This is a genomic window from Streptomyces sp. NPDC005706, assembly GCF_040631045.1.
Taxonomy (GTDB): Bacteria; Actinomycetota; Actinomycetes; order Streptomycetales; family Streptomycetaceae; genus Streptomyces.
In genome coordinates this window covers 287,311-343,148 of the sequence record NZ_JBEXYS010000001.1, presented here as the reverse complement: position 1 = coordinate 343,148, position 55,838 = coordinate 287,311, and the positions used below count along the sequence as shown (strand labels likewise).

At 70.6% G+C, this 55,838-nt stretch carries 52 protein-coding genes and 1 tRNA gene (2 of these 53 only partly in view); 17 read left to right on the top strand and 36 right to left on the bottom strand.

Annotated features, from left to right (window positions below):
* Positions 1 to 353 carry the 5' portion of a DinB family protein gene (locus tag ABZ478_RS01515; protein ID WP_359544487.1) on the bottom strand. 217 nt of this gene lie to the left of the window's left edge, so only the first 353 of its 570 coding nucleotides appear in the window; the start codon lies at positions 351 to 353; the stop codon falls past the left edge of the window.
* Positions 354 to 608: 255 nt separating this feature from the next.
* Between ABZ478_RS01515 and ABZ478_RS01510 the strand changes: the two genes are divergently transcribed.
* Entirely contained in the window at positions 609 to 893 is a 285-nt protein-coding gene (locus ABZ478_RS01510) for a hypothetical protein (protein WP_359544486.1), read from the top strand.
* A gap of 113 nt (positions 894 to 1,006) precedes the next feature.
* On the opposite strand, the gene ABZ478_RS01505 is transcribed toward ABZ478_RS01510, so the two are convergent.
* On the bottom strand, positions 1,007 to 1,813 hold the full coding sequence (locus tag ABZ478_RS01505; protein WP_359544485.1) for a ribonuclease BN: 807 nt from the start codon (positions 1,811 to 1,813) through the stop codon (positions 1,007 to 1,009).
* 288 nt (positions 1,814 to 2,101) lie between these two features.
* Here ABZ478_RS01505 and ABZ478_RS01500 point away from each other — a divergent pair, with 288 nt between their 5' ends.
* Positions 2,102 to 2,539 (top strand): hypothetical protein, encoded by a 438-nt coding sequence (locus ABZ478_RS01500; RefSeq protein WP_359544484.1) that lies wholly within the window; start codon positions 2,102 to 2,104, stop codon positions 2,537 to 2,539.
* Between the two features lie 74 nt (positions 2,540 to 2,613).
* Here ABZ478_RS01500 and ABZ478_RS01495 read toward each other — a convergent pair whose 3' ends face one another.
* The 4 genes from ABZ478_RS01495 to ABZ478_RS01480 form a co-directional block, all read right to left on the bottom strand.
* Positions 2,614 to 3,963, bottom strand: a complete 1,350-nt coding sequence (locus ABZ478_RS01495) for a TQXA domain-containing protein (protein WP_359544483.1) — start codon at positions 3,961 to 3,963, stop codon at positions 2,614 to 2,616.
* Positions 3,964 to 4,309: 346 nt separating this feature from the next.
* On the bottom strand, positions 4,310 to 4,789 hold the full coding sequence (locus ABZ478_RS01490) for a single-stranded DNA-binding protein (protein WP_359544482.1): 480 nt from the start codon (positions 4,787 to 4,789) through the stop codon (positions 4,310 to 4,312).
* 358 nt (positions 4,790 to 5,147) lie between these two features.
* The gene (locus ABZ478_RS01485; protein ID WP_359544480.1) at positions 5,148 to 7,388 is read right to left on the bottom strand and encodes a GTPase; all 2,241 of its coding nucleotides are present in this window, start codon (positions 7,386 to 7,388) and stop codon (positions 5,148 to 5,150) included.
* A gap of 66 nt (positions 7,389 to 7,454) precedes the next feature.
* The gene (locus ABZ478_RS01480) at positions 7,455 to 9,062 is read right to left on the bottom strand and encodes a dynamin family protein (RefSeq protein WP_359544479.1); all 1,608 of its coding nucleotides are present in this window, start codon (positions 9,060 to 9,062) and stop codon (positions 7,455 to 7,457) included.
* 272 nt (positions 9,063 to 9,334) lie between these two features.
* Between ABZ478_RS01480 and ABZ478_RS01475 the strand changes: the two genes are divergently transcribed.
* Both ABZ478_RS01475 and ABZ478_RS01470 read left to right on the top strand, forming a co-directional pair.
* A tRNA-Arg gene (locus tag ABZ478_RS01475) sits at positions 9,335 to 9,410 on the top strand.
* 426 nt (positions 9,411 to 9,836) lie between these two features.
* Positions 9,837 to 10,742 carry a YaaC family protein gene (locus ABZ478_RS01470; RefSeq protein ID WP_359544478.1) on the top strand — a complete coding sequence of 302 codons (906 nt, stop codon included), beginning with the start codon at positions 9,837 to 9,839 and terminating at the stop codon, positions 10,740 to 10,742.
* Between the two features lie 52 nt (positions 10,743 to 10,794).
* Here the strand turns inward: ABZ478_RS01470 and ABZ478_RS01465 are convergent, their stop codons facing one another.
* From ABZ478_RS01465 to ABZ478_RS01405, 13 genes are all read right to left on the bottom strand, one after another.
* Positions 10,795 to 12,174, bottom strand: a complete 1,380-nt coding sequence (locus tag ABZ478_RS01465; RefSeq protein WP_359544477.1) for a site-specific integrase — start codon at positions 12,172 to 12,174, stop codon at positions 10,795 to 10,797.
* Positions 12,174 to 12,371 carry a helix-turn-helix domain-containing protein gene (locus ABZ478_RS01460; RefSeq protein ID WP_350843095.1) on the bottom strand — a complete coding sequence of 66 codons (198 nt, stop codon included), beginning with the start codon at positions 12,369 to 12,371 and terminating at the stop codon, positions 12,174 to 12,176. Before ABZ478_RS01460 ends, ABZ478_RS01465 begins: the two co-directional genes overlap by 1 nt.
* Entirely contained in the window at positions 12,368 to 13,522 is a 1,155-nt protein-coding gene (locus tag ABZ478_RS01455) for an AAA family ATPase (protein WP_359544476.1), read from the bottom strand. The genes ABZ478_RS01460 and ABZ478_RS01455 overlap by 4 nt, the downstream gene beginning before the upstream one ends.
* Positions 13,519 to 14,418: a bifunctional DNA primase/polymerase gene (locus tag ABZ478_RS01450; RefSeq protein ID WP_359544475.1), complete on the bottom strand. Its 900-nt coding sequence runs from the start codon at positions 14,416 to 14,418 to the stop codon at positions 13,519 to 13,521. The genes ABZ478_RS01455 and ABZ478_RS01450 overlap by 4 nt, the downstream gene beginning before the upstream one ends.
* A gap of 89 nt (positions 14,419 to 14,507) precedes the next feature.
* The gene (locus ABZ478_RS01445; RefSeq protein WP_359544474.1) at positions 14,508 to 14,978 is read right to left on the bottom strand and encodes a hypothetical protein; all 471 of its coding nucleotides are present in this window, start codon (positions 14,976 to 14,978) and stop codon (positions 14,508 to 14,510) included.
* 11 nt (positions 14,979 to 14,989) lie between these two features.
* Positions 14,990 to 15,391: a hypothetical protein gene (locus tag ABZ478_RS01440; RefSeq protein WP_359544987.1), complete on the bottom strand. Its 402-nt coding sequence runs from the start codon at positions 15,389 to 15,391 to the stop codon at positions 14,990 to 14,992.
* A 50-nt stretch (positions 15,392 to 15,441) separates the two neighbouring features.
* Positions 15,442 to 15,636 (bottom strand): hypothetical protein, encoded by a 195-nt coding sequence (locus tag ABZ478_RS01435; protein ID WP_359544473.1) that lies wholly within the window; start codon positions 15,634 to 15,636, stop codon positions 15,442 to 15,444.
* A gap of 155 nt (positions 15,637 to 15,791) precedes the next feature.
* Positions 15,792 to 16,046, bottom strand: coding sequence for a hypothetical protein (locus tag ABZ478_RS01430; RefSeq protein WP_359544472.1), 255 nt, complete (start codon positions 16,044 to 16,046; stop codon positions 15,792 to 15,794).
* 141 nt (positions 16,047 to 16,187) lie between these two features.
* Positions 16,188 to 18,431, bottom strand: a complete 2,244-nt coding sequence (locus ABZ478_RS01425; RefSeq protein WP_359544471.1) for a cell division protein FtsK — start codon at positions 18,429 to 18,431, stop codon at positions 16,188 to 16,190.
* Positions 18,432 to 18,507: 76 nt separating this feature from the next.
* On the bottom strand, positions 18,508 to 18,891 hold the full coding sequence (locus ABZ478_RS01420) for an RRQRL motif-containing zinc-binding protein (RefSeq protein ID WP_359544470.1): 384 nt from the start codon (positions 18,889 to 18,891) through the stop codon (positions 18,508 to 18,510).
* Positions 18,891 to 19,541 carry a GGDEF domain-containing protein gene (locus tag ABZ478_RS01415; protein ID WP_359544468.1) on the bottom strand — a complete coding sequence of 217 codons (651 nt, stop codon included), beginning with the start codon at positions 19,539 to 19,541 and terminating at the stop codon, positions 18,891 to 18,893. The genes ABZ478_RS01420 and ABZ478_RS01415 overlap by 1 nt, the downstream gene beginning before the upstream one ends.
* Entirely contained in the window at positions 19,538 to 20,524 is a 987-nt protein-coding gene (locus ABZ478_RS01410; protein ID WP_359544467.1) for a DUF2637 domain-containing protein, read from the bottom strand. The genes ABZ478_RS01415 and ABZ478_RS01410 overlap by 4 nt, the downstream gene beginning before the upstream one ends.
* A complete protein-coding gene (locus ABZ478_RS01405) occupies positions 20,521 to 20,820 on the bottom strand; it encodes a hypothetical protein (protein WP_359544466.1) in 300 nt (99 codons plus the stop codon). Before ABZ478_RS01405 ends, ABZ478_RS01410 begins: the two co-directional genes overlap by 4 nt.
* A 161-nt stretch (positions 20,821 to 20,981) precedes the next feature.
* On the opposite strand from ABZ478_RS01405, the gene ABZ478_RS01400 reads away from it, so the two are divergent.
* A complete protein-coding gene (locus tag ABZ478_RS01400) occupies positions 20,982 to 21,377 on the top strand; it encodes a winged helix-turn-helix domain-containing protein (protein ID WP_359544465.1) in 396 nt (131 codons plus the stop codon).
* A 216-nt stretch (positions 21,378 to 21,593) separates the two neighbouring features.
* Here ABZ478_RS01400 and ABZ478_RS01395 read toward each other — a convergent pair whose 3' ends face one another.
* From ABZ478_RS01395 to ABZ478_RS01385, 3 genes are all read right to left on the bottom strand, one after another.
* On the bottom strand, positions 21,594 to 22,136 hold the full coding sequence (locus ABZ478_RS01395) for a flavoprotein (protein WP_359544986.1): 543 nt from the start codon (positions 22,134 to 22,136) through the stop codon (positions 21,594 to 21,596).
* Positions 22,137 to 22,153: 17 nt separating this feature from the next.
* The gene (locus tag ABZ478_RS01390; protein WP_359544464.1) at positions 22,154 to 23,389 is read right to left on the bottom strand and encodes a helix-turn-helix domain-containing protein; all 1,236 of its coding nucleotides are present in this window, start codon (positions 23,387 to 23,389) and stop codon (positions 22,154 to 22,156) included.
* Between the two features lie 594 nt (positions 23,390 to 23,983).
* On the bottom strand, positions 23,984 to 27,718 hold the full coding sequence (locus ABZ478_RS01385) for a tetratricopeptide repeat protein (protein ID WP_359544463.1): 3,735 nt from the start codon (positions 27,716 to 27,718) through the stop codon (positions 23,984 to 23,986).
* Between the two features lie 1,059 nt (positions 27,719 to 28,777).
* Between ABZ478_RS01385 and ABZ478_RS01380 the strand changes: the two genes are divergently transcribed.
* Complete coding sequence (locus tag ABZ478_RS01380; RefSeq protein WP_359544462.1) at positions 28,778 to 29,206, top strand: hypothetical protein; 429 nt, start codon at positions 28,778 to 28,780, stop codon at positions 29,204 to 29,206.
* A gap of 31 nt (positions 29,207 to 29,237) precedes the next feature.
* Here ABZ478_RS01380 and ABZ478_RS01375 read toward each other — a convergent pair whose 3' ends face one another.
* On the bottom strand, positions 29,238 to 30,044 hold the full coding sequence (locus tag ABZ478_RS01375; RefSeq protein WP_359544461.1) for a DUF1963 domain-containing protein: 807 nt from the start codon (positions 30,042 to 30,044) through the stop codon (positions 29,238 to 29,240).
* 275 nt (positions 30,045 to 30,319) lie between these two features.
* Positions 30,320 to 31,081 (bottom strand): maleylpyruvate isomerase family mycothiol-dependent enzyme, encoded by a 762-nt coding sequence (locus tag ABZ478_RS01370; protein WP_359544460.1) that lies wholly within the window; start codon positions 31,079 to 31,081, stop codon positions 30,320 to 30,322.
* Positions 31,082 to 31,397: 316 nt separating this feature from the next.
* Between ABZ478_RS01370 and ABZ478_RS01365 the strand changes: the two genes are divergently transcribed.
* Positions 31,398 to 32,015, top strand: a complete 618-nt coding sequence (locus ABZ478_RS01365) for a TOPRIM nucleotidyl transferase/hydrolase domain-containing protein (RefSeq protein ID WP_359544458.1) — start codon at positions 31,398 to 31,400, stop codon at positions 32,013 to 32,015.
* Between the two features lie 155 nt (positions 32,016 to 32,170).
* Here ABZ478_RS01365 and ABZ478_RS01360 read toward each other — a convergent pair whose 3' ends face one another.
* Positions 32,171 to 32,575, bottom strand: a complete 405-nt coding sequence (locus tag ABZ478_RS01360) for a hypothetical protein (protein ID WP_359544457.1) — start codon at positions 32,573 to 32,575, stop codon at positions 32,171 to 32,173.
* Positions 32,576 to 32,674: 99 nt separating this feature from the next.
* Complete coding sequence (locus ABZ478_RS01355; RefSeq protein WP_359544456.1) at positions 32,675 to 34,687, bottom strand: hypothetical protein; 2,013 nt, start codon at positions 34,685 to 34,687, stop codon at positions 32,675 to 32,677.
* Between the two features lie 196 nt (positions 34,688 to 34,883).
* On the opposite strand from ABZ478_RS01355, the gene ABZ478_RS01350 reads away from it, so the two are divergent.
* Positions 34,884 to 35,843, top strand: a complete 960-nt coding sequence (locus ABZ478_RS01350) for a D-2-hydroxyacid dehydrogenase family protein (RefSeq protein ID WP_359544455.1) — start codon at positions 34,884 to 34,886, stop codon at positions 35,841 to 35,843.
* Between the two features lie 149 nt (positions 35,844 to 35,992).
* Here ABZ478_RS01350 and ABZ478_RS01345 read toward each other — a convergent pair whose 3' ends face one another.
* Positions 35,993 to 36,589, bottom strand: coding sequence for a DUF2087 domain-containing protein (locus tag ABZ478_RS01345; protein ID WP_359544454.1), 597 nt, complete (start codon positions 36,587 to 36,589; stop codon positions 35,993 to 35,995).
* Between the two features lie 291 nt (positions 36,590 to 36,880).
* Between ABZ478_RS01345 and ABZ478_RS01340 the strand changes: the two genes are divergently transcribed.
* Positions 36,881 to 37,171: a chaplin gene (locus ABZ478_RS01340; RefSeq protein WP_359544453.1), complete on the top strand. Its 291-nt coding sequence runs from the start codon at positions 36,881 to 36,883 to the stop codon at positions 37,169 to 37,171.
* A 70-nt stretch (positions 37,172 to 37,241) separates the two neighbouring features.
* Here the strand turns inward: ABZ478_RS01340 and ABZ478_RS01335 are convergent, their stop codons facing one another.
* The 5 genes from ABZ478_RS01335 to ABZ478_RS01315 form a co-directional block, all read right to left on the bottom strand.
* Positions 37,242 to 38,108, bottom strand: a complete 867-nt coding sequence (locus ABZ478_RS01335) for a tyrosinase family protein (RefSeq protein WP_359544452.1) — start codon at positions 38,106 to 38,108, stop codon at positions 37,242 to 37,244.
* Entirely contained in the window at positions 38,092 to 38,580 is a 489-nt protein-coding gene (locus ABZ478_RS01330) for a tyrosinase family oxidase copper chaperone (RefSeq protein ID WP_359544450.1), read from the bottom strand. Before ABZ478_RS01330 ends, ABZ478_RS01335 begins: the two co-directional genes overlap by 17 nt.
* A gap of 553 nt (positions 38,581 to 39,133) precedes the next feature.
* Positions 39,134 to 39,424 carry a hypothetical protein gene (locus tag ABZ478_RS01325; protein ID WP_359544449.1) on the bottom strand — a complete coding sequence of 97 codons (291 nt, stop codon included), beginning with the start codon at positions 39,422 to 39,424 and terminating at the stop codon, positions 39,134 to 39,136.
* Positions 39,425 to 39,556: 132 nt separating this feature from the next.
* On the bottom strand, positions 39,557 to 40,438 hold the full coding sequence (locus ABZ478_RS01320) for a hypothetical protein (protein ID WP_359544448.1): 882 nt from the start codon (positions 40,436 to 40,438) through the stop codon (positions 39,557 to 39,559).
* A gap of 170 nt (positions 40,439 to 40,608) precedes the next feature.
* Entirely contained in the window at positions 40,609 to 40,848 is a 240-nt protein-coding gene (locus tag ABZ478_RS01315) for a chaplin (RefSeq protein WP_359544447.1), read from the bottom strand.
* Between the two features lie 410 nt (positions 40,849 to 41,258).
* Between ABZ478_RS01315 and ABZ478_RS01310 the strand changes: the two genes are divergently transcribed.
* The 8 genes from ABZ478_RS01310 (at position 41,259) to ABZ478_RS01275 (ending at position 50,875) form a co-directional block, all read left to right on the top strand.
* Positions 41,259 to 42,440 (top strand): glycosyltransferase, encoded by a 1,182-nt coding sequence (locus ABZ478_RS01310; RefSeq protein ID WP_359544446.1) that lies wholly within the window; start codon positions 41,259 to 41,261, stop codon positions 42,438 to 42,440.
* On the top strand, positions 42,437 to 43,858 hold the full coding sequence (locus tag ABZ478_RS01305) for a sugar transferase (protein WP_359544445.1): 1,422 nt from the start codon (positions 42,437 to 42,439) through the stop codon (positions 43,856 to 43,858). Before ABZ478_RS01310 ends, ABZ478_RS01305 begins: the two co-directional genes overlap by 4 nt.
* A 3-nt stretch (positions 43,859 to 43,861) precedes the next feature.
* Positions 43,862 to 45,190, top strand: a complete 1,329-nt coding sequence (locus ABZ478_RS01300) for an O-antigen ligase family protein (protein ID WP_359544444.1) — start codon at positions 43,862 to 43,864, stop codon at positions 45,188 to 45,190.
* Positions 45,191 to 45,462: 272 nt separating this feature from the next.
* Positions 45,463 to 47,187 carry a lipid II flippase MurJ gene (locus ABZ478_RS01295; protein ID WP_359544984.1) on the top strand — a complete coding sequence of 575 codons (1,725 nt, stop codon included), beginning with the start codon at positions 45,463 to 45,465 and terminating at the stop codon, positions 47,185 to 47,187.
* A complete protein-coding gene (locus ABZ478_RS01290) occupies positions 47,171 to 47,935 on the top strand; it encodes a polysaccharide deacetylase family protein (protein ID WP_359544443.1) in 765 nt (254 codons plus the stop codon). Before ABZ478_RS01295 ends, ABZ478_RS01290 begins: the two co-directional genes overlap by 17 nt.
* On the top strand, positions 47,932 to 49,089 hold the full coding sequence (locus ABZ478_RS01285) for a glycosyltransferase (RefSeq protein WP_359544441.1): 1,158 nt from the start codon (positions 47,932 to 47,934) through the stop codon (positions 49,087 to 49,089). The genes ABZ478_RS01290 and ABZ478_RS01285 overlap by 4 nt, the downstream gene beginning before the upstream one ends.
* Positions 49,086 to 49,751 carry a lipopolysaccharide biosynthesis protein gene (locus ABZ478_RS01280; RefSeq protein WP_359544440.1) on the top strand — a complete coding sequence of 222 codons (666 nt, stop codon included), beginning with the start codon at positions 49,086 to 49,088 and terminating at the stop codon, positions 49,749 to 49,751. The genes ABZ478_RS01285 and ABZ478_RS01280 overlap by 4 nt, the downstream gene beginning before the upstream one ends.
* On the top strand, positions 49,748 to 50,875 hold the full coding sequence (locus ABZ478_RS01275) for a GNAT family N-acetyltransferase (RefSeq protein WP_359544439.1): 1,128 nt from the start codon (positions 49,748 to 49,750) through the stop codon (positions 50,873 to 50,875). Before ABZ478_RS01280 ends, ABZ478_RS01275 begins: the two co-directional genes overlap by 4 nt.
* A gap of 25 nt (positions 50,876 to 50,900) precedes the next feature.
* Here the strand turns inward: ABZ478_RS01275 and ABZ478_RS01270 are convergent, their stop codons facing one another.
* From ABZ478_RS01270 to ABZ478_RS01255, 4 genes are all read right to left on the bottom strand, one after another.
* Entirely contained in the window at positions 50,901 to 52,148 is a 1,248-nt protein-coding gene (locus tag ABZ478_RS01270; protein WP_359544438.1) for a glycosyl hydrolase, read from the bottom strand.
* A 174-nt stretch (positions 52,149 to 52,322) separates the two neighbouring features.
* On the bottom strand, positions 52,323 to 53,552 hold the full coding sequence (locus ABZ478_RS01265; RefSeq protein WP_359544437.1) for a chaplin family protein: 1,230 nt from the start codon (positions 53,550 to 53,552) through the stop codon (positions 52,323 to 52,325).
* Between the two features lie 109 nt (positions 53,553 to 53,661).
* The gene (locus tag ABZ478_RS01260; RefSeq protein ID WP_358931572.1) at positions 53,662 to 53,889 is read right to left on the bottom strand and encodes a chaplin; all 228 of its coding nucleotides are present in this window, start codon (positions 53,887 to 53,889) and stop codon (positions 53,662 to 53,664) included.
* A 412-nt stretch (positions 53,890 to 54,301) separates the two neighbouring features.
* Positions 54,302 to 55,838, bottom strand: the 3' portion of a protein-coding gene (locus ABZ478_RS01255; protein WP_359544435.1) for an AMP-binding protein. The gene runs 425 nt beyond the window's last position; 1,537 of the gene's 1,962 nt are visible here — the last part of the coding sequence; the start codon falls outside the window, past its right edge; it ends in the stop codon at positions 54,302 to 54,304.

The window sequence follows — 55,838 nt, the reverse complement described above, 5'->3', positions numbered from 1 at the left end:
GCGAGCACGCCGGTCAGCGTCTCGCCGGGCAGCATCCGGAACTGGTCGGCCCGCCGGTCCCAGTCGGCCTCGGTCATGGCGGTGAAGTCGGGCATCACCGACGCGCCGTCCAGGATGAACCGCACCCAGGATCGCTCGACCGCGGTGACATGTTTGATCAAGCCGCCCAGGCACAACTGGCTGACGGTGGTCCGGCGCCCGGCCTGCTCGTCGGTGAGGTCGCGGGTGGTGAACCGCAGGAAGTGCCGATGCTTGGCCAGCGCCTCCAGCAGGTCGGCGCGCTCGCCGGTGGCGGCCGGCTTCTGGGCCGGGTCGGGGGTCGCCAGTTCGTTGCCAGTCACGGTCTCGCTCATGGTCGCTGCCTTCCGTGGTTCGTGTTCCGCCGGGCAAGGAGGACACTAGGGGCCGTATAGGTCAGATCTTGACCTAGATGACAGAGGGAGGAGGCTTCCCTCCTCCTGGGCCCCGCTGACGGCCCGTGGGCCCCCGGTTCGGATGACCCATGCGCCTGTCCGAGTGCCTTCCGGGCGTGCCACGAGCGGGATGCCCGCGCCGACGGGTAGGTCCCTTCGAGCAAGGCGTCCCCGGCAGCCATGAGGAGATCAGCTATGTACGCAGTGGTTCGGCGGTACGAAGGGGTGACGGATCCTGCCGAGGCGGGACGCCAGGTGGACGAGGGATTCATCCCCCTCCTCCGCCAGGTCCCCGGCTTCGTGGCCTACTACTGGGTTGATGCCGGGAATGGAGTGATGCTCTCCACCAGCGTCTACGAGGACCAGGCCGGAGCGGACGAGTCGGTCAAGCGGGCGGCGGACTTCGTACGCGACAACCTCGCGTCGCTGCTGCCCAACCCTCCGCAGATCACGGCCGGCCAGGTCGTGGCTGCTGGGTGACGATCTACGCGGGCCGGCTGGATCCCCGCTACCCGCACGCCGCTGACCCGGTCATTCACGAAACTGCGGGCAGAGCCGTCTTCGGCGCTGCCCGCAGTTCCGTGAGCTGGGGATCACTGGAAGGCTCGGCCGACGATCGCGCCCAGGTGGATCACCACGCCGACCGCCACCAGCCAGGACAGGATGACCATCACGACGCCGATGGGGCCGTACTTCTGCTCGTTCGCCACAATCGCCGCGGAGAAGTAGTGGGCGGAGAAGACGCCGAGGCCGGTCCAGCACACGCTGGTGACCAGGGCCGGCGGCAGGAGGGCGCGCCAGGGCACTCTCCCGGCCAGCAGCACGTACATGCTGCACCACCAGAAGACGACCGCCCAGAGAAAGCCGGTCAGGCCGGTCAGGAGCCAGCCGTGGAGCACCCTGCCGAAGGCGGCCTGCGCGGCGGCGTAGGCGAACAGTCCGGCGAGCCAGGTGAGCCGGGCCGTGGTCTTCCACTTCGCTTCCTCCGGGACGTCGAACAGCATGAGGTACCAGCTCTGGAGGGTGCCGGCCACGGCCAGGACTCCGAGCAGGAGCAGTACGGCGCTCGTCCCTGTCAGGGTGTACGAGGTGGTGGTGGGCGCGAACAGCGTGGCCACGGCTTGGGCCGCCTGCTCGTTCAGCCCCAGCCAGCCGGCGATGACCGCGGCCGTGTCCTGTCCTGCCGCGGCCGTGAGGATGATCAGGAACGGGAAGAAGCACAGGAGCGCGAGCGCGGCCAGCTGGAACGAGTGCCCGAAGAAGTCGACCGCCGAGAGCCGGACCCACAGCCGGCCCGGCCCACTCTCCTCGAAACGGCGGAACGCGGCCTGCCACGCCCGGTCCGCACGCCACCGGAAGGCGTGCTGTGACGGGTGGGATGTCTTCCTGCCGTCGTTCATGCGGTGATGCCCCAGGGGGTTGGTCCGCCATCCGCTGGATGCGGGATCCCCCCTGAGTGCGCGGCGGTTGCGGAACAAGCGTAGGCACCCCTCTGCGGTGCCGCGCGTCGAGTCGCGTGTCGAGCGGGGTGGCCGGAGCTGAATCACCCGGGCCGAGTGATGCCACGGGTCCCGAGCAGGCGCACGGTGGATCCGGAAGCGTCGCCCGAAGCCCGGGCAAGGACGGAGGGGAGCGCCCTCACTGATCGCCGGACGCAATCACCGGACGCAATCGATCGAGGCCCAGAAATGACCACGACACACACCACACAAGCCCGCAAGCAGCAGTGGGCCGGCGGGTTGATGCTCTTCGCCGCCGTCATGCTGATGATCGCCGGAGTGATCGACATCTTCCGCGGCATCATGGGGATCGCCGCGGACGACGTGTTCATCACGACGCGTGGCTACGTCTTCCAGTTCGATCTGACCGGCTGGGGCTGGGTCACGCTCATCCTGGGCGCCGTCGCCGTGGTGGTCAGCCTGGGACTGTTCCAGACCGCGAAGTGGGCGCGGATCTCCGGCATCGTCATCGCCGGACTGATCATCGTCGCCAACTTCCTGTCCCTGCCCTACTCCCCGCTCTGGTCCACCCTGATGATCGCCTTCTCGGGCGTCGCCATCTGGGCCATGTGCGTGGCCCAGCCCAGGGAGACCGGTCCGGGCCAGGGCACGCCACGCGTCGGCTGACCGGGAGCGTCACGCGGCCCGCCCGGCGGCGGATCAGGAGGAAGCGGATCAGGAGGTACCGGTGCGACCGGGCCTCACTCGCCCGCCGCCGCTTCCCTCCTGCGCAGCACCACCAGCACCGCACCGCCGATGACCACGAGTCCGATGGCCACCCCGGCGATCATCGGGGTGATCGCGGAGCTGCCCGTGGCCGCGAGGTCGGTGTCGGGAGCCGTGCTGTTGCCGCCGACGGTCGCGGGGCTGGGCTCGCTGAGGGTCTGGGTGGACTCGGTGCTGACCGTGCCCTGGGTCTTGCAGTCGAGGACCCCGGTGAACCGATGGCTGAAGCCATTCGGGCCGGTGATGGTGAAGTCGTAGGACTGGTCCTCCTGGAGCGGGACCGTCACCGTGCGGGAGGCCCCGGCCGGGATGGTGTGCTCCGCGCCCATCAGATCGAAGGTGAAGGGCTGGTCGCCCTTGTTGGCCGCGGTGATGTCGACGCCGCTCTTGGCGCAGTTCTTCCGGGCCGACACCGCCATGGCGCCCTTGTCCGCCCAGGTGGCGCCCGCGGTCGCGGAGACCGTGGACTCGCTGGAGCCGGCCAGGATCTGGGTCTGGCTGCGGCTCTCGGAGGCGAAGGCGCGGCCCACCGGGACGGTGGTGGAGGCCTGGACGGTCAGCTGGGCGGAGCCGTCCGCCGCACCCTCGGGAACGTCGAAGAACAGCTGACTGCCGTCCTTCGCCGAGGTGATCACCTTGCCGGTCCTGTCGATGATCCGCACCCCACCCGCGCCCGCGCCCGCAGGCGCGCCGACCGTCACGCCGCGCGCGTTGGTGTGCACGGTCACCGGTCCGAGCAGGTCACCCGGGCGTCCGGAGACAGCGGGCGGGTCAAGGGTCAGCGAGGCCTGCGGTTCGGAGCTTTCGCGGGCGCTCTTCTCCAGGTAGTCCGCGAGCTTCTCGGCCTGCGGGCCCACGGCGTCGACCTTCGCCCCGTCCGAGTAGCGCCAGATGGCAACCTGCGTGCCGGCAGCCGCGTCCTGCTCGCTCAGACCGCTCGCACCCGCCCGCCGGGCGAGCGTGGCGAGGTCGTTCACCTGGGGGTAGGAGTTCTGCAGGATCCAGCGGATCTTGCCGGCGTCCTTGTTGGCGCCCAGCGAGGTCCCGCTCCAGGGGGTCTCCTGGTAGTGGGCGTCGCGCTGGGTGGGGTTGTGGATGTCGACGCAGTACGTCTGCAGGCTGCCGCCGCCGTCCACGGACATCTCGAACAGGCCCGCCGACACCTGCTGGTCGCCGCCGTCCTCGTGGATCACGGCCTGGCCGTACGTCTTCAGGCCGCCTATCGTCGCCGTCGCGCCGCCCTGGGTCTGCGGTGTCTCGTCGGCCGCGGCCGTACCGGCGCCGAGCAGCACGGTGGTCGCCGCGAGGCCGGACGCAAGCGTCACGGCCGCGAGGCGGGCCACGCGGAACCGAGTGAACCCAGTGAACGCAGCAAGCACAGAATTCCCCTTCGAGCAGGACCCGTTGGATGTGGGGGACGGTCCCACCAGCAGAATCGGCTGCCCCGAGGGGCATGCCCGGCATCCTATGGATCACAGGGACCGCGCCCCCGGTCGGATCGTCACATGGGGCGATCCGATCCGGAATCGTTATCGCCGGCATGGCACGCCGGCCGGGCTTGTCGACAAATACATCGCGCTCACCGACCTGTTCGGCACACTCGGTGGCCGCCTGTCGACAAGGCGCGACAGTCGCGGTGGTCGGCCGCAGGGCCGCGGCCGAGCGCTGACGTCACGTCACCGCCGTTGCTGCCATGACTGGTTGAGCGGATGGCTCGTCCTGGAGCGAGTGGGCAGAGGCGGCCGGTGTTTCCCAGCTCGGCTCCGGCCGGGCCGTCGGCGGCGTCTCCTGCCGGACCGCACGGCGGAAGAGCGCGGTGCCCCGCGCAAGGTCGTGGCCGATGGCCACGGCGTCGATGTCGGCCGACGTGCGGCCCTGTTGCCCGTCGCGCGATTCGGTGCGCACCTTCAACCTGCCCTGGACGACGACGGGCTGTCCCACCTCCACCGAGGCCGCCACGTTGACTGCGAGCTGGCGGTTGGCCCACACGGTGAAGAAGTTGGTGTGCCCGTCCGTCCAGGCGCTCTTCTCCCGGTCCCAGTAGCGCGCGGTCACCGCCAGCCGGAACCGGGCCGAAGGTCCGGCGGCCGTCTCCCGGTACAGCGGCGGCGTCGCCACGTTGCCCACCACGCACACCACGGTCTCGTTCATCCTGAAGCCCTCCCATACCCGGCCTCTCACGGCCGGGCGGCCATGCGTACGGGCCCGTCCCGTACGGCGGCGTCTGCCCTGCGGCACGATCGCCGCGGGAACAGACTGCCTCCGTCGGGCCGGGCCCGCTGAGCGCTGTGGACCACTGCCGAGCTGTGGAAAACTCCGCCACCCGCACGGGTGAGAGACGGGCAGCAGGGTGGACAGGAGGGCGGGCAGAAGGAAGACGGGCAGAAGACTGGCGGGAGGACGGCAGGGAGCCCCGTCGACGGCCGACACCTGACGACCTGCCGGGCCTACCCGTCTGACGGCCTCCGCCGCCCTCGCTCTTCGCCCTCTCCCCAGCACCGCACCGCTCTCACCCCACCCCCACTCCCGTCTGCGCCACCCGGCCGTACTGCTCCCGCACCTCCCGGTACCGAAGCAGCTCCGCCGCCAATGGATCGAGCACCCGAGCCCGGCCGCAGCTCGCGGCCGCCTCCCGCAGTCGCCGTTCCGCGTCCTGGCCGTACCGGCGGGCGGGCCCCCGGGCCGCCATTCGGCAGCCCCACTCCACGAACGGCCCGCCGACGATGCCGCACACCATCAGCAGCACCGGCACGCCCAGGTTGGGTGCCATGACTCCGGCGATCTGCCCCACCAGCCACAATCCGCCCACGACCTGCAGCAGGGTCATGGCCGCCTGGACCAGCACGGCCACCGGCCACCAGCCCGGCCGGGGCGGCCGCCCCGGCGGCAGTCCGGCCCGGGCCGCCAGGTCGTCCAGCGCCTCCGACAGCCCGTGCGAGCCGCGCACGGCCGCCTCCCGCACCGCCTGCGCCCACGGCGTGGGCAGACCGGCCGAAGCCCGGTCTGACACCGTACGGACCGCCTGTTCGACGCGCTGACGGGCCGTGGCCTCCTCGTCGCCCTGGTGGCGTACCGCCATGCGGCCCGTGCTGGACCCGCCGCGGCTCTGGTACCAGCGCCACAGCCGCAGCCAGGGCGTGCCGCAGGCCCGGTTGGCGTTGCGCAGCCAGGCGCGTTCGGCGGCCTCGCCGGCCGCGGTGGCGCCCACCGCGTCGGCGAGCCGGGCGGCGAACTCCTCGCGCGCCTCCTCGCTGAGGCCGACGCGCCGGCCGGTGGCGTAGACGGGCCGCAGCTGAGCCGCGGCCGCGTCCAGGTCGGCCGCGACCCGCCGGGCCGCCGCACCGCGTTCCATCACGAAGTGGCCCAGCGCCTCACGCAGCTCGCCGACGCCGTCACCGGTGAGCGCGGACAGCGCGAGCACCGAGGCGCCCGGCTCCCCGAACTCGCCGAGCGCGACACCGTCCTCGTCGAGCAGCCTGCGCAGATCGTCCAGTACCTGGTCGGCGGCCTCCCCGGGCAGCCGGTCGACCTGGTTGAGGACGACGAACATGACTTCCGCGTGACCGGCCATGGGCCGCAGATAGCGCTCGTGAAGCATGGCGTCGCCGTACTTCTCGGGGTCGACCACCCAGATGACCGCGTCGACCAGCTTCAGGATCCGGTCGACCTGCTCACGGTGCTCCACGGCCGCGGAGTCGTGGTCGGGCAGGTCGACCAGGACCAGTCCGCGCAGCTGCCCCTCCGCCTCCGCGCTCTGCAGGGGGCGCCGGCGCAGCCGGCCCGGAATGCCGAGCCGGTCGATGAGGCCCGCCGCGCCGTCACTCCAACTGCACGCGATGGGCGCTGCGGTGGTCGGACGCCGGACCCCCGTCTCCGAGATGGCCACCCCGGCCAGGGCGTTGAACAGCTGCGACTTTCCGCTGCCGGTGGCGCCCGCGATGGCGACGACGGTGTGCCCGCCGGAGAGCTTGCGGCGGGCGGCCGCCTCGTCCAGGACCCGGCCCGCCTCGGCGAGGGTGCGGGTGTCGAGGCGGGCGCGGGACAGGCCGACGAGTTCGCGCAGGGCGTCGAGCCGGGAGCGCAGGGGGCCGTCGTACGCCAGGGGCGCGGGGGTGTGGGTGCCCGGGGGGCGTGCGGGCTTGTCGAGGACGGAGGCGCGCTCGCCGCCGTCCGTCACCCGGCGGGCGATGAGCCCGTCGTCCCAGGGGTCGGACGCGTCCGCGTCGGGGCCGGTCTTCCCGTCGTCCTCCACAGGGCGGTGCAGGCCCCCATCGGTCCCGGTGCCGGTCCCCGGCCCGGTTCCGGAGGTGTTCGCGCGCGCGTGCGGCTCGCCGGCGTCCCGCCGGTCCTGCTGTGCCTCTGCCGCGCGCGCGTGCGGGTCGGTTGCCCGCTGTCCCGCGGCTGCCGATGCCTGGTCGCCGCCTTTACGGGCGGGCGCGCCTTCCTCGCGGTCGGAGCGCTTACCGGGCACACGCGCGTGCGGCCGGCCGTCCGTCTCCGGGTGCAGCTCGTCCCGCTGTTCCTCGGTCTCGGTGACTTCGGCCCTGGGGCCTGCCCCGGTGTCGTCACCGGTTTCCGCGCCGCGCACCGTGCCGGGGGTGGCATGCGCGGAGCCGCCGGCGGCCGGTGTGCGGCCGTTGACCGTGTCGGCCTCTCCCCCGGCCTGGCCGTCCGTGCCGGCAGCAGCAGGACCGGCGTGGTCCGAGGGGCCCACGTGCGTCGTGCGGTCCATGCGGTCCATGTGAGTCATGTGATCGGTGTGGTCCCTGTGGTCCCTGTGGTCCGTGTGATCATGGTCAGTGACGGCTGTCACCGTTCACCTCTCCTTCTGCAGTACGGACAGCGCGGCGATGAGCTCCGCCTGGGGCTCGGCACGAAGGTCCAGGGCGTCGAGCGGAGTGAGGCGCCGCTCGCGTTCGGTGTGCACGACGCGGTCGACGGTGTCGTTGAGCAGCCGCTCGGCCCGGTCGCGCAGCCGCAGCGCGCCATGGGCGCCGATCCGCTCGGCCAGCCGCTCGCCCGCGGTACGCGCCCGGGTCCCGCCCAGCAGCGCGGTGGCGACGAGTGCGGCGACGCTCTCGGAGTCGGGAGCGGTGCTGCGCTCGATGTCCCTCACCTCGTCCTCGGCGTGCTCCTCCAGTTCGCGCCGCCAGCGACGGGCCGCGAGCCCGATGCGGTGCTCGGCCTTCTCCGGGGAGGGGTGCCGGTCGGCGAGTCCCGGAGCGGCCGCGCCTGGCTCGCGCCGCCAGGCCTCGTCGACGCGCTCGTCGGCGGCCGTGACGGCACACAGCAGCAGCGCGCCCAGGCTCTCCACGAGGGCGTCCAGCAGCTCGCCCGCGGTGCAGTCCAGGGGGAAGGCGCGCCAGCGCTTGAGCGCGTCCCCGGCGAGTACCGCCCCGGACTGCAACCGGCCTCGCACGCGCGCGAGCTCGCCGTCGTAGGCGCTCTCGACGGCGGAGGTGAGCCGGAGCGCGGCGGCGTACTGAGCGGCGACGGCGGAGGCCAGTTCGGGCATGCGCGACTTGAGCGAGTCGAGCAGACCGTGCGCCGTACGGGCCATGACGTGCTCGCGGGCCGCGGCGTCCTGCGCGTGGTGCACGAGCCAGGTCCGCAGGGCCGCCACGGCGGTGCTGGGCAGCAGACCGGCGCCCCAGGCCGACTCGGGCAGCTCGGGCACGGTGAAACGCGGTACGTCGCCGAGCCCGGCCTTGGTGAGCAGGGCGCCGTACTGCCGGGAGACCTCCGAGACCACCTGGTGCGGCACACGATCGAGAACCGTCACCAGGGTGACGTCGTACTCCTTGGCCGTACGCAGCAGATGCCAGGGCACGGCGTCGGCGTAGCGGGCGGCCGTGGTGACCATGATCCAGATGTCGGCGGCGCAGATCAGCTCGGCGGCCAGGACACGGTTGTCGGCGAGCAGCGAGTCGATGTCGGGGGCGTCGAGCAGGGCGAGTCCGCGCGGGAGGCTCTCGGCGGTCTCGACACGCAGCACGCGCGCGGAAGCCTCGCCGGGGAGCAGCAGATCGTCCCCGGTGTCCGGCTGGGGCCCCCACACGCGCGTGAGGTCGGGGAGCACGCGCATGCCGCTGAACCAGTGATGATCCTCCGGATGGCAGACCAGGACCGGCGTCCGGGTCGTCGGCCGGAGCACGCCCGCCTGGCTGACCCGGCGCCCCACGACGGAGTTCACGAGGGTCGACTTGCCGGCCCCGGTGGACCCGCCGACGACGGCCAGCAGAGGGGCGCCGGGGTCCCTTAGTCGGGGCACCAGATAGTCGTCGAGCTGCGCGAGCAGCTCGTCACGGTTCGCACGCGCGCGTGGGGCCCCGGCCAGGGGCAGCGGAAAGCGTGCGGCGGCGACACGGTCGCGCAGAGCGGAGAGTGTGTCGAGCAGCTGAGGCTGAACGTCCAAGGTCACCACATGTGAAGAATGCCCAATTTTAGGGGAATTCTGAAGCATATGGACATCTCAGCGCGCCGATGGAACACAACGGACGTAAGGGACGACTGGTACGAGGGCACAGTCCAGGCATAACGAGTGCACAACACCCGGTGCGTCGGAGGCCAAAAGCGGTGCACGATTCGTACCTGCCTGCGATTATCAGGACCGCTTCACGGAACCTCCACATCGAGCCACGGAGGCGAAGCGACAGGGTCAGGGAACAAGGAGCTTTATCCTTGTCCCGCCACCAGGCCCCCGTAGCTCAGTGGATAGAGCAGGCGCCTTCTAAGCGCTTGGCCGCAGGTTCGAGTCCTGCCGGGGGCGCCACCCCTCGCCCTCCCGAACGGGAGGGCTTTTTGCTGGTCAGGGCGGGTGTAGCCGCACAGAGAAGAACGCCGGACCGCCCCCGGTGATCGCGGGGAGGGTCCGGCGCTGTCCGGCTGTCGCCGGGTTCCTGCGGGTGGCTGCGGTGAATACGCGGTGACGTCACAACCCAGCCAGTGAGGGAAACGCCCCAGGGGCGGCACCTCGCGCTGGCAAGATGGAGCGATGGTTCGCAGGCCGTACCCGACATACCGTGACCAGTCCTATCCCCCGACGGCAGCAGTGTGGAGGGCGCTACGCGAACTTCGTGCGGCCCCACCCGGCTACGCGACTAGCGGCTCGCGCCAGAAGTTGTTCAGCGCTGCACTGGAGCAGTCTGAGCAGTTGTTCACCGCGGCAGCCTCGGTTGGACCAGCTTCCAGGCCTCTCGTGCTCTTCTACGGCCTGAGCCAGGCAGGCAGAGCGATCGCGGCGTGCGCCCGGGTCCCGATGGACAAGTGTCGCTTGAACGGCCACGGCATATCTGCCACGCAGATGGATCAGCCCGACCTAGGCTCCGTTATCGTCAAGGACAAGGGCGCGGCGGGAGCTGAGTCGTTCACTCAGGTTGCAGCGATGCTCGGCTCGCGGTCTCTCCCGAAGGAAACCCGGCTTGCGGACGTGTGGGCCGCAATACTGGAGGTCAGCCTCTGGCCCTTGCAGTCGGCGACCCGCCCGCAGCTCTCGATCACCCGTGAGACTCGCCAGGTGATTCCCAACACCCTGGACGCCATGGTCTCTGGCTTGCCCGCCAACCTTCAGCAGCACACGGACCCCGGAACCCGTGAACAGGCCGTGCGCACATGGCTTGCTGACTATCCGGCGTTGAGCGGCTATCGCTTCAGGTCTGCCGGCGCCATCCCCGAGAGCGGGCCGGAGAGCTGGGATGAGAGGCAAGGAACCATTGGCTGTCGGCTCCTATGGGAGGTCGACGACGCCGAGACGTTCGCGAAGCGCCTCGAATGGGATCCTGAGTGGGATGCCGAGTACGGTGAGGCGGCCGCCAAGCGCAAGTTTGAAGCCATTGCCCCTTGGAAGGGGCGCAGCTTGACCGACTCGGCGCGAGTGATCCACGCACAGTTCGGCGGTGACAACCGCCAGCTTCACCCGCTGCTGGCCTGGTGGGCAGTGCTCTTCGCGCTTTCAATGCTCGCTCGCTATCAACCGGGGCAGTGGACCGCGCAAATCGACGTCAATCGAAGCAAGGATGCCGTAGCGATCGAGTATCTGCTGGACAGCGCTCTCGCCGCCGTTCCTGAGTTGATCCTCGCTGCCATCGAGGACGTGACGGCCTAACCGCCCCCCGGTCCGCTGGCCCCGCATCGGGGCCAGCGGAACTCCACGCACATCAGACCTCTGGCAGGTCCCCACGGGCAAGGATCCGCTGTTTAAGATCGCGGAGCTGCCCAGAGATGCACCGAGCGTAAATGGCCAGCAGCACGGGGACGCTGTTGCCCGCCCACTCAGCCACCTGCGCCGGCGGGACACCATCGTTCAGCCAGTTGGTCAGGCAGGTGTGTCGCAGGTCGTACACCCGCTTGCCGAGCGGTGAGGCGAATTCATCCGGCGAAAGCACTTCCGCCCGAGCAGTCCGCCAAGCCCTACGGATGACGGAGCCAGCGAGCAGGCCACCCTTCTCGCCCTGGAAGAGCAGGTCCCCCGGCCTCAGGGTCTCTGCCTGGATGTGCGCGCGCAGGATGCGTGTCAGTGACGGGTGGCCCGGCACTACTCGCGTGTCGTCCGCGGCCCGGCCCTTCAGCCCGCGCTGTTCGTGGATCTCGCCGTCGTCCGTCCAGTTCTTCCCGACCTCCGGCTGAGCCATGTGAAACATCAGCTCACACCACTGATCTTCGGCTTCCTTGTCCGGCAGTCGGACATCCCGCACGTGCATAGCGACGACTTCTTCCGGGCGCGGCCCGGCGTAGTACATGGTTGCGAAGAAGGCATGCAACCGCTGGCCGCCGCGGGGGCGCCGGCGGACCCACCCCAGAAGGCGCGCCGCTTGCTCCGGGTTGAGCAGAGACCTCTTGTCGACTGCGGAGGATGTCTTGGGCGCCGCTCCTCTCCCCTTGGGCAAGGGGTTCGCTCGCAGGACGCGGTGTGTGACGGCGTACTCCATTGCCACGTTCAGGATTCGCCGGTTGCGCTTGATCGAGCTCGCCGCGGCCCGCGTACCGTCCAACTTCGAGTCCAGAGCCCGAAGTACTTCCTCGACCTTGGTGGGGTCCTCCCAGGCCGCCATGGTCAGAGCGTTGCGTTCCACCCACTTCAGGATGGCGACCACTTCGGGCGGGGCGTCCGGCCGGCGCCGCGTGTTGAACGCGAACTCCCGTAGTGCCGTGCGCACGTCGACGGGCCGGAACGCGACTGGCGGTGTGCGGAGCAAGGCAACGGTGGTCGCCATGAGCGCCTTGGACGTGTTCTTGCGGTTGTTCCCGCCGGTTCGGTGCCACTGAGCGTCCGTGAACTGCACCGCGAAGTCGTACCAGTTCACCGCGCTCGCTCCGGACTGGTGCGAGACCGGGCGTCCCGTGGAGAGACTGAACGCCTCGCCACGGCGTGTGGCGCTCACCAACTCGGAGCGGAAGGCGTCTGCGAGTGCCTTCGTACCGAACGGTGCTCGCCACTCCCTGCCGTCCAACTCCCAGCGCACGGTGTGCGTTGTCTTTCGCTGACCCTTGTAGACCGCCGTCTTCCAGATCTTGACGTTGTACGTCGTGCCATCCATCAGGCGGCGTCCTCCCGATCGCTCAACCAGTGTTCGTAGTCGCTACGCCGGACCCGGATGTCACCGTTGGGCAGCTTGATGCAACGCGGGGCGCGCCCCTTCGCTCGCCAGTCGTAGAAGGTGGATCGCGAGATCTTCAGGTCCTTGCAGATCTCGGTGAGCGTGAGCTTTTCGTCCCTTGCCAGGGTCGTCGTCACCGCCGGCTCCCTTCCCGTTCCGGGCCGGACAGGCCGGACAGCCCCAAGTCCGACTGTCCGGGTTCTCGGTGCAGGTCAGGGCGCCCATCTGGACAGTCGGACAGTGCGGACACCTCTTGGGTGCTCTGCGTCCGGGTCTCGGTGTCGGGGTAGTACCGGCCGCCGGGGTCCTTGGTGAGCTGTCCGGCGTCGGCCATGCGGTTGCAGGTGCGGCGGATCGTGTCGATGTCGACCTGCGGCAGCTCGCCCGCCATGTCCTTCGGCTTCGCGCCAGGGTGGGCGCGGACGTAGCGCAGGATCGTGGCGCGGGTGTCGCTGACGGTGTGGTCGGAGACGGGACCGTCCAGCAGGTGCCAGGCGCCGGACGCGGGTTGGAAGCTGAGGGCGTACTCGGCTTCGTCCACGTCGCGGCCGGTGACGTGCAGGATGCCGTCCGCCTGACCTCGGGCCCGTTTGAGTACGAGGGTGGCGTCTGCGGCGCCGGCGATGCCGTTGGTGCCGGAGACCTCGGTGAGGAAGTCCTCGGAGCCTGCCTTGCGGACGTGGTGGACCAGGACGACGGCCACGCCGTAGTGGTCGGCGAGCCGCTTGGCGTAGCCGACGGCCACGTAGTCCGCGTCGTACGCCGACACCCCGGCCGGGGCCTGGCCGCGCATCTTGGCGAACACGTCGATGACGACCATGCGGGCGTCGGTGTTGCGCTCCAGCCACTGAGCGATGGCTTCCACGCCGCCCTGGGGGAAGGGCGGGCACTCGGTGACCAGGGTCAGCCCGGCCGGCGCGGGCTGACCACCGAGGAGCTTGCCCATGCGCGTCTGCAGACGGCGCGGGGTGTCCTCCAGAGCGAGGTAGAGAACCGGGCCGCCCTGAACGGGTACGGAGTCGAATGCGTTGCCGCCGGCCGCGACGGAAAGGCCGAGTCCGAGGGAGAGCCAGGACTTACCAACCTTGGGTGGTCCGGCGAGGACGCTGACGCCCTCGGCGAGGATGCCGGGCACGGCCCATTTCGGCTCGGGGAAGTGCGCGGCCATGAGCTGATCTGCCGTCCATGCGGTCCGGGGCCGCTCCCGTTTCGGCGGCGCCGCGGGTGCCGTCTCCGGGTCGCTGGGCACGGAGTACAGGTGCAGGGGCGGGATGGGGTTGGCGCTCATGCGGCGACCGTCCGGGGGCGGCGTGCTCCGGCCCGGATGCCGGAGGCGATGGTGCGCCGCGCCTCGCGCTCGCCCTGGCCGACCTGAAGCGCGGCCGTGAGGAGCCAGCCGGTGACGTCGGCCTCGCTCAGCTCTCCCCCGGCAACGAGTTGGCCGAGGGCGACTGAGGCGATGTAGAGCGCGTTGTTGTGCTCGTGCGGGCCAGAGCCGGTGACCCGTGAGACTTCACCGTTGATCGCGGACCGCAGGAAGGCGGTGCGGCGTCCGTGGCCGGTGAGGGCAACCGTGATGGGCGTTTGCGGGGGCAGCGGGGCCGGGCGCAGGAGTTCGGCGAGCCAGCCCGGCAGAGGCGCTGCGGGAGCGTCGTGGGTGACCTCGTACGGGCGCCCATCGAAGATGCTGCCGGCACCGACCACGAGTCCGCCCCACGCGCGGGTGTCGACCTTCCAGCCCAGCCCGCGGGCACTGTCTCCGGCGGTGTTGCGCAGGTGCTCGCCTTCGGGTGCGGCGAAGTACAGGTGGGTGCCGCCGCTCCAGGTGCGGACAGTGTAGGTGTCGGCGGGGAAGGGCTGGCCGTGGCGCTCGCAGAGGACAGCGAGCACGTCGGCGCCGTCGGTGACTCCGTGCTCGGCCCAAGCGGCAGGCGGGGTGTCTCCGGGGCGCTTCGGCTTGTCCAAGTCGATAACGACCAGGCCGGAGGGGCCGGTGGCGATGCCAATGTTGAAGGCGGCCACTGACCATGCGCGGGTGATGCGGTCCGGGTCGGTGGTGGCGCGGGTCTCCCAGTCGGAGACGGCTGGGCGCTTGTCGCCGGAGATGAGGGGGAAGACGCGCCAGTCACGCGACGCTGCGTTACGCGCGGCGGTGAGCTGGGCAGAGCCGTCCGGGTGCGGCATCCTGGGGTTCTCCTGTTCTGTCTACGGATGGGCAGGGAGGACCGCGGCGGCGGGCGACCTTGCTGGGGAGTCCCGCCGCCGCGGCGTTGCTACTGGTTGTTGGACCAGCGGGCGTATTCCTGGCGGACATAGCCGCGCGGGTCGGTGATGCCCTCGGAGTGCTCGCCGTCGATCTCCAGCAGACGCAGCGCGGCGTTCATGGCCACCGCAAGGGCGTCGGTGTGTATGCGGGCGGTCTCGTCGTCCAGTGCCATGCGGTCCAGCAGGGCGGCTTTGCGCAGCCAGTACTCCCGGTCAACAGTGCGACCGTCCAAGTGCATGCGGGCGCGGTCGGCGGTCCAGCCGATCTCACTGATGATGTTCGGGGCGAGCACGTAGGCCTTTTCCGGCGCGGGCCACGTGTTCGGCTCGGGACGGTGCTCGGCGGTGACGTACAGTCGGATGCGCTCGCCGTCGCGGGTGAGGTACTGGCGTGCCGGGCCAGTTTCGAATGCGGCTGCCAGGGCGTGGATGACGCGGTCGGTGTCGGCCGGATCGCAGATGACGCGGACCTCGAACATGGTTCCCTCCATCAGCTGTGAAAGTGGCTGCGCTTGATGACGGCCTTGCGGATGTTGACCGTGGTCCCGCCCCGGTGACCGCTCGTGCCGAAGACCTGCGCGGCGATCCATCCGCCGAAGATGACGGCGGCGAGGATGATGAGCTGGGTGATCAGCGCGGTCAGCGCGGTGATGAACGCGGTGAGCAGGAACAGCCCGCTGCACACGGCGAAGAACCCGACACCTCCCAGCGCGACGTTCACCGCCGTGCGGGAGACGGCCGGCTTGGCGGTGACCGACTCGGGCTGTGCGGAAGCGACGGCGTAGCCGGTGACGACACGGCCGTCCGGGAGGACGACGCTCGCCACGGACGGGACGCCGACGGGCTGCACGGGCACGAGTGGCACGGGGCGGTGCACTTTCAGGCCCGTCATGTCGTGTGCGGCCGGGGTGTAGGTGGGCTCGTTCACTTCGCGATCTCCCGTCACTTGCCGAGGGCGGACAGGGCTTCGGCGGATGCCTGCACGAGGTTGTGGATGGGTTCGTAGGCGCCGGTCCCGGCGGTGAAGAAGCCGAAGAGGAACAGCACCAGGGTGGCGCCGCCTCCGGCGGACTTGGTCTTCACGGCCAGGGCGGACGCGGCGCCGAACAGCAGCACGGCGGAGATGTTGAGGACCATCAGGAAGAACTCGCTTCCGGGTGAGGCGGATGGATGGCTACGCTTCGGGCGCCCCGGGTGCTGGCAAGCTTGGGGCGACTGACCGGCGACCGCGCCTATCTAGCTCCTACACAGAGCGGGGTCCGTCTCATGACGGGCGGTCGCTGGTCGCCTGCTCAGTCGGTGGTGCCGGCGCGGTAGATGCGGGCCCAGCGGTTGTAGAGCCAGCGGCCGACGCGGATGCGTTTGCCGGTGGCGTGGCAGCGGCGGCAGTCCGTGCCGCGCTTGAGGCGTCCTTTGCGGTCACGCTTGAGCGCGTGGCCCATGCCGTGGCACTTGCGGCAGTCACCGAACGGCGAGGCCGCACACAGCACGCCGTAACCGAGCGTGACGGCTATCAGGCAGGCGACAGCAAGGAGGATGGGGGTCATCACAGGCCCTCCGGGCGGGTTTCCAGGGGTTTCCGCAGGCGGGGTGCTACGCGCTAGATCGCAGATGGGTGAGGCTTTGGGGTGCTAGCGGGGGTGCTACCGGTAGCAGGTGTGGGTGCTACCGGTAGCACCGTTCCGGGCCTATGCGGCACCCGGCTTCTGGTTACGCTCCGCAATGACCTTCGTGAGGTCGGCACGGGCGATGCCGCGCCGTGTGGTGCGGGTGCCGTCGTCCGTCGTGCCGGCCACGTCGCGGGTGCGGATGCCGTGCGGCTTGAGCGCGCTGGTGACGTTCTCGCCCTTCCAGCCGCCGTACACGTCGGGCCGCAGGTCGGCGAGGCGGGCGGCGATCCGTTCGTTCCACACCCGCTCTTCCTTCTCCGGTACGACCGCCACCACGTCGGCCAGCAGGTCGTAGGCCGGGCCGGTCACGGCCTCCGGTGTCTCGCCGAGCGCATAGCCGGACAGCAGTCCTGCCTTTTCTCGCAGGGTGCGGGCGCGGGCGGCGATGGCGGCGGCGCTGGGGGCGTCCACGAACGTGCCGTAGACGATCCGGGCGTCCGCGCCCTCGCCCATGAAGTAGTGGATGCCCTTGTCGCCCCAGGCGAACATGGTCGCCCGCACGCCGCGCTTGTAACTGCTCGTGCCGAGGACCATGTCGTTCTCCGTCTGGCCCATGACCTTCAGGCACCACCGGGCGGACGCGTTCGCGCTGATGCCGGTGGGCAGCGACTTGGCGTCCGGGCGCTGCGTCGCCAGCAGCATCACGATGCCGGTCGCGGGGCCGCGCTTGACCAGGTCGGTGGCGATCTCCTCGAACTCCTTGCCGTGCTCGGGGTGCTCGAACAGCACCTGGCACTCGTCCACCCCGACCACGATCGGGTGCAGACCCAGGGAGCGCTTGTCGGCGAGAGCGCTCGTCACCTTGGACTCGGGGCAGATGTCCCGGGGCAGGGAGCGGATCACCTTGGTGCGGCGGCGCAGTTCTTCGCGCAGCGCCCGCCAGTCGGCGAGGGCGTACTGGATGAACTCGGCGTCGTCGCCAGCCGCGTGGCGGTGGGAGACAGCGTCGCCGACGGGGTCGAGGTCGCCGGTGCCTTTCATGTCGTAGGTGTGCAGCTCGGCGCGGGGGTCGAGGGCGGCGATGAGCAGCAGCAGCCGCAGGAGGAAGGTCTTTCCCATGCGGGGGATCGCGCCGATCACTCCGGCGATGTACATCAGGGTGACCTCGACCCAGCGTCCGCGCTGGTCGGTGCCGTAGGCGACGGGCTTGAACAGGTCGACTGTCCCGGTCTTGGCCAGCGGCCATGCGGGCTTCTTCGCCTTGGAGAGGTCCTGGTCGCCGACCCACAGCACCAGATGCCCGGTGTGCTCGTCGGGGACTGCTTCGGGCCAGACGCAGCCGAGGGGGCGGCGTAGGCCGGAGGCGAGGCGTTCACGGCGCTCGATGATGTCCGTGACCGTGACGCCGTAGGGCAGGTTGCCCTCTGCGCGCCAGCCAGGTCCGTCGCGGGTAATCGGGGCGGTGAACTCGAATCCGTCTCGCCCCTTGCTCTGCACTTGGTTGATCGCCGGGATACCCAGGGATCCGAGGGCGCGCAACACGATGTCACTGGTGAGCTTGGTGGCCTTGGGCAGTTCCACGGCCCGGTGGATGAGCGGGGCGTCGGCCTTGCGGCCGTTGTAGCCGAGCGTGAGGACCAGGGCGCTGACCGAGAGAGCTTGCAGCCAGTCGGGGGCCAGGACGTAGATGGCGAGGGCGGCCCCGATGCCCACGAACATCGCCAGCACGGCGACCAGGGTCCGCAGCCGGACCCGACCGTCACGCTGCCGGGACAGCTTCAGGTACTCGGCGGCGTCTTCGCGGCGCACCGCGGCCAGCCGGACCGGCTCCCCCTCGCGGTCGGCGACCCACCGCATCGAGCCGCCCACGAACCGGGCCAGCCCGGTCGGGGCCTGCACCGTCAGGCGCGCGGCATACACGGGCGAGCGAAGTGCGTGGTAGGCGGCGGCGTGGGTGTAGTGCCGGGCCACCCACGCGGACGCGGTCTTCAGTTCGGCGACCGAGCGCAGCCACAGCGGGACCACGTCCCGGCGCCTGGCGGCGGCCAGCCGACCCAGGTAGCCGGGACCGGCCACGGCCGGTGCCGACTGGTCGACCATCACGCGCCGGGTCGGGTCGGCCGACTCCTCGCCCGACTCGTGTCCGGGCGAGTCGGGCGACTTCCCGTCACGGGTCGGGGCGCTCGGGTGGGTCGACTGCTCGCGCGCGGATCGGGCCTTGTCGAGGTCGACCACCTCGCCGCCGGAGTCGGGGCCGGTGTCGGCGGTCATCTCGGCTTCGAGCCGGTTGAAGAGTTCGTTGTCGTCGTCGGGGTGTTTCACTGGGGGTTCCTTCTCTCGGGGAGGATGCGGGGCCCGGCCGCTGCTTTGGTCGGTTTGAGACCGGGCCCCGTACTGATCAGGCGGCGCGCTGTTCCTCGGGGTAGGCGCAGGGGACGCACATGCCGAGCGAGGTCGGGATGCAGTAGCTGTAGGTGGTCTGGCACTGCGGGCAGGTACGGCGGGCAAGCATCGCCAGGGCGACCGCGCCCCACTTGCGCGAGGTCATGGGCCGGACCGGCTTCGCGCGGTCCACGCGGTAGAGATAAGCGACCTGCACCCCAGCGTTGCGGCCGCGTCGGCTGCGCATCAACTGCGCTGCAACGGGCTGCCCGCCGGGCCGCAGTCCGACCGCGCGGAGTTGGCGGCGGGTGGCGTAGCCGTCAGGGGCGAAGCGCCACGGGTACGTAGGGATGCCGAACCGGGAACCGGACGGGTCGAAGCACCTGCCGTAGGCGGACATTAGGCGGCCACCTCTACAGCCGGAGCGTCGGTCCGAGCCCCGAAGCGGCCGGCGCGCCGCCCGGTGACTGTGGCGAACAGCCGCCCCAGCCCCGCTCGGCGGGTGCCGGCACGCGCCTGCTTGGCCGCGTACATCGCCTCATCGGCACGCCTCAGCAGAGCAGACAGGTCCTCGCCGGGGAAGTCGGCTGCGCGCGCCCAGCCGAGGGAGACGGTGGTGTGGACGGCCGGGTCCTGGCCGTCGACCGGGCGGGCGAGCACGCCGTGCAGGACGGCAAGAATGTCGGCGGCGGTGCCGTAGTCGTCGGTTAGGACGGCGGCGAACTCGTCGCCTCCGAGTCGTCCGACCACGCCGGAGCAGCCGACGTGGTAGGCGAGCCGTTCCGCGGTCGCTTTCAACAGCGCGTCTCCGGCCGCGTGGCCGAAGGTGTCGTTGATCTGCTTGAAGCGGTCCACGTCGGCCAGGACTACGACCGCGCGCGGGTTCCGCAGCAGAGTCGCGGCGCGACGGGTGAACGCCTCGCGGGTCCGCAGCCCGGTCAGCGGGTCACGGCGGGCGATGTTCAGGCGCCGCCGCAGCCACAGCGTGTGCGCCGTCCAGCCGGAGGCGACCGGCCCCGCCGCGGCCAGCATGGTCTCTAAGGTGTTCATGCCGCAGCCCCCTCTGCGTCACCATCGACGGAGTGCAGACGGCGCCCTTCGGCGCGCTCGTTCAGCAGCAGGTCCCGCAGGGCACGGGAGTTGGCAGCCGAGCAGTGCAGCGTGGTCCGGATGGTTTCCGCGTTGATCGCGTCATCGGCCCAGTCGTCAGTGGCCTCACGTGCCTCAGCGAGCAGTTCCGCTGGGGTCCGCGGCGTTTTCGTAGCCTTGGCCCTGCCCTTGGTGCCGGCCGGGCGCTTGCGCGGCGCCTTGGTTGCCTCCGGCTGTGGCCTCTCCGTCGGCTGTGGCGGCATGGGCGAGACGTCCTCGCTCGCCGGGGCCAGCTCGCCCAGCCTCAGCAGCACGCGTTCCGGGCGCGGGGTCATCGACCGCCACCGTCGCCCGTGCCGCTCCCGCAGCCGGGCGCGAGCCAACTGCCGCTCACGCTCCCGCTTAAGGGCCTCGGAGTAGGAGGTGATTTCCCACAGCGTCATCCGTCGCCACAAAGCGAAGGTCGACAAGGGGGCGAGCATCCAGCGGGAGAACCGCACCTTCTCCATCCGCCGGCCTGTGGCGGCGCCGATGCGGACGGCATAGACATGGGCTCCGATCTCGGAAAACACCACCCACAGCAGCGGCATCGTGCCGTGGGCCACCTTCGCCCACAGACCATGTCCGGCGGCGATGTTCAGGCCGCAGGTGACCAGCGTTAGGGCCCAGGGCACAAACCGCACCCACGCCAACGCCATGTCCATCCGGATCAGCAGCAGGTTGGCCACGGTGAACACCGGGATAGCCACGTCGATACCGACCGGCAGCATCCACGGCTCGCCGAAGCCCCACCGCGCGGCGGCAGAGGAAACCGCGTCGAGCGAGGCGATGAGCCCCAGGGCGCCGACCCCCGCGGCGGCCAGCGCGCCCAGCCCGGCAAGGCCCACCTCTGGCTTCGTCAGCGGCGGAACCGCCGGCCGTTCCGTCTCGGCTGCGGTCGTCATGCCGCCGCTCCCTTCCGGGAGGGCCGGCGGCGCTTGGCCGGGCGGGCCAGCTGGACGACGTTGAGCAGCTCCGGGGCGTGTGCCTCGATCACCTCGGCGGCGATGCGGGCCACGTGGTCCGGCAGGTCGTTGTACTCCGGGTCGGCGAGGATGTCGCGCGCCGCATCCAATCGGGCCGCGCGCTCCGTCTCGCTCTCACCCTCCACCCCGAGCCACAGCGCAACTGGGGTGCCGAGGGCGAGCTCTACGAAGTCTTCTACTGAGACGGCCTCTTGACGGCCGACGTACATGCGCATGGTGCTCTCCTGAGTCGAAGGAGCAGGGAGAACCGCGGCGGCGGGCGACCTTGCTGGGGAGTCCCAGCGCCGCAGAACCTCAGATTGACCTATGTCAATCTGACAGTCAAGGGGACCTACGGAGCAATGGAGATTGACCTAGTCCGGCTACTCTCAGAGCCATGGAGCAGAGCCCAGAAGCGCCCAAGCAGACGCCCACGGCCAAGGAGATCGCCGCTGACTTCCGCGCGAAGATCACGGGCCCTAACGGCACGTACGCACCGGGCGCTCAGTTGCCTGCGGCTCGCAAGCTCGCCAAAGACCTCGGTGTGCAACTCATGACCGTCCAGAGCGCATACGGGCAGCTCCGCGATGAGGGGCTCGTGCTTACTCAGCAGGGCCGCGGCACCTTCGTCCGCGACCCGTCGGTGCCGCTCGGAACCGAGCCTGGCAGCAGCCCCGCGTTCACCGCCCTCTCCGCTGAGCTCAGCGCGATTCATGACACGCTCCGTACGCTCGGTGAGCGGCTTGATCGCCTTGAGCGGCTCGTCGGTGGCGAGACTCCACCTGGGCAGTGAGCCTGTCCGCACGGTTCAGAAGTCGTTCAGCCACGGCGCGGGCCTCGCTCAAGCTCGCGTTGATCTCAGCGAGTTCGGCAGGGCTCAGGCCTCCCGGCGCACCGCATCGCTCATTGCTCCCTGACATGCCAATGAGCATGCAATCGGGAACAGCAAAGAACCCGGACAGACTGTCCGGGTCCCCTTTTCGTCCAGGTCAGCCATGTTGACGGGCCATCATCGAATGACCTCATCTACGGCTTCCAGTACCGCCGTCCAAGGGAGCTCACGCCCGGCCGGCGCGTCCCTCGGCTCGTACAGCGGCCAGACCTCCGGGCCGTAGACCAGATGCACCCCTCCAGCGCGTAGCGCGTCGATGTGCCGTTGCCATGCCGGATGGCGAGCGTGCGCCGCGTTCACCCGCGGGAAGACTACGACTGGGAGGCCAAGGGTCCCAATCGCCTCACCAACCTGCGTCAGCGCCTGGTTGTCCATCAGGCCAGTCGCGAGCTTGGCGACCATGTTGGCGGAAGCGGGGGCGACGACGTAGCAATCAACCGGCGGATGCGGCCGGGCCTCACCAGGAAGGCGCGGCTCGTCTCGCACAGGCAGGGCAGTCAGCTTCTCCAACCGCTCACGCTCGCCGCTCATGCGCAGCCACTGACCTGCGGTCGGCGTGAGCGTGACGGCCACTCGCCATCCACGGCTAATCGCGGGCTCTACGAGACCGGTACGCAACGCCTCTACGCCCCCGGCCGCCGAGCCGACGACTCCGAGCACACCACGCTTGCCTGAACTCACTGCACCGCCCTGCACCGCTGAGCCATCGCGTACACGTCCGACGAACGCGAGCCGCCCGTCACCGGAGACTGTTTGATCAAGTCTCGCAGCGTCTCGCGCACCCTCGGATTGTTGCGTACGAGCTGCGGCGACGTGCGCTCCGCCGTACGCAGCTCTGCGAAGGCGTCATCCCCCTGCCCAGCGAGCGACAGGGCGCGCGCAAAGTCGATGCGATGAGAGACGCTGCGTTCCTGCGGCATGTGGTCGATGTTGATCCGGCCGTGTTCCACCACGTACGAGACGTTGTCGAGGTCTAGCTCAATGGACAGGCGGTGGAGCAGCACGTTCGTCGGCCCGAAACCGGTCTGCCAGTAGTTCGCATCCGAGCCGAGATCGTCCGCAAGCTGCTCGGCACGGTTCAGCAGCGCCGTTGCGGTAGGCCGGTCCTGATGGCGCGCCGCCGCGACGGCAGCACGCAGGTGGATCATCCCCAGCAGGCTGAGCGCCGCCGGGTTGTGATCGGTTACCTGAGACGACAGCCAGGCTGCGGCCGTGTTGCCCAGTTCGAGGGCGTCGTCATAGCGCCCGTTGGCCAGCAAGGCGTGCGTACCGGAACGTGCGGCGGACGCCAACACGAGCGGGTCGTCCGACTCGTCGGCGGCTCGCATCGCGCGCTCGGCCGCGAGCCACGAGATATCCGACTCACCAATCTTGGCTAGTGTCGTAGCCGCAAGATGGTGTGTGCGTGCCGATACAGCCCAGCAGTCCCCACGGTCTTCACCGCGGCGCGCTGCTCGCTCCTCCAGCTCTTGGGCTGTCTGAAGCAGGGCGGGCAGTGCAGCGATGACGCTGCCAAGCAGACCGCCCTGGTAATCGTTCCACGCCTGCTCGACGCGCACGGACACGGGAACGGGCGTCGGGAGCTGGGTCTCAGCGTCCGGCCCGAACAGGAGACGAGAGAGCCGGCGCGGGCTCATGAGGGCGTCGCGCACGGCGGGGACGTCGTCCTGTTGACGCTCGTCTTCCATGAGGACGGTCTGACCGAGCAGGTCTCCGAGTGGCACGCGCAGGATGCGCGACAGCTCCGCGAGCATGTCGATACGGGGCGGCTTCCTGCGACCAGTCTCGATCTTTGCCAGCCAGTCAGTGCTCCGACCCGCCAGGCCGGCCAGCACCTCTTGCGTGTAGCCGCGGCGCTTCCGGTAGAACGCGATGCGCTCACCGATGCTGAGGTGATCTCCCAAGCCACGCATGGAGTGTTGCCTCCCGCTGCTAGAAGGGCGTTCTTCACGGTACCGGCGTGGCGAGGAACAGTTAAGCGATCCCCCCTTCGCCGCCACCACCAGCGTGCGGCATCGAACGGTAGGGAGCCCGGACGGATTGTCCGGGTGCCAGGCTCGGAGGTGTCCGGGCTGTCCGGCTGTCCGGCAATGGCTCTCACCTGCGCAGACGCCCCGGACAGTCGGAATGGAAGTTGTCCGGGGCGCCCGAACCAGGGGCGCACTCAGACGTCGGCGCACGAGTCGAGGCCTGGGAAAGCCCGGTCCAGCACGTCGATGTGTACGCACGCCTTCACCCTGCTCGTGAGTGCTGCGCCGGTCTCACGTGCCAGCACAGGCAAGAATTGCTGGTCGTCAGGCGACCGGCTTGACTTGACCAAGTCGTAGCCCTGTTTCTGTACGCAGGGCCCACCACACGAGTCAGTGCCCCAACACCGTGACACCGCCATTTCAGATACATGGGACGGCGTCGAGTGCCCCACCCGGCTCAAATAGCTGCAACACCCAGAGGAAGTTCCCTCCGAGTGTTGCAGCTGGCGGCGAAGCCGGCCAACACACCTCAAGCAATTAGGAGCCGTAACTATCTTCGCCGGCAGCCTGCCCTATTCTCTCTTCAATTTTGATGCGGAAATTAGTCAGGCTCGACTCTCTCGATGGAACCGCAATGGCGAGACTAGTGACGGCTTCCAACAATTGACGAAGGACTCCGGGCGTCGGCCTGCTTGACATGAAGTCCGCAAAATGTGACTCAGCCCTCTGCCATCGCGGAACAAGACAGCTAGAGAGGAACAAGTTTCCCTTCTTTTCGATGCCGCCAGGCTCTCGATTTATGACCTTAATGGCGCGCATCAAGAACCTATTCCTATCCCGATGAAATTTCGCGTACAATACGACCGACTTTTCGTAATAGGCCCAAGCGCTTCGGGGATTAATTGCAATCGCTCGATCAAGAACCTTCAGCGCATCGTCATAGCGCCCGTCAATCCTAAATAGGAGACCCTTAAGAGCAAGCGCCTCACTGTCATCCGGGTTTAGCTCCAGAGCGCGGTTACATCCAGCGAACGCGTCGGCGTTTCTCCCCAACAATCGAAAGGTTAGGCCCTGACGGTGCAGAGCATACGAATTGGATGAATCGACTTCTATCGCGCGCTCGTATTCGCTAAGAGCCACGTCGAAGCGGGCGAGGTCATGGTAGACGTCCCCTCTACTGCAATAAACGAGAGAGTCGTGAGGATCAATTTCGAGACAACGGTCATAGTCACTCAAGGCGTCGGAAAACCGCCCCATAGCCTCGTAGATATCACCTCGAACGCTGTACGTCCAACTAATACGATGGTCGAGTGCTATAGAATGGTCAAGATCAGCCAGCGCGTCACTAAAGCGCCTCATACTGCCGAAGAGCTTGGCTCGGGCGGTGTAATGGACCGCAGTCTGGGAGTCCAGTTCGATGGCCCGATTGCAGTCGGCGAGGGCGTCCTCGTACCGCTTCAACGAAGCATACGCCGCGCCACGGTTGCTGTAGAGACCCGCTCTTTCCGGATCTATTTCGATTGCCCGATCGAAGTCGGCAAGAGCGTCTTCGTGTCGGTTGACGGCCCGGTATATCAACCCACGGTTGCCAAAGACACCAGCATCCTCGGGATCTAGTTCGATGGCCCGGTTGAAGTCAGCGAAGGCATCCTCATATCGCTTCAACGAACCGTACGTAAGACCACGATTACTATAGAAGCTCGCCCTATCGGGGGAAATTTCAATAGCCCGATCAAAGTCGACAAGAGCGTCCTCGTGCCGCTTCAAGGATCGGTACGTGAGTGCACGATCACCAAACGATTCGGGTTCCTCAGGGTCCAAGTCGATTGCTCGATTAAAGTCGGCAAGGGCATCCTCATACCGCTTCATCGAGTCATACATCAAAGCTCGATTCGTGTAGGCTGAAGCATTTTGCGGATCGAGTTCCAACGCACGATCGAAGTCCACCAGAGCTTCGTCATAGCGCTTCAGCGAACGGTAAGTCAAGCCGCGATTGGTGTATGCTGAGACGCTCTGTGGATCCAATTGGAGAGCACGATCAAAGTCGCTTAGGGCCTCATTCAAACGGCCGGCTGCACCGTAAGTTGCACCTCGGCAAGACAGAAACTCCACAGCATCTGGCTGCAAGTCAAGGGAACGTCCGAAGTCGGCAAGCGCATCATCATATCGCTTCATCGAATGGTACGTTAGACCCCGGACGAAGTAAGTCCCCGCATCGTCGGGCTCGATCTCAGTAGCACGTGCGAGGTCACGGATGGCATCCTCGTAACGTTCCGCAGCGTGATGTGTGATTCCCCGGGCTGTATGAGCCCATGCATTGTCCGGTTCAAGTTCAATAGAACGGTTGAGATCAGCAAGGGCATCGTCGAGTGTCCTATTGAAAAAGTGACTCAACCCTCGACTGATTCGAATAGCAGCATTATCGGGATCTAGTTCGACCGCACGATCGAAATCTTGCAGAGATTCGGTATAGCGCCCCATTACCTGGTACGTCATTCCGCGACCCGAATATGCGCGCATGATTGTTTCATCCCGGGCCAGTGCAGCAGAGTAGTCGCTCACAGCAGACTCGTACTTTTTTGCGCTCCCGAGGTGCTGGGCACGCAAAAGATAGACGCGTGCCAGGTCCTCACTTACTAGCTCTTCACGCGACAACAGAAAACTCAGGCACTCAACGACCGTTGTAGACCTGTCCTCTAGCCTACTTAGATGCTGCTCTCCGAAATCGCGTAGCTTCCCGGCGTCAGCATCTCGTCCAGCTTGCAGAATCACCCGTACACAATGACGTACTGAGTTAACACCGCGCTCGTGAGCGTCAATGAGCACGCCTAAAGCGGCCCTGAATTCGGTACGCGGATTAGCGCATAGGCGATGATACAGTTCCTGGAATCTGTAATCGCGCCACCGTTCCTCGTCCCACCAGCCGCCGGACGGGGCCACATCCTTTTCGAGCTCGGTGCGCCAAACGCGAAATGTATCAGCAAGTTGGGTGTGTTTTTCTTGCCACCGCGAAGGCGACTGCTGACGCTGAAGGCGCAGCATCGTTTCGCGAACAACATCGTGATACCGGCACTGCCCGGCGCGATAATTCACGAATGGCAGCGACGCCAGCCACGTGAAAAGGCTCTCCGCTTCACTATCTACAGCTGCCCTATAAATATCCTCATCCAGTGTCTGAGGAAGGGCGCACGTCAAGGCAGCGTCCCGGCGGGCAGGATCTGTCTCCCATTTCAAAAATCGCTCTACCGCTGTTCCGCTAGGATCCCCCACTTCCGCGACGCTGCTCGGGCGACTTTCTGCCAACGTCGAGATAAGAACAGGAAGTCGCCCAGATAGTCGAAAGATCACCTCAACGACCTGCTCGTCTGTGACGCCCTTGTTGGTCAAGAGCTGACGCGCTTCCGCCTCGGTGAATACGTCTAGTGGCAGATCGGTGATCAGATCAGCGAAGTCACCCCAGCATCGCTCATCCAACCGCGTCTGGCCGGCCAGGACAGCAAGGACGTTTACCGGAAGTTCACCATATTTATCGCTGAGGAGTACGTCTCGCAACCAAGAATCGAGCAGTGGCCCAGTTCGCTCGTATGTATCAATGAATAAAGCGATCCATGGCCGACGCTGCGCTATATCTGTAAGGTCCTCAAGAAAAACAGGAGTAAGCTCCTCAAGAGGGGACAAGACCAACTGGACGTCATCCCGGTTGTTAAATTTGGTACTAAGTATCGCCTTAAGTTGCGTTACCCCGGCTGCTACCTGTTGCGCGTCAACTGCTCCGGTGAAGGCTCCGACGCCAGGGATCATGCTCAGACTTACGAGACCTAACTGTGAGGCGACTACACTTGCGGCAGAAGGAGTTGGGCCCGATGGCTCGACCGCCTCGCCCACCATTTGCGAAGCCGCGGCGGCACTAGCGTCGGCTTCATGGCGTCGCTGAAGATAGGTAGCCATTCTCTTATCGAAGGCTTTCATTGGCAGGCCTTGCTGCGAAAACTGTGCGCTAACGGCCTCCATCACCTCGACCGCGTCAGTCACTGACTCATCCACGTAAGCCGTCAGAGCCTGTGCTTCGCGGGCAGCTCCTTCCATCTGGCGCACCAGAGTGGACTTGCCTACCCCCGCTTGGCCGCGAACATGAAATAGGAACTGCACTGCTTCTTCGGGTCGCTGCCGCAGGACTTCCTTGAAGCTCGCCAGTTCTCCCTGCCTGCCGATGAACCCAGTTCGCCTTTGACGTCGAATCAGTTCCTGCCGCGAGATCCGCTGCTCTGCCATGTGCCCCCTTAACCCAAAGCGACGGCTCGGTCAACCCTGGGACAATGGTACGACGTTGCACCGCAGTCACGATGCACTTTGCACGAAAGTCCTTTCGACTTCGGCGCGGGGGATCTTGCGCCGTAGCGAAGTTCCCACCGCGCGGTGGTCACCTGGGCTTGACGGCTGACTCAACCGGTGCTTCAGCGGCTCCTTCCACCCTCGTTGGTCTCGCTGCTGCGGTGCGAGCCTGACCGCCGGCCGCGCCGACCCAGCCAGGCCCCCCTGGGCTAGCTCGCCCCGCCGCAGGTTGGCCACCCACGACAACGCGCAGAGAGTGACGTACGCGCCTGTGCCGACCACGACCGCAACCGCCGCTTCTCACCTTGCGCCTTGTGTCCAACTGTCCAGTCAGAGTTGTGGGCGTGGCACGCAGCCCTAACACTCGACGACCAGATGTCTGGGTGTCCAGTTTTGAGTGCTGCAACGCGCACGGGAGTTGCTCTTCTGTACAGCAATCAGCGGGTGCTGGAGGAGTCACCGGTGTCCGCTCCGGTGAATACGCGGCGAAGTTAGCCGCGATGTGCAGCCCCACACCAGTAAACGTGCAGGTCGCGAATCTAGGCACGTGGAAGCGCCCACCTCTCTTCTAAGCGCTTGGCCGCAGGTTCGAGTCCTGCCGGGGGCGCTCACCCTCAGCCCTCTCCTCGGGAGGGCTTTTTGCTGGTCAGGGCCATATCAGCCGATGTGACGAAGCCCCGGACGCCATCTTGCCGATCAGGGCGGACTCCGGGGCTGTCCGGCTGGCACCGGGTTTTCGCGGGTGGCCGTGTCGAATACGTGTCGAAGTTCTCGGCCAGTGGAAGATCAGCCGGCGCGAGGCGCCTCCGCCTCCGGAAGGTCGCCCGCGGCTTCCAGTCGCCGTTTCAGGTCCGGCAGCGGCCCGTCGACGTACCGGGCGCAGGTCGCCAGGAGCACGGCGACGCTGTTTCCGGCCCACTCGGCCACCTGGGCGGGTGGATGCCGGCGTTGAGCCACTTGGTCAGGAGTGTGTTCCGGTTGTCGTACACGCTCCGTCCAATGGGCGACTCGACGCTTACCGCCGGCCCTGACCTCATCGGCCCGCTTCCCTTCACCAGGTGCCCGACCGATCATGGGGTCATGGTCTCGAGCATCGTCGTTCAGTACACCGATCTCCTGCGGACCAGCGACTACGACCTGTGGAGCCGATTGCGGGAGCTCCTGAAGGGCCAGGGGCTCGATCCCTACCGGACGGTCGTCGTCGACCTCTTGCAAGGGGGCCCCGATCACGAGGATGGCCAAGTCATCGCCGAGGACGGCAGGGTCTACAGATTCACCCTTTTCTACGACCAGGCCGCAGAGCACGGGGCGCGCAGCGCCTACCTTCACCGCTGGACCGACATCACCGACTCGTGGCGGATCGGATCGTTGGCCACCCGAACAGCAGACGCCCTCGCTTGGACGTCTTCGCCCACCGAGTCGAGTTGACCACCGGCGCGTGCTCCGTCGGCCTCGGCCGTCAGTGGCAGTCGAAGCGCCAGTCCCAGGGGAGGCCGGGGCACTGGCGGCAGTGGAAGAAGTAGACGCCGCCGCAGTCGCCCAGCTGGATGTCGCCGGTGATGGTCAGAAGGTGCTCCATGCGGTGGCCGTTCTCGCAGTTCGGCCAGTCGGCGGGCTGGGTCCAGGCGGGCCAGCCGCCGACCTTCGTGCCGATGACGTTGGAGTCGGGGGGCCACTCGGAGCCGCCCGACGGCAGCCGGAGACGAGGTTCCCAGGTCTCCCGGAGGTCCTTGGGCAGATCGAGCCACCTCGGACAGTCCTCCGCGGTGGCCGGGGACAGCGTGGACGGTTCCGGCATGTGGTCCTCGTCGTACTCCCCCTCGCTCGCCCGTGGGATCTCCGACAGCAGCCCTCCCGCCACGACCTCCGCCTCGTTGCGCCAGTACAGCCGCGGCATCACCGGCCCGGGGTCCTGTTCATGTATCAGTGCGCACCACACGAGCTGCAGCAGGTCCTTCCCCGGCGGGAACTCCAAGCCTGGCGCGTCCCGGGCGAACAGCTGGAGGATCGGCACCATCGGCACCGCCCCCGGGACGATCTCCGTGCGGTTGCGCCAGTCGGATCCGAACGTCCAGTGGTCTTCCTGCGCGCAGTACGGCCACGGCTCGTCCGCGGGCCACAGCAAGTCTCCGCCCAGCGAACTTTCCCGCGCGCCGGGGTCACCGGGCTCCGGGTTGAGGAGGGTGGCTTGCCGGGCAAGACCCGCGTACTCCGCTATCAGTGAGCGCAGATCCTTCGCGGGCAACTCGGTTGCTTCACCGGGCATCGGGGCTCCCCAGGGTAGAAAGATCGACGGGCATTGCGGGCACGTTAGTGCCTGCCACCGACAACCCGGTGCGGATACGGGCCCGCTTGCTGAGGCCGCTGGAGCCGGGGGCAAGGCGCGGGGGGCGCTTTGTGGGGCGTCGCTCTGTCTGCGGGAGGCGCTCGGGCCCGAGCGGTACGAGGCCGTACTGGCCGTCCGCCGCGCGGAGGCGGAGCTGTTCGCGATGTTCGCCGACGCGGACGTCATCGAGGCCGTCCGACGGCGGTACTGACTGGCTACTCCTCGGGCTCCCAGGCGATCAGCTGCTCGAACACCTGCTGGTCGCCCTCGATCTTCAGGTCGCTCAGCGTGAGGCGGCCCCAGACGAAGAGGAGCAGCTGCTCGGCCGTGCCCGTGGCCGAAGCTGAGGCGGGCGCGGCGTCGTCCGTGAGGGGTGCGGGCCAGGCGCCGGTGCCGTCCAGCGCGAGGAGCCAGGAGCGGCCCTCGGTGGCGTGGTAGTGGATGGTGGCGGCCTCGTGCGGCCAGGCCGCAGGGGTGGAGTTGCAGGTGTCGAGAAACTCGGCCACGCCGTCGATCGCGACGTCCGCCGGCATCGGCTGCACGGCGCCTGCGGCGAGCTGGGCGTCGTAGGTGTGCACCAGCACCTCGTGCACCCGGCGCCGGGCAACGCCCCAGGCATTCGCCGGCGAGACGCCGGCGCCCCACCACGTCCAGCACTCGCGCTCCGGGCCGGCCTCGCGCAGCGCACTCAGCAGCAGCTCGTTCGACTCGGCGTACCAGGCCAGCAGCGCCTCGAGCTCGCGTGGCACCTCCGCGGCATCCTTGGCCGGCGGAGCCTCGGCCGGACCCGCGGCGACGATCGCGGCCCACCAGCGCTGGCCCGTACCCAGGTGCTGCACCAGATCGAACAACGTCCACTCGGGGCAGGACGGCACCGGCGCGTCAAGGCCGGGCGCGGCGGCAACCGCACTCCGGAACGCGGCCGACCGCTCGTCGATCAGTTGCAGCAGGGCGGAATACCCAAGTCTCTCTGTCACATCGCTTACCCATCACCCCAGTTCAGCAGGCCGCACCCTATTTTCCAGGCCGTCAGCTGCGGGAGTTGGAGCACCTGATGGAAAGCCTGGTCGTAGCCATATCCCCTTCCTGGAAGGGGCGGTCCTCCGTGGATGGCGCCGGACGACCCTGTGGGGGCGCATGGAGCCGTTGCTGCCGGTCAGGCTGCGGCGTCCGCGCCATCCCGGCTCAGCAGGGACGGGGCTCAGGGATGCATGGGGGACTTACGGGCATCGGCGTCGCCGGGTGAGGGAAATTGCGTGGCGGTCCGGGCGTACGGGGGCGGAGACTCGGGGCGTGGCTGACATGGGGGCGTTCCGGGATGCGGTCGGTGTGTGGGCGGCCGGTGGGGACGGTGAGGCCGCGCGGGAGCTGGCCGGGCGGTTGTCCGTGCGGGTGGCCGTGCTGCTCGAAGGGCCCAGCGATGTCGCGGCCGTCGGTGCTCTGGCGGCGCGCCGGGGTCGGGATCTGGCGGCCGAAGGGGTCTGCGTGGTGTCGATGGGCGGTGCCATGAGCGTCGGGCACTTCACCCGGGTTCTCGGGCCGCCCGGTCTTGGGCTGCGGCTCACGGGGCTGTGCGACGAGGCGGAACGTGGTTACTACGTCCGTGGGTTGGAGCGGGCCGGCGCCGCGTGGCAGGGGTTCTTCGTGTGTGCGGCGGATCTGGAGGACGAACTCATCCGGGCGCTGGGCGTGACGCGGGTGGCGGAGCTCGTCCGGACGCAGGGGGACGAGCGGGCCCTGGAGACCTTTCTGCGCCAGCCGGCGCAGCGGGGCCGTACCGCGCAGCAGCAGTTGCGGCGCTTCTTCGGTACCAAGAAGGGGCGGAAGATCCATTACGGGCGGGTGCTGGTGGAGGCGCTCGAGGCCGATCGCGTACCGGCACCGCTCGACGGTCTGCTCACGGCTGTCTGACCGACCGAACCGGGCGGATTCGGCCGCCGCCGCCCGCCGCCTGAGCCCCCCGCCCAGGTTCGCCGCCCACGCCCGCCACCCGGGCCCCGCTCGTGCCCGCCGCCCTTGCCCACCGCCCAGATCCGCCACCCAGGCCCCCCACCCGGTCCCCGCCCTCAGACTCCGGCCCGTCGGCCGTCCCGTGTCGCCGCGGTGATCACGGCGGAGACGACGGTGGTCGCGGCGAGGCTTCCCATCATGACCAGGCCCACGCCGACCGCGAAGAGGCCGCTGGAGTCGTCCGACCAGTCGTAGTACGCGGCGGCGGTCAGGCCGGCCGAGGTGCCGAGCACCGCGGCCGCGACGTAGTCGCGGAACGCCGCCCAGCACACCGGCGCCAGGAGGGTCAGCACCAGCCCGATGACCTGCCACGCCTCGTACGGGCCGGTCGTCGAGCCGTCGGGGTGGACGTCCCGGTGCTGGTCCCAGCCCAGCCAGGCGGCCCACAACGCCATCGACACGCCGGCCAGCACGAGGATCCACAACAGCTGGAGGGCGGGTTTCCGCGGTTCTCTGCTCATGGGTCAAGCGTTCCGGCCCGCCCCGTACGCGAACAGGGCGCTGATACTCAGGTCCACCCGAGTACGTCAGCGCCCCGTCCGCCGTGTCGGTCGGTCCGCTCAGGCCGCCAGTTCCGGAGTCGTCTCCTCCGCGCGCTCCGCCTCCGCCTTCGCGGCCAGGGCGTTCACCGAGGCGTTGAAGCGCGCCATGGAGGTCGGGTGGTCCGGGCCCAGGACGTACTCCTTCAGGGTGCGGCGGTCCAGGGCCATCGGGTCGGTGTGAGGGGCACGGACCGAGTCCAGGATCTGCGTCAGACGGGCGCACTCGCTGTCGAGGAGGTAGGCGCCGCCGGCCGTGGTGTAGGCGGCCCGGAACTCGTGGTCGGGCAGGTCGTGGGCGTTGGTCAGGACGTACGGCTTGAGGCCGGCCACGAAGTCGGCGACGACCGAGGAGACATCGCTGATGAGCATGTCCGCCTGGTTGAAGCACTCGTAGAGGGTGGGCAGTTGCTTGAGGATCACGTTGTGGCGGACCGGGCCCCGGGTCTCCCAGAAGATCCGGTGCCACTCGGCGCGCAGCTCCTGCCATTCGGCCGCCCCCGCGCGGTCCGGCACCCGGGCCTCGCGCATCTGCTCGGCGTCGTCGCCGCCGTGCCGGCCGGCCAGTTCGTCGAGGCGGCCCTGGATCTCCTTGAGGCGGGGCTTGGCGGCGGCGACCGCGGCCTCCGCCTCGGCGGCGCCGCGCTGCTCGTTGTCCGCGCGCAGCAACTCGCGGATCTCCTTGTCGGCCTGGGCCGCCTCGGCCGAGCGCTTGCCGGTGAGCGGGTGCGGCTTGTAGATGACCCGGACGTTCTCCGCGAGGAGCTTCTCGATCAGGCGTACGCCCATCGGGATCAGCGAGGTGTGGCAGTCGTCGTCGCTCCAGCCCTCCCAGGTGGGCGCGTACAGGACGACGGGCAGCGGGCCGGGCGTGTGGTCGGCGTGCAGCCGGATCGGGGAGAGCTGGGGGCGTCCGACCTCGACGATGGCGCTGTCGCTGATGGCGTGCCGCACCCGCTGGTAGCGGTCGCGGCCGGCCCGGCCGGCCACCCAGATCTCGTCGTACACCTTGCTGACCCGGTTGCTGCTGGCGAGCTTGTCGCTGTCGCCGTGGCCGATGAAGACGTGCTTGGCCTCGGCCACCCGCAGCATGTGCACGTTCTTGCCCGCGTTGCCCGGATAGAGCACGACGCGCACGCCGGAGAGTTCGAGTTCGGCCAGGTCGTCGGCCTTCGGGACGCAGACCACGGGGATCCAGGTCCGGCTGAGGTAACGGAACGAGGCCCGCTCCCGGAGGATGATCACCGGGCGCATGTCGAGCTGCTCCAGCGTCTCGATCCACATGTTGACCTGGTACATGAAGTCACGGGAGACGGCGGCGAAGCTGAAGTAGAGCGCCACCTCGGGGCGGTATCCGGCGAGTTGCCGGTTGACCTCGGCGAACACCTCGTCCTTCGCGGGCATGCGGCGTGCCTTGCGGTACTGGTCGAGCAGTGCGATGACGGCCGCCGTGCTCACGCCGACGGTGACGGCGAAGGCCGCGTACGCCGGCTGCCAGGAGCCGACCGCGAGCGCGGTGAGGAGCCCGGCGTGGGCCGGCACGTCGAGGTGGAGGAGTTTGCGCAGGAAGCGCCGGTAGAGGAGGGCGGGCGGCTGCTTGGGTATGGGCAGCCCGCTCATGTCCAGGTTGCGCACGACCAGCGGCAGCACGCGGCGCGCGCGGATGGCGTGGTGCACCGCCGTGTAGAGCATCATCATCGCGAAGTGGGCGCTGAAGACGGCGAGCGCCGCCACCAGGACCGCCTCCGGCGCGTCCATCCGGCTGGCCAGCGCGAGCAGCATCACCGTGCGCACCGCGAACCGCAGCGGCCTGGTGAGCTGCAGCGCCGCGAGCCTGCGCACGAACCCCGGAGCCCTGGAGTGCAGCACCTCGTCCACGACGTACGTCACGGCCGATGCCACGGCGAAGCCCCGCCAGTCGGGCAGCAGCGCGAAGACGGGCAGCGCGGCGAAGCCGGCGCCGAGCAGGAACACGAGAAGCAGCTCGGTCAGCCCGCGCACGCGCAGGGCACCGCACAACCGACGGATCGTCATGGGCAAGATTTCCTCTTCCAGGCAGGCGTGCACGTTGGGGGGCAAACGCCGTTGTTCGCCAGTTCGACCCAGTAGGAGGAAGAAGAGTTGTACATCAGATCGAAAGAAGCAGTTCAGATTCCGTTTCCCCGGGTATTCGGCTGAGTTCGGGCTTTCGACGGGCGGGTACAGTCGCCGCAGGGATGGGAGAGGTCACATGCGGCTTCGCTGTGCGGTGCTGGACGACTACCAGGGGGTGGCCACCGCCTCCGCCGACTGGTCGGTGCTCGGGGACCGGGTGGAGGTCGTCGCGCTGCGCGAGCACCTGGAGGGCGAGGACGCCCTCGCCGCGGCCCTCGCCGGCTACGACATCGTCGTCACCCTGCGCGAACGCGTCCCCTTCCCCGGCTCGCTGATCGCCCGCCTGCCCCGGCTGAAGCTGCTCGTCGCCTCCGGCATGCGCAACAGCGTCATCGACTACACCGCCGCCGAGGCGCACGGGGTCACCGTGTGCGGTACGGCGAGTTCGTCGACGCCTCCCGTGGAGCTGACCTGGGCACTGCTGCTGGGCCTGGCCCGCGGGATCGTCGAGGAGAGCGGCGCGCTGCGTTCGGGCGGGCCCTGGCAGTCCACCGTCGGCGCCGACCTGCACGGGCACCGGCTCGGCCTGCTCGGGCTCGGGAAGATCGGCAGCCGGGTGGCACGGATCGGACTCGCCTTCGGTATGCGGGTGAGCGCCTGGAGCCAGAACCTGACCGAGGAGCGGGCCGAGGAGGTGGGCGTGGAACTGGCCGCCGGCAAGGAGGACCTCCTGGCGACCAGTGACTTCGTCTCCGTCCATCTGGCCCTCGGGGAGCGCACCCGAGGACTGCTGGGCGCCGCCGAACTCACCCTCATGAAGCCGTCCGCCTACCTGGTCAACACCTCCCGCGCGGCGATCGTGGACCAGGACGCCCTGCTGGCCGCGCTGCGGGAGGGCCGGATCGCCGGGGCCGGCATCGACGTCTTCGACCTCGAGCCGCTGCCCGCGTCGCACCCGATGCGCACCGCGCCCCGCCTCCTCGCCACACCCCACCTCGGCTATGTCTCACGGGCCAACTACGCGACGTACTACGGCCAGGCGGTGGAGGACATCCGGGCGTACCTGGCGGGGTCGCCGGTACGCCGGCTGCCCTGAGGTTCTCCGGTACGACAGAGGGGTCCGGCCTTCGGATTCGGCAGCCGTTGTCCGGCATTCGCATTCGGCAGCCGTTGTCCGGCATTCGGGTTCGGCAGGCGACGTTCGGCCTTCGGCCTTCGGTTCCGGCAGCCCGGTGTCCGGCCGGGTCAGTCGGCTTCCGGGCAGCGGTAGATTCCCTCGCTCCGGTGCAGATGGTGGAGGTCCACCAGGTAGCGCCGGAGCGTCACATGGTCGATGTCGTCGGCGTCCTCGCACCAGGCCCGCAGGCGCTCGTTCACGATCCGTTCCGGGTAGGCGGCGCCCGGCTCGAAGGTCTGCTCGGCGATGTGCCGCAGCACCAGCTTCTTCCGGGTCCACTTGGCGGGCAGCCGTACCAGCCGCCCGTCCCGTACGAAGGTGTCCAGGACGGCGTCCGGCCCGTTCCCGGCCCGCGGTGCCCGCCGCTCCCGCCGCGCCAGCTCGCGGAACAGGCCGTAGGAGACGGTGAGCGCGCCCGCCGGGCCGTCCGTCACCGCCCCCTGCTCGCGCAGCCGGAGCAACGCCGCCGCCGTGTCCTTCGCGGACAGCCCGGCCGCCTCGGCGACCCGTTCGGGTGTGTCCGCGCCCAGGGCCACGGCGGCGAGGGCGCGCAGCCTGCGCTCCTCGGCCAGCAGGCCGATCAACTGCCTTGCCCGCTCGCTCGGGTCGGCGTCGACGCCAGGGTCGGCTTCCGTTTCGGCGGCGGTGCCTGAGTCCGTGGTCATGACCGGAGGCTAGGCGGGCGGCCCACCCGGACGCCTCCCGATTAACGCGCGCCGGGCGTGCGTCGGACGCGCGCCTGAAGTGCGGCGGACGTGCGCCGGACGTGCGCCGGCCCCGCTGTGCTCCACCGCCCCGGGGCCCCCGCTCCGCACTCCGCCGTGCTCCGCCGCCCGCGCGTCCCGTTGAACGGGTGATCCCCGGCTGATCGGCGTGACCAGCCCCCTGCCGGGCCGTTGAACGGGGAGCGCGGCGGCTGGTCCTGCCGCCGTACCCCCGAGCAAAAGGAGAACCTGATGTCTCGCATCGCGAAGGCGGCCGCCATCGCCCTCGGCACGGGTGCCGTGGTGATCGGCGGCGCCGGCCTCGCCCTGGCCGACGCGGGCGCCGAGGGTACGGCCCTCGACTCGGCCGGCGTGCTGTCCGGAAACGCGGCCCAGGTTCCGGTGCACGTCCCCGTGAACGTGTGCGGCGACACGGTCGACGTCATCGGTCTGCTGAACCCCGCGTTCGGCGACGTCTGCGGCAACGGCGGCGGCCACAAGGCCACCCCGGGCAACTCCGGCTCCGGCGCCTACGGCGACTGATCCGGCCGCACGGACAGCGAAGAGCCCCGGCACCTCGAGCGCCGGGGCTCTTCCTTTGTCCGCGCTCCGCTCACGCGTACCGGTAGATCCCGCTCACGTCCTCGAGCTGGTCCGGTGTCACGTCCCAGGGCGGCAGCTTCTGGTGCCGGGCGACGATCCGCCCGTGCTGCCGGTCCCCCGAGGGGGGCGGACTCGCGGGCAGATAGCGGTGGCTGCGGTGGGCGAGCTGCCACCGGTGCCACTGCATGTCGAGGAAGGCGTGGTGCAGCCAGAACACCGGGTCGTTGACGGACGCGCCGCCGAGCATGACACCGCCGACCCAGCGGTGCACCCGGTTGTGGTTGCGCCAGGAGGCGCTGCCGCTGCCGGGTCCCCAGCCCTCCAGCTTGTTGCGGAATCCCGTGGTGGCCGTCGAGTCCCAGGGCCGGGCGTCGTAGACGGGGTCGTCGAGGGCCCACTGGAGCTGGCTCCTGGTGGGCAGCGCGATGGGACTGGCGGCCCGGCCCAGGTCCCGGGTGAGGAACTTGCCGTCCGTGATCCCCACCCTGATGGTCCAGTGTCCCGCCGTGTAGGCGAAGGGGCCGGTCATCACCTGCCGGTCGGAGCGCCGCCCGTCGCCGCCGAGCACGTCCGCCGTCCACGGCACGGAGGTCTTCGTACGGTTCCGGGTCCAGTCCCAGTACGGCACCGTCACCGAGGAGTCCACCCGGCGCAGCGCCCGTTCCAGGTCCAGCAGGAACCTGCGGTGCCAGGGCAGGAAGGACGGGGCCATGTGGGCGGAACGCAGACCGGTCTCGCCGTCGGCGGTGTAGTGGTCGATGTGCATGCGCACGAACTCGTCGTACTCGCCGCGCCGTTTCAGCTCCAGCAGCGCGTTGACGAACCGGCGGCGCTCGGCGCGGGTCAGTGTGCTGACGTCCTTACGCACGTACGCCATGGCGCCCTCCCATGTGGTGCCCGGCCATCCGGCCGCCGACCGGGCCGGGGGCGAGGTCGCGCAGTTGCTGCCCGGGACCGATCTCGTCGACTGCCGCGCGGGTCGCCTCCAGCGCGGTGGGGTACGAGCCGTAGTGGTCGACCATGCTCAGCCAGGTGCCGTCGGCCCGGCGCATGAGGTGCAGCGGGTGGCCGTCGATGGTGACCTCCCAGTCGCCGTCGGCCTTGCGGCGCCCGGCGATCGGCACCAGGGCGCCGTGGATGCGGCGGCCCCGGTAGGTCTCGTCGAAGGAGTTGCCCCGGGGGCCGTGCCCGGCCGGCAGGGGGCGGGAGGCGGCGACGACCGGGGCGAGCGCCAGGGCGGCGCCGGTGGCCAGCAGCGCCCGGGCCGCCTCTCTGCGGGAGACTCTGCGACCGCCCGCCGCGACCTGCTGATTCGCCCCCACCGCGACGCCTCCGGCACCGACGACCATCTCTCACTCCTAGATCGGGATCAGATGTCCGTATCGGTAACCGACGGGACCGGGGCCGAGTCACCGATGAGGGCCATCCGGCGGTACGCGGCGCGCGGAATACGGCCGGGTGCCCCAGCCGGTCGCTCGGTGACCGATCGGCTCATCGGGTCGTCACTTCTCGACTCATCAGCTTTCAACTCATCGGTTCTTCATTCGTCCGCTCGTCGGCTCGTGGGCTCGTGGGCTCATGCGTTCGTCGTTCATCAGCCGGTCATTCTTGGGCTCGTCATTCATCGGCTCGCAGGCCGGGCCCGCGGGCGTCAGCCGCGCAGACGGCTGGCCGGCAGGACGACGAGCGTGCCGAGATCGGCGAGGCGGGCGGCGGGCGCGCTTGGGGTTGGGGTCACCGCGCGACCTTGCCGACGGGGTACAGCTCGGCCGGGTGGCCTCTCACCCCTTCGGCTCAGTGCCGGGTACCGCTCCACACGATCGGGGGAAGCGGTGTCGAACGCGCCGAGGGCCGGTCCCGCACGGTGCGGTACCGGCCTTCCTTCGACGCGTCGCCGGTGTGTCAGCTTTGCAGGGGGATGCCGCCGAGCAGCGGGTTCTGCTGGTTCACGGCGGTGGTGGCGTCCTTGACCGTGTGCAGGACGGAGCCCTTGTTCTCGGTGCTGAGCGCGTCCGACTGGTGCTTGAGCGGCATCACGTCGTGCACGGTGAGGGGGTGCTGGGCGAGCGTGTCCACGGCGCCGTTGAGGCTGGTGGGCCTGAGGTCGGCCGAGTTCTGGGCGAACGCGGGCGCGGCGGCACCGGCGAGGGCCAGGGAACCGGCAACGACAACGGCGGCCTTGAGGGACTTCATCGTGTTCCTTCCTTCGGCAACTCACGTCACCCCGGAGAATTCTGACGCCGTGCCTAACGAGTCGCCGTCGGGCCGGAAACCCTGCGAGGAAAAGGCATATGAGATGCCTTCGAGGCGGAGGCGGGGAAGTCGTCACCCGGTCGGCAGCGCCGGGACCGCCGGCAGACTGGGCACGGCCGGCAGGCTGGGCAGCGCCAGGCTCGGGGTGGGTGTCCCGGTGCCGGGGAGGGCCGGCTTGAGCAGGCCCAGCAGGTCGTTCACCACGCCGGTGGCGGCCGGCAGTACGTCGTCGCGGCTGGAGACGACGGCCTTGACCAGGGCGTCGATCGCGCCGGTCAGCGCGGCGAGCGCGTCACTCGTGGCGTCCCGGGCGGTGGGCGCCGCCATGCGGGCCGCACCGTCGGCGGCCGGCGGAGCCACGGCGGGGTCCGGCAGGCCGAGGGTCCGGCTCATGGCGCCGTCGGCGGGGACGGCGGGCGTGGCGGGGGCCTCGGGGCCGGTCGCCGCGGAGGGCGTCACCGCCGTCGGCACGGCTGTCATGGAGGGCGACGCGGCGGTGGACAGCGTCGGGTCCATGGAGGGCGACGCGGCGGTGGACAGCGTCGGGTCCATGGAAGGCGTCGCGGCACTCGTCGGCGTGTCCGCCGTAGCCGCGGGTGTCATCGCCGCGAGCGGCGTGGCCGGTGTGGCGGCGGTCGTCGGGACCCCGCTGGCCGCCTCGGTGACGGAGCGTTCGGCCGCCTCGCCCAGCCGGTGCGCCTCACTGGCAGTCAGCCGGCCCGTGCGGAGCGACTGTTCGAGCAGTTCCCTGACGGGCGCGGGGACGGAGCCGGTGTCGCTCAGCGCCTTGATCCGGGCGAGCAGCGGGGCGGCGCCGGGGACGGCAGGGCGGGAACCCGTCGGGGTGCGCTCACGGGCCAGGTCGGTGGCGACGGCGGCGGAGCCGGCGATGCCGACCAGGAAGGCGGCGCAGAGGGTGACGGACGCCAGACGCCGTGGAGGCAGCACACGCATGCGGGTTCCTTTCGGTGGGGCTGGAGTCTCAGCCACCGTTGAACCGCCGGTGTCGTACCGCAACCGCTCGGAGCCCGGGTGGAGCATCCGGCGGAGGCGGTACACGAACCGGCCGCCCGTCCGTGCGTGAGGCACGGGCGGGCGGCCGGCGAAGGGGGTGCGCCTCGGCGTCAGTCGCTGACGCAGCCGCTGCCGACTGCCGGGTTCAGCAGGCCGATGACGTCGACGGTGTCACCGCAGACGTTGACCGGCACGTGGATCGGGGCCTCGATGACATTGCCCGACAGCACGCCCGGGGAGTTGGCGGCGAGGCCGTCCGCACCCGAGTCGGCGGCGGCCACGCCGACACCGCCGGCGACGGCCGCGACGGCGGCGGAGGTCAGAACCAGACCCTTCGCGATACGCGACATGGAGAAGTGCTCCTTGGGATCGACACAAACATCCGGGCGGGATGCCCAGCGCTGTGTCAACGCGTGGCAGCCACCGGGGTTCCGCCGCCAAAGGGGTGATGTGTGCCGAAGTACCCTTTCACTATTCCGACACACTTGTCCGGTTTCTTCCGATTAATCCTTGCGCCTCATAGAGTTGCTGCCCTCTCCACCACGTGCGGGAGGAGGGACTGCACACCCCGATCACCGCCACGCAGATGTGTTCGAAGCCGACCCGGCTCGGCGGCGCGGTGGTGACCAGCCGGGCCTCCGGCTCGTTGCTCACCGGGACGCGGCGTGGACCGGCGCACACCTCGTGGCGGCGGACGCGCCGGCACGACACGCGTACCCACCCTCAGCCCCGAGCGCCCCTGTGAGCGAGGAACCCGAGAATGCACCGACCGGCACCCGATCCTCGGCCGCGGGTTCTGCATCTCGCGCAACCCGTCGACGGCGGGGTCGCCCGTGTCGTGCTCGACCTCGTGCGGGCTCAGCTGGCGTCCGGCGCCCAGGTCACCGTCGGCTGTCCCGGCGGTGACCTCGGCTCGGAGCTGCGGCGGACGGGCGCCGGATTCCGCCCCTGGCGGGCCACGCGGTCGCCGGGTCCGGGGCTGGCCGGTGAGGTGCGGCGGCTGGCACGTCTGATCGAAGAGGTGCGGCCCGAACTGGTGCACGCGCACAGCGCCAAGGCCGGGCTCGCCGCCCGGCTGGCGGTACGCGGCCGCATCCCGACCGTGTTCCAGCCGCACGCATGGTCGTTCGAGGCCGTCGGCGGAGTGACCGCGGGCCTCGCGCTGCGCTGGGAGCGCTGGGGCGCCCGGTGGGCCGACCGGGTGGTGTGCGTCAGCGAGGCGGAGCGTGCGACCGGAGTACGCGCCGGTGTCCACGCCTCGTACGCCGTCATCCCCAACGGCATCGACACCGCCCGCTTCTCCCCCGCACCCGCCGCCACGGCACCCGCCGCGCCCTCCCGCACCGCGCTTGCGCCGGACCTCGATCCGTCCGCGCCGCTCGTCGTCTGCGTCGGGCGGCTGTGCCGGCAGAAGGGCCAGGACGTGCTGCTGCGCGCCTGGGAGCAGGTCCGGCGCACGGCGCCGGACGCCCGGCTGGTGCTGGTCGGCGACGGACCCGACCGGGACGCGCTGCGCGCCCGGGCGCATCCCTCGGTCCGTTTCGCGGGCGCCGTCGACGACACCGTGCCCTGGTACCGGGCCGCCGACCTGGTGGTCCTGCCCTCGCGCTGGGAGGGCATGGCGCTCGCCCCGCTGGAGGCGCTGGCCTGCGGACGGCCCGTCGTACTCACCGATGTCGACGGCGCCCGGGAGAGCCTGCCCCCGGCCCTCGCGCCCCACTGTCTGGTGCCGGCGGCGGACCCCGTGGCGCTGGCCGCGGCCGTCACCGCGCTGCTCGCCGACGTCCCCCTGCGCGCCGCCCTGGCGGACCAGGGGCGCCGTCACGTCCTGTCCACGCACGACGTGCGGCACACCGCCGAGCGGGTCGCGGACCTCTACCGCGACCTCCTCGGGTCCCGGCCACCCGTGTCCTTCGAGCGCAGGGAGTCCATCCTCTCGTGACCGCGGAAAGTACCGTCCCCTCCACCGGCGGCCAGCCATGGGACCACGGACTCTCGCCCCTCTCGGTGCTGCCCGCCCGCGCCACCGGCGGGTCCCGGTTCCCGGTGCGCCGGCCGCCCGCGCGGCCCGCCTCGCCGCTGCCCCTGCTCGCCGCCGACGTGCTCGCCGCCTGCGCGGGCGCGCTCGCCCTGGAAGGCGCCGTCCACCGGCCGTTACTGGTCGCCGTGCTGGTGGCGGGCACCATACTGCTACGGCCGCGTACGGCGCGGCCGGTGCTCGGCGTGCTCGACGAACTGCCCGCCGTCTGCGGCCGGATCGCGGTCACCTGGCTCGCCGTGGCCACGCTGCGAGCCGCCTACGACCCCGGTCTGGCGCTGTCCGCCCGCGGTCTGCTGCTCGGCTGGACGCTGCACGCGGCCGTGGCCTGCGCGGGGCGCGGCGCGGTGCACTGGCGGCGCCGTGCCGTCCTGGCCGGCCACCCGCGCCCGGCGCTGGTCGTCGGCCCCGCCGCGACCGCGCAGCGGGTGGCCGCCGCGCTGCTGCGGCATCCGCGCTGCGGGGTGCGGCCGGTGGGCGTCGTGGCGGAACACCCCGAAGGCCCGGGCGGGCTGCCCGTGCTCACCACGGACGAGGAGGTGGGACGCGCGCTCATCCAGAACGGCGTGCGGGTCGTCCTCACCGTCGCACCGGCCGTGCGCACCGAGCGGGCGCCGCTGCTGCGGACGCTGCTGGAGGCGGGCTGCACGGTGTGGGAGGTGGACCCGGAAAGCCCGGCGCACGGGTCGGGCGACCAGCTCGCCGGGTTCGCGGTGCACCACCTGGACCTGGGTTCGGGGCGGCGCGGGAGCCTCGGCAAGCGGCTGCTGGACCTGCTGGTGTCCGGGGCGCTGCTGGTGCCGGTCTCCCCCGTGCTGCTGGTGTGCGCGGTGGTGCTCCGGCTCACCGACGGACCCGGTGTGCTGTTCCGGCAGGAACGCATCGGCAAGGACGGGCGCGCCTTCACACTGCTGAAGTTCCGCACCCACCGCCCGGTCGACCAGCACGAGGCGGCCACCCGGTGGAGCGTGGCGGGCGAGCGCGACATGAGCCGCTTCTGCCGTTTCCTGCGGCGGTCCTCGCTGGACGAGCTGCCGCAGCTGTGGAACGTGTTCCGGGGCGACATGAGCCTGGTCGGGCCGCGTCCCGAACGGCCCTACTTCGTCTCCCTGTTCAGCCAGAACCACCCCGGCTACGCGGCCCGCCACCGCATGCGGACCGGCATCACCGGGCTCGCCCAGATCAACGGCCTGCGCGGCGACACCTCCATCGAGGACCGGGCCCGCTTCGACAACGCCTACATCGACAACTGGTCGCTGTGGCAGGACGTCTGCATCCTGCTGCGCACCGCGGTCGCGCTCGTGCGGTCGGCGGGGAGCTGACCGATGAGCCTCGCCCTGCCGCTCCACCGCCCGTTCAGGCCCTCGCCGGTGCTGTCCGTGGTGGCCGTGGTCGCGCTGCTCGCGCTGCCGGGCCAGCCCGGCGGCGAGGGTGGCGCGGGCCCGGCCGACGCCATGTCCGCCGTGGTCGTCGCCCACTGCGCCGTACGGCTCCTGCGGGAACGCCGGCGCCCGCTGTCCCGTACCGCCGCCGTCGTGCTCGGGCTGCCGGTCGCGGGCCTCGCGCTCGCCGCGATGGGTGCGGTGTCACCGGGCTCCGGAATCACCGGCCTCGGCCGCTACCTGCAGATCTTCGTCCTCGTACCCGCCGCCGTCCTCCTGCTGGTTCGCGACCGGCGCGACTTCCGGCTGCTGGCCTGGTCGCTCGTGGCGCTCGCGCTGTGGCAGGGGATCCTCGGGGTGCACCAGTACGTCACCGGCACGGGGGCGTCGTACGAGGGCGAGGACGTCCGCGCGGTGGGCACCTTCGGGGCGTCGGACGTGATGGGCATGGCGACGGTGGTGTCCTTCGGGCTGGTCTGCGCGGTGGGCCTGGCGCTGGGCCGGGCGTCGGGGCGCGAGCGGTGGACCGCGGCGGCCTGCGCCCTGGCCCTGCTGCCGCCGCTCGCCCTGTCCTTCAGCCGCGGCGCCTGGATCGCCACCGTCGTGACCGTCACCGTCCAGCTCGCGCTGGCCGGCCCGCGCCGGGCGCTTCGGGTGGGGGCGGCGGCGGTGGCCGCGGGCGTGGTCCTGGTGGGCGGCTTCGGGGTGGGTACGGCGATGCTGCAGGAGCGGTTCGACAGCATCACCCAGGTCGCCGACGCGCCCGACCAGTCCGTCACCGACCGGTACACCATGTGGGCGGCGGCCACCGACATGTGGCGGGAACACCCGCTGACCGGCGTCGGTCTCAAGGGCTTCCCCGAGTACCGGGACGGCCACGCCTCGCTGGCGCTGTCCTCGGGCAGCGACACGGCGGGCGCGGGCGCCGCCTTCCGCCGCCAGCCGCTGCTCTCCCCGCACAACATGTACCTGCTGGTGCTCGGCGAGCAGGGTCTCCTCGGGCTGCTGGGTCTGGCGGGCGGCTGGCTGGCCCTGCTGGTGTGCGCGCTGCGGAACCTGTGGCGGACCCGGCGTTCGCGCGGGGGCCGGGAGTGCGCGCTGGTCGCCTGCGGACTGCTGGTCTGGCAGCTGGTCGACTTCGCCTACGCCGACATCGGCGGCCCCTCGACCGTGCTGACCGCGGTGTGCCTGGGGCTGGCGGCCTGGTGGGCGCTGTCCGGCAACGCCACGGCCGAACGCGCCGCGGAGCCGGGAGAGGCGGCCGCGCGATGACGGCGATCCCGTCCCGCGAACCGCGGGACCCCCGGGCACCGGCCGGGCCCGCGGCGAGCCCCGAGGCCGGCGGGCCGGCCGGGCCGCCGGCGGAATCCGCCGCTGCGGGGCCGGTGGGCGGGGTGCCCCTGCCGGCCGCGCGGACGGCCGCACGAGGTGGCGCCGTGCCCGGAGCGGAGGCGACGTCAGGCGCCGGTGCCACGCCCGGCGCGGGTGCCATGGCCGACGTGGACGCGATGCCCGGCGCAAGCATCACGCCCGGCGCGGGTGCCATGGCCGACCTGGATGCCATGCCCGGCACGGACATCACGCCCGGCACGGATGCCGGGCCCGGCACAGACGCGACGCCCGGCGCCGGAGACGGCACCGCCCCGGAGTCCGGCCCCGACCCCGGGTCCGGCCGCGCATCCGCCCTCACGCCCGAACCCACCCCGCCCATCCCCCGGTTCCTCGCCCGCGCCGCTCTGGTCACCGCCTCCCTCTCGGTCGCCGGCTCCCTCCTCGGGTTGCTGCGCGACCAGTCGCTGGCGCAGCTCTTCGGGGCCGGGCGGGACACCGACGCCTTCCTGGTCGCCTGGACCGTGCCGGAGTTCGCGGCCACGCTGCTCATCGAGGAGGGGCTGGCGTTCGCGCTGATCCCGGCGTTCAGCGCCGCCCTGGCCCGGCGTGCGCAGGGCGCCCCGGGCGATCCCGTGCGGTCCCTGGTGGCAGGAAGCCTGCCCCGGCTGGCACTGGCCTTCACGGCGGTGGGCGCGCTGCTCGCCGCCGCCGCGCCGCAACTGGTCGGGGTGCTCGCGCCCGGGCTGCCCGACCCCGCCCTCGCCGTCGACTGCACCCGGCTCACCGCGACCTGTGTGCTCAGCTTCGGGCTCGCCGGGTACTGCAGCGCGGCGCTGCGGGCCCACGGCCGCTACCTGGCCCCGGCGGCGATCTACGTCGTGTACAACATCGGCATCATCACGGCGATGTTCGGGCTCGGCGGGCGCTGGGGGGTGCGCTCGGCGGCGTTCGGGGTCGCGGCCGGCGGATGCCTGATGGTGCTGGTCCAACTGCCGGACCTGGTGCGCCGGTTGCGCGACCGCCGGGTGACGCGGGCCGTCTCCGGGGACGCCGCCGGCGCCCGGCCCGTGGACGTCGCGCTGATGGCCACCGTGCTGCTGTTCGGGCTGTGCCGGCAGTCGCAGGTGCTCATCGAGCGGTTCCTCGCCTCTCAGCTGCCCGCCGGGGCCATCTCGCACCTGAACTACGCGCAGAAGGTCGCGCAGATCCCGATGATGCTGTCGATGATGCTGTGCACGGTCACCTTCCCGGTGGTGGCCCGGGCCCTCGCGGACGGCGACTCCGAGCGGGCCCGGACGAGGGTGGAGCGCGATCTGGCGGTGGCCGCCGGTCTGGTGCTGCTCGGCACCGCGGCCGTCCTCTCCTGCGCCCCGCTGATCATCCGGCTCCTCTTCCAGCGCGGCGCGTTCACCGCCGCCGACACCGCGGCCACGGCGGACGTCATGCGGGTGTACGCGCTCGGCCTGCTCGGCCAGACCCTGACGGGCGTGCTGGTCCGCTCCTACTTCTCGGCGGGCCGCGCCACCTGGTACCCGCTCGCCGCCATGGCCGCGGGCATCGCCGCGACCGCCTGGATCGGCGCCGGCACCATCGGCTCCTGGGGCGTCACCGGCATCGCCGCCGCCAACGCCGCGGGGATCACCGTCACCGCCGTCCTGCTGCTGTCCGGGCTGGCCTCGCGCAGCGTGCCCGTGCGGGCCCGGGGCGTGCTGCGCGAGCTGAGCCGGCCGCTGGGAGCCGCCGCGGTGGCCACCCCGGCGGGGGCGTTCGCCGCGAGCCTGCCCACCGCCCCGCTCGCCGGTCTGCTGGCCGGCGGCACCACCGTGACCGTCGTGTTCGTCCTGCTCGGCCATGCCCTGGGCGCCCAGGGCTGCACCTTCGTCATCCGAATCGTCCGCACCCTCGCCGGAAGGCTCGCCCATGCCGTCCTCCGTTGAGTCACCCCGGCGCGCAGCCGCCGCGGGCCCGGGCCGCGTCCCGTGGATCGCCATGTACCACTCGGTCGGTGACCGCGCCGACGACCCGTACCGGATCACCGTCACGCCCGACCGGCTGGAGCGGCAGCTTCGCTGGCTGCACGGCCGGGGCCTGCGGGGGGTGTCGGTGCGCGAACTGCTCACCGCCCGTGCCCGCGGGGAGGGGCGCGGTCTGGTCGGGCTCACCTTCGACGACGGTTACGCCGACTTCCTGACCGGCGCGGTCGACGTGCTGGCCCGCTGGGAGTGCACGGCCACCCTGTTCGCGCTGCCCGGCCGGCTCGGCGGCGACAACGCGTGGGACCCGCTGGGCCCGCGCAAGCCGCTGCTGACCGCCGACGGGATCCGGCGCGTGGCCCGGGCGGGCGTGGAGATCGGCTCGCACGGTCTGACCCACGTCGACCTGACACGGGCCGACGACCTCACGCTCAAGGCCGAGACCGTCGAGAGCCGGGTCCTGCTCGAAGGGCTGACCGGCGCTCCGGTCACCGGCTTCTGCTATCCGTACGGCACGGTCGACGCCCGCGCCGCCGACGCGGTGCGGGAGGCCGGGTACGACTACGCCTGCGCCATCGACCCCGGCGCGCTGACCGGCCCGTACGCCCTGCCCCGGGTGTACGTCGGGCAGCACGACACCGATGTGCGCCTGTCTCTGAAGTACCGGCTGCACCGGCTGCGCCGCCGGCCGGTGCCGGAGGGGCCGCGGTGAGGGCGCTGCACATCATCACCGGACTCGGGGTGGGCGGCGCCGAGCAGCAGCTGCGTCTGCTGCTGCGGCACTTGCCCGCCCGGTGCGACGTGGTGACGCTGACCAACCCCGGGCCGGTGGCCGACGGGCTGGCCGCCGACGGGGTGCGGGTGACGCACCTCGGCATGAGCGGCAACCGGGACGTGGCGGCGCTGCCCCGCCTGGCCCGTGTCATCCGGCGCGGCCGCTACGACCTCGTGCACACCCACCTCTACCGGGCCTGCCTGTACGGCCGGATCGCGGCCCGGCTGGCCGGGGTGCGCGCTGTCGTGGCCACCGAACACTCCCTCGGCGACTCGCAGATGGAGGGGCGGCCGCTCACGGCGGGGGTGCGCGCGCTGTACCTGGCCGGCGAACGGCTGGGCCGGACCACCGTCGCGGTCTCCCCCACGGTCGCCGACCGGCTCACCCTGTGGGGGGTGCCCCGGCCGCGCATCGCGGTGGTGCCCAACGGCATCGACCTCGACGGGTTCCGTTTCGACCCGGCACGGCGGCGGCTGACCCGCGCCCGGCTCGGGCTGCCGGACGACGCGTTCGTCATCGGCGGCATCGGCCGGCTCGTTCCCGGCAAACGCTTCGACGTCCTGATCCGGGCCCTCGCCCGGCTCCCGGACGACTGCAGGCTGCTGCTGGTCGGCGGCGGCCCGGAGGAGGCCGCCCTGCGCCGGGCCGCCGAGGAGGCCGGCGTCGCCGGCCGGGTGCTGTTCGCCGGTGAGCGGCCCTACGCCCCGGACGGCTCGCCCGGTCCCGAACTGCCCGCGCTGACCTCGGCGATGGACGTGCTCGCCGCGCCGTCCACGCAGGAGGCCTTCGGGCTGGCCGTCGTCGAGGCGCTGGCGGCCGGGCTGCCGGTGCGCTACGCCTCCTGCCCGGCCGTCGAGGACCTGCCGCCCGAGGCCGCCCCGGGCGCGCTGCGCGTCACGGGCGGCGCCGACGCCTACGCCCGCGCGCTCGCCGGGGTGCGCGCCGCCGGACCCGGCCCCCGCAGCGCCCCCGAGGCGCCCCGCCACTACTGCATCACCCGCAGCGCCGCCCGGCTCATGGACGTCTACACGGCGGCGCTGGCCGGCACGTTCCCCAGGTCCCGATCTCCCGAGGAAGTCAGCTCGCCATGACCGAGAATCCCAGCCGGCACTCCCGCCCGGCCCGCTTCAGGCGCCTGCGCGCGCTTCCGCCCTGGTCCCTGGTGGCGGCCGGCGTCCTCACGGGCGGGCTGCTCGGCGGTGCTTACGGCGTGCTGAAGCCGCCGGTGTACACGGCCACCAGCTACGTCATCGCCGTACCCACCGAGAGCTCCGACTCCGCCGCCGCGGTCGGCTTCGCCCAGGCCTACGGCCGGGTCGCCACCGACCTCGCGGTGCTCGGTGACGCGCAGGTGTGGGCCGGGGTGCCGGTGAACACCCTGCGCGGCAGTGTGCGCACGGCCACTTCGCCGGACGCCCCGATGGTGGCCGTCTCCGCCACCTCGGGCCGCCCGGCCAAGGCCGCCGACATGGCCAACGCGGTCGCCCGCTCCCTGGCCCAGCACGCCAACGCCACCAAGGCCGACACCCATGTCGAGCTGGTGCAGTTCTCCCGGGCCCCGCGGCCGACCGCGCCCACCTCGGCCTCCCCCGTGGTCACGGGCCTGGTCGGGACGAGTGCGGGCGGACTGCTCGGCGCCCTGGTGCTGCTGGTACGGCCCCGGCGCAGGCCCGAGGACGAGGCCGGCGCCGAGCTCCGCCCGGCGTCGGTGCCCGGCCCGGCCGTCGCCTCCGACGCGCACGGCCAGCTGTGACGGCCGTCTGCCCGTCGGTCCGGGCCCACACCACCGACCTCGTCACCGACGAGGACGCCTTCGCCGCGCTGGCCCCGGCCTGGGGGCGGCTGTACGAGCGGTGCGCCACCGCGACCCCGTTCCAGCACCACGCCTGGCTGGACTCGTGGTGGCGGTCGTACGGCGGGCGGGGCCGGCTACGGGTGCTGCTGGTGCGCTCCGGTGACGAACTGGTCGGCGCGGCGCCACTGATGTTGGTCCGCCGCCCGCTGCCGGCGCTGGTGCCGCTGGGCGGGTCGATCTCCGACTACGGGGACGTCCTGCTGGACGACGCCGACGACGGGCGGGCGGCCGACGCCCTCGCCGACGCCCTGTGGGACGCGGCCCGCACCGCCCTGGTCGACTTCCGTGAGGTGCGGCCCGGTGGTGCGGTGGAGCGGGTCTACGACCGCTGGCGCGGGCCGCGCCGCACGGTCCGCGACTCGCTGTGCCTGGAGCTCCCCGCCGTCCCGCTGGCCGAGCTGGCCGCCCGGCTGCCCACGAAGCGGGCCCAGCGGGTCCGCGCGCAACTGCGCCGGCATGAGTCGCTGGGCGTGGTGCGGCACGTGTCCCGGCCCGACGAGGCGGCCGGGGCCCTGCACCGGATGCTGGAGCTGCACCGGCTGCAGTGGCAGGAGCGCAAGGTGACGGCCGAGCACATGCTGCCGCGGTTCCGCGAGCATCTGGTGCGCGCGGTGCCCGAGCTGGTCCGCTCCGGGAGCGCGGTCGTCACCGAGTTCCGGATCGGCGACGACGTGCTCGCCGTCGACCTGACGCTGCGGTCCCGGAGCCTGGCCGGCGGCTATCTGTACGGCGCGCATCCGCGGCTGCGGGAGAGCAAGGCGGACGTGGCCGTGATGCTGCTGGACGCCTGCAGCGAGCAGGCCGCGCGCATCGGTGGCGCGGACGGAGGCGGCACGCTGAGTCTGCTGCGCGGCAACGAGCCGTACAAGATGCACTGGCGGCCCGAACAGGTCCCCAACCGGCGGCTGCTGATGGCCCGGCGGCGGACCGCGCCGCTGCTGTCGGCCACGCTGTTCGGCGCGGCCGCCCGGCAGCGGGGCGGCAAGGCGCTGCGCCGGTGGCGGGAGCGGCCGTCGGGCTGACGCCGGGGCCCGCCCGTGGCGGGCCTCACCAGTCGAGGCAGAACTTCCGGCCGAGCCAGTACTTCACCCAGTCGGCCGGGTCCGGGGCCGGGCAGTCGCCGGCCGGCTCCGGCGTGGGCGCGGTGGACTTCGTGGGCTCCGGGACCGGCGTGGACGGCGTCGGTGCCGGAGCCGCGGGCTGCGCGTCGCGGCCGTACAGGAAGGACCGGTAGACCTGGGACGAACGGGGGTTCTGCGCGCACTGCCACACGCCGTGCGGGCAGTAGTCCGTGAGGGTGTTGTACAGCGGCTTGTGTTCCTCGATCCAGGCCAGCATGCCCCGCATGTAGTCGGTGTTGTCGCCGTTGCGGAAGAGTCCCCACTCCGGATAGGAGATGGGCTTGTGGTGCGCCTCGGCGAAGTCGACGTGCTGCCGCAGCCCGTAGGGCTCCTTCACCTGTTCGCCGAACGTCAGTCCGGCCGGCTGGTCGTAGGCGTCCATGCCGATGATGTCGACGGTGTCGTCCCCGGGATAGCACTCGGTCCACGGGACGCCGTCCCGGCCGCGGCTCGGGGTGAAGTCGAACCGGAACCGCTGGCCCGGCACCGACCGCATGACCGTGACGATCCGCTTCCAGTACGTCTTCCAGGCCGCCGGGTCCGGTCCGCAGCGGTGGGTGTAGGTGACGCCGTTCATCTCCCAGCCGAGGACCAGCACGGTGTCGGGGACCTTCGACTCCACCAGCCGCTCGGCCAGCGTCCGGAAGTGCTGGTCGAACTCCCCGGCCGCCCCCTGCCGGAGCAGTTCGCGCACCTGGTCGTCGGAGACGTTCTCCTCGTTGCGCTCCTGCATCGGCACGTTGAGCACGAGCGTGCGGTCCGCCTGCGCGCGCCGCCACCGCGCCCAGGCGTCCAGGAAGCCGGACGGGCCCTCGATGTCGGTCCATCTGCCGCCGGGCAGATAGGTGTGCGCGACCTTCGGCTCGGTGCCGCCGAGCCAGCGCCGCAGCCCCGACAGGCGGGTCACCCCGAGCGGCCCCGAGTCGAGGAAGGCTCCGAAGGGAGCGATGCCGGCGGCCGCCTTCGTGGCGTCGGGCGAGGCCGAGCCCGGTGGTGTGGCCGGTGCGGTGGTCGCGGGTGCGGAGGCGGCGGACGGGGACGCCGTGGGCGCGGGTGGCGCCGGTGTGGAGGTCACCGGGCCGGGAACCGGTCCCGCCGCCAGGATCGCCGCGGCGGTGATCCCGGCCGCGATGAGCGTCAGCCGGTACCGGGGCCTTCGCCGCTGTGGAGCCATGCCGGGATCCTCCCTCTCCCGCACGCCCGCCTGCTCGCCCGGCGGTTGCTGTTACTGACACCCAGTCATACGAACGGGGGCTCCGCCAACGCGGTTACGGCTTACAGGTGGCCGTGCCCCCCGTACGGCCGAACAAGCGGGGTGCCGGGGCACTGGGCTCCGGCACCCGGCACGTCAGCGACGGGACGCGGTGCGGCGGCCCCGGCGGTAGAGGATGGTTCCGGCCACGAGCAGCGCGGCGCTCGCCGCGGAGGCAGCGATCATGGCTTCGGCGTTGCCACCGGTGTGCGGGAGGTGGGGTCTGCCCCCGTGGTGGTGGTGGGGCCGGTGATGCTCCCCGCCGCCGTAGGACGGGCGTGTGTCGTCATCGCCGTACGAGGGCGGACCCGAGTGGTCGTCGTGGCCGTACGAGGGCGGGTTCGAGTGGTCGTCGTGGCCGTACGAAGGCTTGTGAGAGGGCTCGTCGTCCCCGTACGAGGGCTTGGGAGAGGGCTCGTCGTGGCCGTACGAGGGCTTGGGAGAGGGCTCGTCGTCCCCGTACGAAGGCTTCTGCGAAGGCTCATCGGTCCCGTACGAGGGCTTCGGAGTGGGCTCGTCATGCCCGTACGAGGGCTTCTGAGAGTGCTCCTCGTCACCGTACGAAGGCTTCTGGGTGGGTTCGTCGTCGCCGTACGTGGGCTTCGGCGAAGGCTCGTCGTCACCGTACGAGGGCTTCGGCGAAGGCTCGTCGTCGCCGTACGAAGGCTTCTGAGAGGGCTCGTCGTCACCGTACGAGGGCTTCTGAGAGGGCTCGTCGTCCCCGTAGGACGGCGGGGCCGAGGGCTCGTCGTCCTTCCCGTACGAGGACTGGGAGGAGTGCTCCTCATCGCCGTACGAGGGCGCGCTGGTGGGCTTCTCCTCCCCGTACGAGGACTGGGAGGAGTGATCCTCATCGCCGTACGAGGGTGCCTGGCTGGGTTCCTCGCGCCCGTACGAGGGTTCGGTCGAGTGCTCCTCCTCCTTCGAGGGGCCCTCGGCCTTGTCCTCCTCGCCGTGCGAGGACTGAGCCGAATCGTTTCCCTTGCTCGGTTCGGCCGTCGGGGTCACGTCGTCGCTGTAGTCGGACTCGTCCGCCGGGTCCGCGTTCGTGGCGTTGCCCTTGCCGCTGTCCGGGCCGGACTCATGGCCGCCGGCGCAGGAGCCGCCGGAAGCGGGGTTCAGCGCGGCGGTACCGTTCGCGGAGTTGCCGCAGACGTCGGCCGGGGCGTTGGCCGGGGCCTGGACGGTGTTACCGGACACCACCCCGGACGATTGCCGGGCGGCGCCGTGCGCGCCCGAGTCGGCGAGGGCCAGGCCGCCGTACAAGGACAGCATGCCCGTCGCAGCGGCGGCCACGAGGATGCCCTTGCTGAGGGTCTGTCGCAATGTCGTTGTCTTCCTGCTCGTAGAAATGGGAAGGCCGGCCCCGGAACGAGAAAGAGGTCCGGGGCCGGCCACGACACAGCCGGTGGGCTGAGGCGTCGGGTTACTGCACTCAGTCGTTGTCGCACCTGGCACCGAGCGCCGGGTTCAGCGCCCCGATGACGTCCACGGAGTCGCCGCAGGCGTTGACCGGAACGTGGACCGGCACCTCGATGGCGTTGCCCGAGACGACGCCCGGCGAGTTGGCGGCGACGCCTTCCGCGCCGGAGTCCGCGAACGCGGGGGCCGCCCCACCGAGAGCCAGGATCGCGCCGACGAGCACAACAGCGCTCTTGTTCATGAGACTTTCCCTTCTCTGCGGTCATGCCCTTTTGACGGCCGAAACCAAGCGAGCGGCTTCGGTCGAGCGAGCACAGCTTCAACGGCTCGCACCATGACCGGCAGTTGTAAAACGAGGAATAGACAGCGGAAGAAACTGCGGAACGCATACCACCCGTCAATTCACTCGAACGCCCCCACAGAATTGACACCTTGGCCGACACCGGCGCATTTTCACGGGCGCGGAAGCATGAGAAACCGCCCTCCGGGCGGTGCCGGGGGACGGGCCGGCTCAGTCGCCACCGGGGCCGTCGCCCGCCACGACGGGGGTGCCGTCCAGGACGTGCGAGGCCGGCTCGTCGCTCGGCCTGCGTCGAGTTCCTGACGTCTCCGTGGTCCCTGGGCCATCGGAGTGAAGGGGAGCACCCCGGTGCTCACCGGCGGTACAGCGCCTCGATGTGTTCGGCGTAGGCGGCGGTCACCGCGTGCCGCTTCACCTTCAGCGACGGGGTCAGCAGCCCGTTCTCCTCGGTGAACTCACCCTCGATCAGGGCGAAGGCGCGGATCGACTCGGCGCGGGAGACGGCCTCGTTTGCGTGGTCCACCGCCTTCTGCACCTCGCGGCGAAGCCGTTCGTCACGGACGAGCTCGGCGAGCGGGGTGTCCGCCGGGAGCTTTCGCACCGTCAGCCAGTGCCCCACCGCCTCCGGGTCGAGGGTGATCAGCGCGGCGACGAAGGGCCGGTTGTCGCCGACGACCAGGCACTGGCCGACCGGTGAGCGGCTGCGCAGCCGGTCCTCCAGGATCGCCGGGGAGACGTTCTTGCCGCCGGAGGTGACCAGGATGTCCTTCTTGCGGCCGGTGATGGTGAGGTAGCCGTCCTCGTCCAGGCGGCCGAGGTCGCCGGTGGCGAACCACTCGCCGGACAGGACGGCGTCCGTGGCCGCCGGGTTGTTCCAGTACGCGCCGAAGACCACTGAGCCCCTGACCAGCACCTCGCCGTCGTCGGCGATGCGCACGGCCACGCCCGGGATGGGCAGCCCGACCGTGCCGGGGCGGGGGGCGAGCGGAGGCACGATCGTGGCGGCCGCGGTGGTCTCGGTCAGGCCGTAGCCCTCGTAGACGACGATCCCGGCCGCGTTGAAGAAGAGGTTGAGGTCGCGGTCCAGCGGGGAGCCGCCGCTGATGGCGTAGCGCATGCGGCCGCCGAGTTCCTTGCGGATGCGCCGGTAGACCAGCAGGTCGTACAGGGCCCACGCAGCGTAAAGGCCGGGGCCCGGGCCCTTGCCGGTGCCGAGGAACTTCCGCAGGTACGCCTCGGCGAAGCGCACGGCGACCCGTTCGGCGCGGTCGAAGGAGGCACCGCGGCCGATCTTCTCGGCGGTGGCGCGCCCGGTGTCGTGGATCTTCTCGAAGAGGTACGGCACCCCGACCAGGAAGGTGGGCCGGAACTCTCTGAGCGCGGGTCGCAGTTCGTCGGGTTTGACGCTCGGGAAGTGGCCGGTCTCGATGCGGGCCATCAGGCAGGCGAGCTGCAGGGTACGGCCGAGGATGTGGGCGAGCGGCAGGAAGAGCAGGGTGGAGGCGGTCTGTCCGGTGACCGCCTGGAAGACCGGGTGCAGCAGTTCGACGGTGTTGGCGGCCTCGGCGTGCAGGTTGGCGTGGGTGAGCACGCAGCCCTTGGGGCGGCCGGTGGTGCCCGAGGTGTAGCAGAGGGTCGCGATGGTGTCGGGGGTGAGGGCCGCGCGCCGCTTGGTGACCTCGTCGTCGCCGAGGTCACGGCCGAGGGCGGTGAGTTCGGCGAGGGCGTCGCCCGGTACGGCGTTCGCGGCGGTCGTCCCGGCGTCCGCCGGCGGGGTCAGCTGCCACACCCGTGGCCGGTGGGCGTGGCTCGCGGTGCCGACGAGGACCGTGGCGGTGTTCTCGGCGGTCTCGGTGACCACGTACCCGGCGCCGGAGTCCCGGACGATC

Coding starts and splice junctions, on each gene's coding strand:
- ABZ478_RS01510 (WP_359544486.1), top strand. CDS start 609: ATGTACGCAGTGGTTCGGCGGTACGAAGGGGTGACGGATCCTGCCGAG.
- ABZ478_RS01505 (WP_359544485.1), bottom strand. CDS start 1,813: ATGAACGACGGCAGGAAGACATCCCACCCGTCACAGCACGCCTTCCGG.
- ABZ478_RS01500 (WP_359544484.1), top strand. CDS start 2,102: ATGACCACGACACACACCACACAAGCCCGCAAGCAGCAGTGGGCCGGC.
- ABZ478_RS01490 (WP_359544482.1), bottom strand. CDS start 4,789: ATGAACGAGACCGTGGTGTGCGTGGTGGGCAACGTGGCGACGCCGCCG.
- ABZ478_RS01485 (WP_359544480.1), bottom strand. CDS start 7,388: ATGACTCACATGGACCGCATGGACCGCACGACGCACGTGGGCCCCTCG.
- ABZ478_RS01465 (WP_359544477.1), bottom strand. CDS start 12,174: ATGGATGGCACGACGTACAACGTCAAGATCTGGAAGACGGCGGTCTAC.
- ABZ478_RS01455 (WP_359544476.1), bottom strand. CDS start 13,522: ATGAGCGCCAACCCCATCCCGCCCCTGCACCTGTACTCCGTGCCCAGC.
- ABZ478_RS01450 (WP_359544475.1), bottom strand. CDS start 14,418: ATGCCGCACCCGGACGGCTCTGCCCAGCTCACCGCCGCGCGTAACGCA.
- ABZ478_RS01445 (WP_359544474.1), bottom strand. CDS start 14,978: ATGTTCGAGGTCCGCGTCATCTGCGATCCGGCCGACACCGACCGCGTC.
- ABZ478_RS01440 (WP_359544987.1), bottom strand. CDS start 15,391: ATGACGGGCCTGAAAGTGCACCGCCCCGTGCCACTCGTGCCCGTGCAG.
- ABZ478_RS01435 (WP_359544473.1), bottom strand. CDS start 15,636: ATGGTCCTCAACATCTCCGCCGTGCTGCTGTTCGGCGCCGCGTCCGCC.
- ABZ478_RS01430 (WP_359544472.1), bottom strand. CDS start 16,046: ATGACCCCCATCCTCCTTGCTGTCGCCTGCCTGATAGCCGTCACGCTC.
- ABZ478_RS01420 (WP_359544470.1), bottom strand. CDS start 18,891: ATGTCCGCCTACGGCAGGTGCTTCGACCCGTCCGGTTCCCGGTTCGGC.
- ABZ478_RS01415 (WP_359544468.1), bottom strand. CDS start 19,541: ATGAACACCTTAGAGACCATGCTGGCCGCGGCGGGGCCGGTCGCCTCC.
- ABZ478_RS01410 (WP_359544467.1), bottom strand. CDS start 20,524: ATGACGACCGCAGCCGAGACGGAACGGCCGGCGGTTCCGCCGCTGACG.
- ABZ478_RS01405 (WP_359544466.1), bottom strand. CDS start 20,820: ATGCGCATGTACGTCGGCCGTCAAGAGGCCGTCTCAGTAGAAGACTTC.
- ABZ478_RS01400 (WP_359544465.1), top strand. CDS start 20,982: ATGGAGCAGAGCCCAGAAGCGCCCAAGCAGACGCCCACGGCCAAGGAG.
- ABZ478_RS01390 (WP_359544464.1), bottom strand. CDS start 23,389: ATGCGTGGCTTGGGAGATCACCTCAGCATCGGTGAGCGCATCGCGTTC.
- ABZ478_RS01385 (WP_359544463.1), bottom strand. CDS start 27,718: ATGGCAGAGCAGCGGATCTCGCGGCAGGAACTGATTCGACGTCAAAGG.
- ABZ478_RS01380 (WP_359544462.1), top strand. CDS start 28,778: ATGGGCGACTCGACGCTTACCGCCGGCCCTGACCTCATCGGCCCGCTT.
- ABZ478_RS01375 (WP_359544461.1), bottom strand. CDS start 30,044: ATGCCCGGTGAAGCAACCGAGTTGCCCGCGAAGGATCTGCGCTCACTG.
- ABZ478_RS01360 (WP_359544457.1), bottom strand. CDS start 32,575: ATGAGCAGAGAACCGCGGAAACCCGCCCTCCAGCTGTTGTGGATCCTC.
- ABZ478_RS01355 (WP_359544456.1), bottom strand. CDS start 34,687: ATGACGATCCGTCGGTTGTGCGGTGCCCTGCGCGTGCGCGGGCTGACC.
- ABZ478_RS01350 (WP_359544455.1), top strand. CDS start 34,884: ATGCGGCTTCGCTGTGCGGTGCTGGACGACTACCAGGGGGTGGCCACC.
- ABZ478_RS01345 (WP_359544454.1), bottom strand. CDS start 36,589: ATGACCACGGACTCAGGCACCGCCGCCGAAACGGAAGCCGACCCTGGC.
- ABZ478_RS01340 (WP_359544453.1), top strand. CDS start 36,881: ATGTCTCGCATCGCGAAGGCGGCCGCCATCGCCCTCGGCACGGGTGCC.
- ABZ478_RS01335 (WP_359544452.1), bottom strand. CDS start 38,108: ATGGCGTACGTGCGTAAGGACGTCAGCACACTGACCCGCGCCGAGCGC.
- ABZ478_RS01330 (WP_359544450.1), bottom strand. CDS start 38,580: ATGGTCGTCGGTGCCGGAGGCGTCGCGGTGGGGGCGAATCAGCAGGTC.
- ABZ478_RS01325 (WP_359544449.1), bottom strand. CDS start 39,424: ATGAAGTCCCTCAAGGCCGCCGTTGTCGTTGCCGGTTCCCTGGCCCTC.
- ABZ478_RS01320 (WP_359544448.1), bottom strand. CDS start 40,438: ATGCGTGTGCTGCCTCCACGGCGTCTGGCGTCCGTCACCCTCTGCGCC.
- ABZ478_RS01315 (WP_359544447.1), bottom strand. CDS start 40,848: ATGTCGCGTATCGCGAAGGGTCTGGTTCTGACCTCCGCCGCCGTCGCG.
- ABZ478_RS01310 (WP_359544446.1), top strand. CDS start 41,259: ATGCACCGACCGGCACCCGATCCTCGGCCGCGGGTTCTGCATCTCGCG.
- ABZ478_RS01300 (WP_359544444.1), top strand. CDS start 43,862: ATGAGCCTCGCCCTGCCGCTCCACCGCCCGTTCAGGCCCTCGCCGGTG.
- ABZ478_RS01295 (WP_359544984.1), top strand. CDS start 45,463: ATGGCCGACCTGGATGCCATGCCCGGCACGGACATCACGCCCGGCACG.
- ABZ478_RS01290 (WP_359544443.1), top strand. CDS start 47,171: ATGCCGTCCTCCGTTGAGTCACCCCGGCGCGCAGCCGCCGCGGGCCCG.
- ABZ478_RS01280 (WP_359544440.1), top strand. CDS start 49,086: ATGACCGAGAATCCCAGCCGGCACTCCCGCCCGGCCCGCTTCAGGCGC.
- ABZ478_RS01270 (WP_359544438.1), bottom strand. CDS start 52,148: ATGGCTCCACAGCGGCGAAGGCCCCGGTACCGGCTGACGCTCATCGCG.
- ABZ478_RS01260 (WP_358931572.1), bottom strand. CDS start 53,889: ATGAACAAGAGCGCTGTTGTGCTCGTCGGCGCGATCCTGGCTCTCGGT.